Annotated in this window: 38 protein-coding genes (1 of these 38 only partly in view); 17 read left to right on the top strand and 21 right to left on the bottom strand. The window is 74.8% G+C overall.

Features of this window, described 5'->3' with window-relative positions; all coding sequences use genetic code 11:
- The 3 genes from ACIP9H_RS24670 to ACIP9H_RS24680 form a co-directional block, all read left to right on the top strand.
- Positions 1-433, top strand: the 3' portion of a protein-coding gene (locus ACIP9H_RS24670; RefSeq protein ID WP_401960862.1) for a class I SAM-dependent methyltransferase. It extends 227 nt beyond the left edge of the window; only the last 433 of its 660 coding nucleotides appear in the window; its start codon lies beyond the left edge, outside the window; the stop codon is at positions 431-433.
- A 299-nt stretch (positions 434-732) separates the two neighbouring features.
- A complete protein-coding gene (tuf, locus tag ACIP9H_RS24675; RefSeq protein ID WP_401960865.1) occupies positions 733-1905 on the top strand; it encodes an elongation factor Tu in 1173 nt (390 codons plus the stop codon).
- Positions 1906-1979: 74 nt separating this feature from the next.
- Positions 1980-2840: a spermidine synthase gene (locus ACIP9H_RS24680; protein WP_401960866.1), complete on the top strand. Its 861-nt coding sequence runs from the start codon at positions 1980-1982 to the stop codon at positions 2838-2840.
- On the opposite strand, the gene ACIP9H_RS24685 is transcribed toward ACIP9H_RS24680, so the two are convergent.
- On the bottom strand, positions 2780-4117 hold the full coding sequence (locus tag ACIP9H_RS24685) for an MFS transporter (protein ID WP_401960869.1): 1338 nt from the start codon (positions 4115-4117) through the stop codon (positions 2780-2782). The genes ACIP9H_RS24680 and ACIP9H_RS24685 overlap by 61 nt on opposite strands.
- A gap of 87 nt (positions 4118-4204) precedes the next feature.
- Positions 4205-5203: a hypothetical protein gene (locus ACIP9H_RS24690; RefSeq protein WP_401960872.1), complete on the bottom strand. Its 999-nt coding sequence runs from the start codon at positions 5201-5203 to the stop codon at positions 4205-4207.
- 72 nt (positions 5204-5275) lie between these two features.
- Here ACIP9H_RS24690 and ACIP9H_RS24695 point away from each other — a divergent pair, with 72 nt between their 5' ends.
- On the top strand, positions 5276-5728 hold the full coding sequence (locus ACIP9H_RS24695; protein ID WP_360917053.1) for a DUF4442 domain-containing protein: 453 nt from the start codon (positions 5276-5278) through the stop codon (positions 5726-5728).
- Positions 5729-5779: 51 nt separating this feature from the next.
- On the opposite strand, the gene ACIP9H_RS24700 is transcribed toward ACIP9H_RS24695, so the two are convergent.
- Positions 5780-6580, bottom strand: a complete 801-nt coding sequence (locus ACIP9H_RS24700; RefSeq protein ID WP_401589901.1) for a hypothetical protein — start codon at positions 6578-6580, stop codon at positions 5780-5782.
- Positions 6581-6852: 272 nt separating this feature from the next.
- On the opposite strand from ACIP9H_RS24700, the gene ACIP9H_RS24705 reads away from it, so the two are divergent.
- Positions 6853-7530 carry a DedA family protein gene (locus ACIP9H_RS24705; RefSeq protein ID WP_401960876.1) on the top strand — a complete coding sequence of 226 codons (678 nt, stop codon included), beginning with the start codon at positions 6853-6855 and terminating at the stop codon, positions 7528-7530.
- Positions 7531-7540: 10 nt separating this feature from the next.
- Here ACIP9H_RS24705 and ACIP9H_RS24710 read toward each other — a convergent pair whose 3' ends face one another.
- Positions 7541-8092 (bottom strand): gamma carbonic anhydrase family protein, encoded by a 552-nt coding sequence (locus ACIP9H_RS24710; RefSeq protein WP_401589895.1) that lies wholly within the window; start codon positions 8090-8092, stop codon positions 7541-7543.
- A 56-nt stretch (positions 8093-8148) separates the two neighbouring features.
- Between ACIP9H_RS24710 and ACIP9H_RS24715 the strand changes: the two genes are divergently transcribed.
- From ACIP9H_RS24715 to ACIP9H_RS24730, 4 genes are all read left to right on the top strand, one after another.
- On the top strand, positions 8149-9069 hold the full coding sequence (locus ACIP9H_RS24715) for a pseudouridine-5'-phosphate glycosidase (RefSeq protein ID WP_401589892.1): 921 nt from the start codon (positions 8149-8151) through the stop codon (positions 9067-9069).
- 40 nt (positions 9070-9109) lie between these two features.
- Positions 9110-9859 (top strand): acyltransferase, encoded by a 750-nt coding sequence (locus ACIP9H_RS24720; RefSeq protein WP_401589889.1) that lies wholly within the window; start codon positions 9110-9112, stop codon positions 9857-9859.
- Positions 9860-9929: 70 nt separating this feature from the next.
- Positions 9930-10487, top strand: coding sequence for a YbaK/EbsC family protein (locus ACIP9H_RS24725; protein ID WP_401589886.1), 558 nt, complete (start codon positions 9930-9932; stop codon positions 10485-10487).
- Complete coding sequence (locus ACIP9H_RS24730; protein WP_401589883.1) at positions 10484-11302, top strand: GNAT family N-acetyltransferase; 819 nt, start codon at positions 10484-10486, stop codon at positions 11300-11302. The genes ACIP9H_RS24725 and ACIP9H_RS24730 overlap by 4 nt, the downstream gene beginning before the upstream one ends.
- On the opposite strand, the gene ACIP9H_RS24735 is transcribed toward ACIP9H_RS24730, so the two are convergent.
- Entirely contained in the window at positions 11277-11780 is a 504-nt protein-coding gene (locus tag ACIP9H_RS24735; protein WP_401589880.1) for a GNAT family N-acetyltransferase, read from the bottom strand. The two genes, ACIP9H_RS24730 and ACIP9H_RS24735, sit on opposite strands and share 26 nt — an antisense overlap.
- Entirely contained in the window at positions 11777-12184 is a 408-nt protein-coding gene (locus ACIP9H_RS24740; RefSeq protein ID WP_401589877.1) for a CoA-binding protein, read from the bottom strand. The genes ACIP9H_RS24735 and ACIP9H_RS24740 overlap by 4 nt, the downstream gene beginning before the upstream one ends.
- A 352-nt stretch (positions 12185-12536) precedes the next feature.
- Between ACIP9H_RS24740 and ACIP9H_RS24745 the strand changes: the two genes are divergently transcribed.
- Positions 12537-13163: a YigZ family protein gene (locus ACIP9H_RS24745; RefSeq protein WP_360917081.1), complete on the top strand. Its 627-nt coding sequence runs from the start codon at positions 12537-12539 to the stop codon at positions 13161-13163.
- On the opposite strand, the gene ACIP9H_RS24750 is transcribed toward ACIP9H_RS24745, so the two are convergent.
- The 5 genes from ACIP9H_RS24750 to ACIP9H_RS24770 all read right to left on the bottom strand — a co-directional run bounded on the left by ACIP9H_RS24750 (position 13160) and on the right by ACIP9H_RS24770 (position 17357).
- A complete protein-coding gene (locus ACIP9H_RS24750) occupies positions 13160-13729 on the bottom strand; it encodes a histidine phosphatase family protein (RefSeq protein WP_401589872.1) in 570 nt (189 codons plus the stop codon). The two genes, ACIP9H_RS24745 and ACIP9H_RS24750, sit on opposite strands and share 4 nt — an antisense overlap.
- Positions 13730-13774: 45 nt before the next feature.
- Positions 13775-14119, bottom strand: a complete 345-nt coding sequence (locus tag ACIP9H_RS24755; RefSeq protein ID WP_401960883.1) for a hypothetical protein — start codon at positions 14117-14119, stop codon at positions 13775-13777.
- Positions 14116-14634 (bottom strand): hypothetical protein, encoded by a 519-nt coding sequence (locus tag ACIP9H_RS24760; RefSeq protein WP_360917090.1) that lies wholly within the window; start codon positions 14632-14634, stop codon positions 14116-14118. Before ACIP9H_RS24760 ends, ACIP9H_RS24755 begins: the two co-directional genes overlap by 4 nt.
- Positions 14635-14755: 121 nt before the next feature.
- The gene (locus ACIP9H_RS24765; protein WP_401589866.1) at positions 14756-15694 is read right to left on the bottom strand and encodes a tellurite resistance/C4-dicarboxylate transporter family protein; all 939 of its coding nucleotides are present in this window, start codon (positions 15692-15694) and stop codon (positions 14756-14758) included.
- 70 nt (positions 15695-15764) lie between these two features.
- Entirely contained in the window at positions 15765-17357 is a 1593-nt protein-coding gene (locus tag ACIP9H_RS24770; RefSeq protein ID WP_401589863.1) for a serine/threonine-protein kinase, read from the bottom strand.
- Between the two features lie 218 nt (positions 17358-17575).
- Here ACIP9H_RS24770 and ACIP9H_RS24775 point away from each other — a divergent pair, with 218 nt between their 5' ends.
- Together ACIP9H_RS24775 and ACIP9H_RS24780 are read left to right on the top strand one after the other, a co-directional pair.
- Positions 17576-18736, top strand: a complete 1161-nt coding sequence (locus tag ACIP9H_RS24775; protein WP_401960886.1) for an exonuclease SbcCD subunit D — start codon at positions 17576-17578, stop codon at positions 18734-18736.
- Positions 18736-21738: an AAA family ATPase gene (locus tag ACIP9H_RS24780; protein ID WP_401960889.1), complete on the top strand. Its 3003-nt coding sequence runs from the start codon at positions 18736-18738 to the stop codon at positions 21736-21738. Before ACIP9H_RS24775 ends, ACIP9H_RS24780 begins: the two co-directional genes overlap by 1 nt.
- Here ACIP9H_RS24780 and ACIP9H_RS24785 read toward each other — a convergent pair.
- Complete coding sequence (locus ACIP9H_RS24785; protein WP_401589854.1) at positions 21706-22152, bottom strand: Lrp/AsnC family transcriptional regulator; 447 nt, start codon at positions 22150-22152, stop codon at positions 21706-21708. The two genes, ACIP9H_RS24780 and ACIP9H_RS24785, sit on opposite strands and share 33 nt — an antisense overlap.
- Before the next feature lie 94 nt (positions 22153-22246).
- Between ACIP9H_RS24785 and ACIP9H_RS24790 the strand changes: the two genes are divergently transcribed.
- Positions 22247-22756, top strand: a complete 510-nt coding sequence (locus ACIP9H_RS24790) for a rhodanese-like domain-containing protein (RefSeq protein ID WP_401589851.1) — start codon at positions 22247-22249, stop codon at positions 22754-22756.
- A gap of 337 nt (positions 22757-23093) precedes the next feature.
- Here the strand turns inward: ACIP9H_RS24790 and ACIP9H_RS24795 are convergent, their stop codons facing one another.
- The 4 genes from ACIP9H_RS24795 to ACIP9H_RS24810 all read right to left on the bottom strand — a co-directional run bounded on the left by ACIP9H_RS24795 (position 23094) and on the right by ACIP9H_RS24810 (position 27215).
- Positions 23094-23903: an ATP-grasp domain-containing protein gene (locus ACIP9H_RS24795; RefSeq protein ID WP_401589849.1), complete on the bottom strand. Its 810-nt coding sequence runs from the start codon at positions 23901-23903 to the stop codon at positions 23094-23096.
- A 216-nt stretch (positions 23904-24119) separates the two neighbouring features.
- The gene (locus ACIP9H_RS24800; RefSeq protein ID WP_360913800.1) at positions 24120-24650 is read right to left on the bottom strand and encodes a GNAT family N-acetyltransferase; all 531 of its coding nucleotides are present in this window, start codon (positions 24648-24650) and stop codon (positions 24120-24122) included.
- A 359-nt stretch (positions 24651-25009) separates the two neighbouring features.
- Entirely contained in the window at positions 25010-26683 is a 1674-nt protein-coding gene (locus ACIP9H_RS24805; RefSeq protein WP_401589846.1) for a DUF885 domain-containing protein, read from the bottom strand.
- A 49-nt stretch (positions 26684-26732) separates the two neighbouring features.
- Positions 26733-27215: an Lrp/AsnC family transcriptional regulator gene (locus ACIP9H_RS24810; protein ID WP_401589843.1), complete on the bottom strand. Its 483-nt coding sequence runs from the start codon at positions 27213-27215 to the stop codon at positions 26733-26735.
- 59 nt (positions 27216-27274) lie between these two features.
- Between ACIP9H_RS24810 and ACIP9H_RS24815 the strand changes: the two genes are divergently transcribed.
- Complete coding sequence (locus ACIP9H_RS24815) at positions 27275-28456, top strand: trans-sulfuration enzyme family protein (RefSeq protein WP_401589840.1); 1182 nt, start codon at positions 27275-27277, stop codon at positions 28454-28456.
- Here the strand turns inward: ACIP9H_RS24815 and ACIP9H_RS24820 are convergent.
- The 3 genes from ACIP9H_RS24820 to ACIP9H_RS24830 all read right to left on the bottom strand — a co-directional run bounded on the left by ACIP9H_RS24820 (position 28410) and on the right by ACIP9H_RS24830 (position 32145).
- Positions 28410-29801: a GNAT family N-acetyltransferase gene (locus ACIP9H_RS24820; protein ID WP_401589837.1), complete on the bottom strand. Its 1392-nt coding sequence runs from the start codon at positions 29799-29801 to the stop codon at positions 28410-28412. The two genes, ACIP9H_RS24815 and ACIP9H_RS24820, sit on opposite strands and share 47 nt — an antisense overlap.
- 76 nt (positions 29802-29877) lie before the next feature.
- Positions 29878-30411 carry a DUF1990 family protein gene (locus ACIP9H_RS24825; RefSeq protein ID WP_401589834.1) on the bottom strand — a complete coding sequence of 178 codons (534 nt, stop codon included), beginning with the start codon at positions 30409-30411 and terminating at the stop codon, positions 29878-29880.
- A gap of 150 nt (positions 30412-30561) precedes the next feature.
- Positions 30562-32145, bottom strand: a complete 1584-nt coding sequence (locus ACIP9H_RS24830) for an alkaline phosphatase D family protein (RefSeq protein WP_401589831.1) — start codon at positions 32143-32145, stop codon at positions 30562-30564.
- Positions 32146-32427: 282 nt separating this feature from the next.
- Between ACIP9H_RS24830 and ACIP9H_RS24835 the strand changes: the two genes are divergently transcribed.
- The 3 genes from ACIP9H_RS24835 to ACIP9H_RS24845 are packed head-to-tail and all read left to right on the top strand — an operon-like array spanning position 32428 to position 39182.
- A complete protein-coding gene (locus ACIP9H_RS24835) occupies positions 32428-34278 on the top strand; it encodes an HSP90 family protein (RefSeq protein ID WP_401960897.1) in 1851 nt (616 codons plus the stop codon).
- Positions 34275-37265: a tetratricopeptide repeat protein gene (locus tag ACIP9H_RS24840; protein WP_401960898.1), complete on the top strand. Its 2991-nt coding sequence runs from the start codon at positions 34275-34277 to the stop codon at positions 37263-37265. Before ACIP9H_RS24835 ends, ACIP9H_RS24840 begins: the two co-directional genes overlap by 4 nt.
- A gap of 57 nt (positions 37266-37322) precedes the next feature.
- On the top strand, positions 37323-39182 hold the full coding sequence (locus ACIP9H_RS24845) for a glycoside hydrolase family 15 protein (RefSeq protein ID WP_401589824.1): 1860 nt from the start codon (positions 37323-37325) through the stop codon (positions 39180-39182).
- A 444-nt stretch (positions 39183-39626) separates the two neighbouring features.
- Here ACIP9H_RS24845 and ACIP9H_RS24850 read toward each other — a convergent pair whose 3' ends face one another.
- Together ACIP9H_RS24850 and ACIP9H_RS24855 are read right to left on the bottom strand one after the other, a co-directional pair.
- On the bottom strand, positions 39627-39836 hold the full coding sequence (locus tag ACIP9H_RS24850; protein ID WP_401960900.1) for a hypothetical protein: 210 nt from the start codon (positions 39834-39836) through the stop codon (positions 39627-39629).
- A 191-nt stretch (positions 39837-40027) separates the two neighbouring features.
- A complete protein-coding gene (locus ACIP9H_RS24855; RefSeq protein WP_401960903.1) occupies positions 40028-41245 on the bottom strand; it encodes an MFS transporter in 1218 nt (405 codons plus the stop codon).
- Between the last annotated feature and the right edge of the window lie 490 nt (positions 41246-41735).

A 41735-nucleotide genomic window follows, 5' to 3' on the forward strand; every position in this document is an offset into this window, starting at 1 on the left:
GCGGGCGGTGGGGATCGACCTGTCCCCGCGGATGGTCGGGCTCGCCCGCGCCGACCACCCCGCCGCCGAGTTCCGGGTGGGCGACCTGCGCCGTCTCCCGGCCGCCGACGGCGAGTTCGGCGCCGCCGTCGCCCTGTACAGCGTGATCCACCTCGCTCCGGACGAACTGGGGCCCGCCTTCGCGGAGATGAGGCGTGTGCTACGCCCCGCCGCACCGCTGCTCGTCGCCTTCCACCTCGGCGACGAGGTCCGCCACATGGCGCGCTGGTGGGACCACGACGTGGACGTGGACTTCCACTTCCTCGACGCCGCGGACGTCCGCGCCGCCATGGAGGCCACCGGGTTCACCGTGCGGGCGGCCCTGGAGCGCACGCACTACCCGCACGAGGCCGCGTCCCGCCGCGCCTACGTACTGGCGCGCCGCGCCGTGTGACGCGGCGCGGCGTCGTGCCGTCGCGGAAATTGGGTGGCCCCGGGCCCGTCCCGTGCCGCATGATCGGCGGCATGTTCCGGTACGCCTTCCTCGCAGACGCCTCCGCGGTCGCGGACGCGCCGAAGGCTGCGCCGGCACCGGCTTCCCCGGTCCACGCGTTCGGCGGCGCCCGAACCTGACCCTCCCCGGACAGTCCGGCGGACCCCGCAGGGGAGGGTCGGCAGGACGCAGGGGTCCCGTTCCGCAGATCGGCTTGTCGACACCACAGACGAGTCGACTGATCGAGGAAGCACCTCACCATGCCCAAGCAGGCGTACCAGCGCACCAAGCCGCATCTGAACATCGGCACCATGGGCCATGTCGACCACGGCAAGACCACCCTCACCGCCGCCATCACCAAGGTCCTCAGCGACCGCGGTTCCGCCGCCTTCGTGCCGTTCGACCGGATCGACAAGGCCCCGGAGGAGGCCGCCCGCGGGATCACCATCACCATCGCGCACGTCGAGTACGAGACGGCCACCCGGCACTACGCCCACGTCGACATGCCGGGGCACGCCGACTACGTGAAGAACATGATCACCGGGGCGGCGCAGCTCGACGGCGCGATCCTGGTCGTCTCGGCCCTCGACGGGGTCATGCCGCAGACCGCCGAGCACGTGCTGCTCGCCCGGCAGGTCGGCGTCGGGCACATCGTCGTCGCGCTCAACAAGGCCGACGCCGGGGACCCCGAACTGACCGACCTGGTCGAGCTGGAGGTGCGTGAGCTGCTCTCCGGCCAGGGCTATCCCGGGGACACTCTGCCTGTCGTCCGGGTCTCCGGGCTCAAGGCGCTGGAGGGCGACCCGCGGTGGACGGCGGCGATCGGCGAACTGCTCGACGCCGTGGACGCGTACGTGCCGATGCCGCACCGCTACACCGACGCGCCGTTCCTGCTGCCGGTGGAGAACGTGCTGACCATCACCGGCCGCGGCACGGTCGTCACCGGCGCGGTGGAGCGCGGCACGGTCCGGGTGGGGGACCGTGTCGAGGTGCTCGGTGCGGACACCGCGTCCGTGGTCACCGGGCTGGAGACCTTCGGCAAGCCGATGGACGAGGCCCAGGCCGGCGACAACGTCGCACTGCTGCTGCGCGGCGTCCCGCGCGACGTCGTGCGGCGCGGCCACGTCGTCGCCGCGCCCGGGAGCGTCACGCCCAGCCGCCGGTTCCGGGCCGGGGTGTACCTGCTGCCGGCCGCCGAGGGCGGGCGGCGCACAGGCATCGCGACCGGCTACCGCCCGCAGTTCTACGTGCGGACGGCGGACGTCGTCGGCGACGTGGACCTCGGCGCGGCCGGGATCGCGCTGCCGGGGGCGAGGGTGGAGATGACGGTCGAGCTGGGCCGGGCGGTGCCGCTGGAGACGGGTCTCGGCTTCGCCGTCCGCGAGGGCGGGCGCACCGTCGGCGCCGGTACCGTCACCGAGCTGCTCGACTGACCGCCTGACGCGGGGGCCCGGGCCCGGCCCGGGCCCCCGCGAACGGGCGCGCTCCGCGCTGGGACAATGGTCCGGTGGAGGACGACGACGAACGCATCCCGGTGAGCGAGGCGGTGGACTTCGGCGCGGCGAAACTGCTGCCCGACGTGGACCGGCCCGCCGGCTGGCTGCTGACCGTCGACGGTGCCCCTCAGTCGTACGTCGACCTCGACGACCCGACGCACCTGGAGTTCGAGTACACCCGGCGCCTGGCCCACGTCCTGGACGAGTCGTCGCCCGCCGGGCAGCCGCTGGACGTCGTCCACCTCGGCGGCGGCGCGCTGACGCTGCCGCGGTACACCGCCGCCACCCGGCCCGGCTCGCGCCAGCGCGTGGTCGAGGCCGACCGGGCACTCGCGGAGCTGGTCGCCCGCGAGCTGCCGCTGCCCGCGGGCGCCGCCGGAGGACTGACCGTGGCGACGGAGGACGCCCGCAGCTGGCTGACGGCGGCGCCGGACGCCTCGGCGGACGTCGTGGTCGCCGACGTCTTCGGCGGCTCGCGGGTGCCCGCGCACCTCACGTCGTACGAGTTCCTCACCGAGGCCGCGCGCGTGCTGCGTCCGGACGGCGTCTACCTGGCCAATCTCGCCGACTCCGCGCCCTTCGACTTCCTGCGGCCCCAGATCGCGGGTCTGAACGACCTGTTCGGCGAGGTCTGCCTGATCGCGGAGCCCGGTGTGCTGCGGGGCCGCCGCTTCGGGAACACCGTGCTGGCCGCGTCCCGGCGGCCGTTGCCGGTCGCGCGGCTTGTGCGGCGCACTGTCGCGGATGCCTTCCCGGCGCGGGTCGTGCACGGTGATGCCCTCACGGTCTTCGTGCGGCGGGCGCGGCCCGTTCACGACAGGGACGCGGTGCCCTCGCCGGAGCCGCCGGGCGGGTCGTTCGGGGTGGGCTGAGCGATGTGTGCGGGTCCGCCGCCGGCGACCTCGGCGGTGGTGTCCCTGCGCCGCAGTTGGCGCACCTCGGGGGCGAGCAGGACGGCGGCGGTGAGGAGGACGGCGAGCCCCGCGCAGCCCCACAGGGCCCCGGTCAGCCCGAAGGCGCCGGCCGCGGGGCCCGCGAGCGCGGTGCCGAGAGGGATCATCGACACCGACCCGAACCAGTCGTAGGCGGCGACCCGGGACAGCTTGTCCTCCGGGATCTCCTGCCGCAGCGCCATCATCCACGTCACGCCGAAGACCTCCACGGAGAGCCCGGCCACGAGCATCGTCGCCGCGAGGAGCGGCACCGGCAGGACCAGCGCGAGCGCCACCGCGGGCAGGGCGAACGGGAAGACGCAGAGGGTGCCCGCGAGCAGGATGCGCCGCGGACGCCAGCGCAGCATGAGGAATCCGCCCGCGATGTTCCCCAGGCCGAACGCGGCCAGCGCCGCGCCCCACGGACCCGCGCCGCCGAGCCGGGCCTGCGAGACCAGGGGGCCGTACACCGCCTCCGCCGCGACCATGACCGCGTTGACGACGGAGAACTGCACCACGATGGCCCACAGCCAGCGCCGGGACGCGAACTCCCGCCAGCCGTCGTGCAGATCGCGCAGGAGGCCGCCACCGGGCGCGGCCGGCGCCGCGGGCCGTGCCACCCGCAGCAGCGCGCGCAGCGACGCCGCGAACGCGAAGCAGGCCGCGTCCACGGCCAGGACCCATCCCGGGCCGACGAGCGCGATGAGCGCCCCGGCGAGCGCGGCGCCGCCGACATTGGCGCCGTTCACTCCCAGCCGGAAGACGGCGAAGGCGCGGCCTGCGTGGGCCCCGTCGACGGTGGACAGCAGCATGCCCTCGTTCGCGGGCGCGAAGAACGCGGTGCCCGTGCCGCCCAGCGCGGACAGCGCCGCCATCTGCCAGATGCGGGCGTCACCGGAGAGCACGAGCAGGGCGAACACGCCCTGGGAGACGGCGTTCAGGCAGTTCGCGGCGACCATGACCCGGTGCCGGGGCAGCCGGTCCGCGACCGCGCCGCCGATGAGCAGGAAGACCACCAGCGGCACCGTGCGTGCCGCCGCGACCAGGCCCACGTCCGTGCCGTCGCCGCCGGCCCGCAGGACGGCGAAGGCCGAGGCGACCACGGCGCCGGAAGTGCCGAGGTTGGTCACGAAGGCGGCCGCGGCCAGCAGGCGGAAGTTGCGCCCCGCCCAGTCGGGGAAGCGGGGCAGGCGGAGGCGGGAGGCTGCGGGGGTCACCCGGGGACTATGGTCGCCCGGGCTGCCGTCTGCCAAGTCCATTTCGCGCAGGGCCCGGCGGTTCGGGGCCCGCCTACTACAGCGTGCTCAGCCGATGAGGCGGACGCTGTCGCGCACCTTGGCGACGGTCGCCGCGTCCGGACCCCCCTTGAAGCCGTCCACGACCAGGATCCAGGAGCGGACCTCCTTGTCCTTGCCGAGGAAGGTGAAGCTGTAGGCGGTGCCGTCGGCCGCGCACTTGCCCTTCATGCCGGTCGCCCGAGTGCTGGAGATCCAGCCGCCGACGCCCTGACGGTTCTTGTAGGCGCGGGTCGCGGACTGCGTGAGCTTGGTCCCGCCCTCCTGGTTGTACTTGGCGAACGCCCAGTTGTAGGCCTCGTTGGCCGCCTCGGACTGCAGGCTCTTGGCGCCCTTGCCGCCCTTCACGCCGGCCAGGCCGCGCTGGTCGGTGCCGCACCAGTCCTCGCCGAGGGTGGCGGCGCCGCCGGTGACGATGCGGTTCTTGTCCCACTCGTACCCGATGAGCAGGCCCGCCGACTTCACGGTCCAGTTCGCGGGGACGTCGTAGGCGACGCCCATGTCGCCGCGGACGACGGTCCGCCACCCGGCGACCACGGGCTTGATCGCGCTGTCGCCGGGGTTGCCGCGGGCGTCGTCGGCGCCGGGCCCCTCGTCGGAGGCACCTGCGGACGCGGGCGACGACGGCGCCGTGGGAGCGGAGGACGCCTCGTCCGAAGAGCTCGCCGAGGCCGTTCGGGCGCCGCTCGCGGAAGGGCCGGCCTCGGGGCCGCCGGAGTCGTCGCCGGTCAGTTTCACGGCGATCAGCACACCGGCCGCGGCGACCGCCGCGGCGGCGACCACGGACACCGCGACGGCCACGCCCCGCCGGTTGCCGGGCGGCTTCGGCGCCCCGGGGCCGCCCGGCAGCGTCTGCGCGCCCCACGGCGGGGGCGGCGGCTGATAGGCCGGGTGCTGCTGCGGTGCGTACGGAGAGGGGAACGGCTGCGGGGGCTGCTGCGGATACCGCTGACCCCCGGGCGCTTGCGGATACTGCTGTCCCCCGGGCTGCTGCTCTCCTGGCCACATGGCTGGAAACACTAGGGGTTGGGGCCTCCCGGTTCCATGGATCCCGTCATTACCAGCTGGTAACATCCGGCCATGTCCGAGAACCAGCCGCAGATAGCCGAGCTCCTGACGGCCACCGTGCCCATGGTGCGCACCCTCAACCTCGAGTACCTGGAGACCACCGCCGAGCGCGCGGTGCTCCGCCTCCCCGACCAGGCCGACTACCACAACCACGTGGGCGGCCCCCACGCCGGTGCCATGTTCACCCTCGCCGAGTCCGCCAGCGGCGCCATCGTGCTCGCCGCCTTCGCCGACCAGCTCTCCCGCGCGGTGCCCCTCGCCGTCCGCGCCGAGATCGCGTATAAGAAGCTCGCCATGGGCCCGGTCACCGCCACCGCCGAACTCGGCCGCCCCGCCGCCGATGTCGTCGCCGAACTCGACAAGGGCGAGCGCCCCGAGTTCCCGGTCACCGTCGCCATCCGGCGCGAGGACGGCGCCGTGACCGGCGAGATGTCGATCGTGTGGACCCTGCGCCCCAACTCCTGAGGCCCCTCCCGGGCGGCGGCCCCGCACCGCTCACCGCCGCCCGAGCGGACCTCACGGCAGGCAGACCAGTACGGCCAGGGTGTAGACCCCCATGGTGGCCGAGGTCAGGTACGCCTCCCAGGAGCGGACGCCCCGCTGCGCCGAGTCCTCCATCGCGTGCGTCGTCCGCTGCACCCCCAGGAACGTCCCCGCCACGGCCAGCACGAGGCTGCAGGCCACGAGCCAGTTGACGCCGGTGGAGCCGATCCGGAAGTGGAGCCCCAGCGCGTAGAGGACGATCCCGGCGGCCGCGGGTACGGCGCTGGTGATCGCCACACGGTTGGCCTTCCGGTAGGCGTCGTCCTTGCCCTTGATCCACTGTGACGGCCGCCAGCCCTGCCGGACCGCCGGGTCCCGCGGCCCGGCCTGCCAGCTGTCGCCGATGGCGAAGGACGTGAAGTAGGTGCCGGCGAGTCCGCCGACGCCCGTGGTGACGGCGAACAGCGTCTTCTCGTGCGGGAGGTACACCGCCGCGAGGGCCTGGAAGGACGCCAGGATCGACAGCAGCGAGATCACGACCGGGACGGCGGCGTACATGACGGCCGCCGGGAGGTTGGCCGTATGGTCGCGCTCGGCCCCGATCGCGGCGAGCGCGATCGAACCGGTCAGGCTCGCGATCATGGCCACCACCAGCAGCCCGCAGGCCATCGCGATCAGCGTGTCCTGACCAGGGGGCCGTTCGGCGGTGAACAGGACCGTCACCGTGGGGAGGGACAGCGCGCCGAACGCCCCGACGATCGGCGCGTAGGAGGCCGCGCCCCTGCGCAAGTCGTAGCGTCCTTCGGCGTCTTGGGCGTTTCCGCTGTTCGGCATGGATCGACGTTAGAGGTGTACACGTCATATGCGGACAGCGTGGCGGACATGGTTATACATTCGGGACATCAACCGCGGTTCCGGACGCCGCCGGGTCCGGCACGCGCCGCCGCACGGGCGCGGCACCGTGAACGACGGGTTGCCGGCAGCCCTCGGCGAGCCGGCCGCACGGTCACCCGCGCCGCGCCGGGCCGTACGTCGGATACGCTGCAACGACGTGCGCGCGCGGCGCGCCGACCGGTACCCGACCGCCCCAGGGGAAGGAAGCGGCCTTGCACGTCCAGGAGTGGCTCGGGACGATCCCGCCCGTCAGCATCTATCTGCTGGTGGGCCTCGTGATCGGTGTGGAGAGCCTGGGCATACCCCTGCCGGGCGAGATCATCCTCGTGAGCGCCTCGCTGCTCGCCTCGCAGGGCCATGTCAACCCGTGGGTGGTCGGCATCTGCGCCACGGCCGGGGCGATCGTGGGCGACTCCATCGGCTACGCGATCGGCCGCCGCGGCGGACGTCCGCTGATGGACCGGCTCGGCCGGCGCTTCCCCAAGCACTTCTCCCCCGGCCACATCGCGACCGCCGAGGCGTCCTTCGAGCGCTGGGGCATGTGGGCGGTGTTCTTCGGGCGCTTCGTGGCACTGCTGCGGATCTTCGCCGGGCCGCTGTCCGGCGTGCTGCGCATGCCGTACTGGAAGTTCCTCGTCGCGAACGTGCTGGGCGGCATCGTCTGGGCGGGCGGCACGACGGCCGTCATCTACTACGTGGGCATCGTCGCCGAGCCCTGGCTCAAGCGGTTCTCCTGGGTGGGCCTCGGCGCGGCCGTGCTGATCGGCCTCGCGTCCTTCCTCGTCGTACGCCGCCGGGCCAAGGCCGCCGCGGCCGCCGTCGCGGAGCCCGAGAGGCCCGCGGAGCCCGAGGAGCCCGAGGAGACTGCGGTCGCCGCGACGGCCGACTGAGCCGCCGCCCTCAGCCCGCGGAGTCCGCCGCGCCGTCGGCCAACGCGGCGCGGTGCGCTCCCGCCAGCTGTACGTAGTGCTCCGCGTTGAGCCGGATCATCTCCCGCTCCTCGGCGGTCAGTTCGCGCCGCACTTTGGCGGGCACCCCGGCCACCAGCGAGCCCGGCGGCACGCGCATCCCCTGCGGTACGAGCGCGCCCGCCGCCACCAGCGAACCCGTGCCGATGTGCGCGCCGTTGAGCACCGTCGCGCCCATGCCGACCAGCACGTGGTCCTCCACGACGCAGCCGTGCACCACCGCGTTGTGGCCGATCGTGACGCCCGCGCCGATCACGGCGGGGAAGCCCGGGTCGGCGTGGACCGTGGCGTTGTCCTGGACGTTGCTGCCCTCGCCGAGGGCGATCGGCGCGCAGTCGCCGCGGAGCACCGCGTGGTACCAGGCGCTGGCACCCGCCGCCATCGTCACCTCACCCAGCACCACCGAGGTCGGCGCGGCGAAGGCGTCCGGGTCCACCTGGGGGGTGTGGCCGCCCACGGCGGCGATCAAGGCTCTCTCCGTCATGGGGATCACCGTAGCCCCGCGATTGCGGTGATCGCGGGGCGGGTAGCGCCTACAGCGTGCTGAAGTTCTCCGATGATGTGATCGCCGCGCTGGAGTCCGGCGCGCCTGTCGTCGCCCTGGAGTCGACGATCATCTCCCACGGCCTGCCCCGCCCCCGCAACCTCCAGGTCGCCCGGGAACTGGAGGCCGCCGTGCGGGAGGCCGGGGCCGTACCGGCGACCGTCGCCGTCCTCGACGGCGTGCCGCGGGTCGGCCTGGACGACGAGGAACTGGAGCGCGTCGCCCACGACGAGGGCATGCGCAAGCTCGGCCACCGCGATCTGCCCGTCGCCCTCGCCACCGGCGCCAGCGGGGCCACCACCGTCTCCGCCACGGCGTTCCTCGCCGCCCGCGCCGGGCTGCGCTTCTTCGCCACCGGCGGGCTCGGCGGCGTGCACCGAGGCTGGACCCACGAGCAGGACGAGTCCGCCGACCTGCGGCTGCTCGCCGGAACCCGGATCACCGTGGTCTGCGCCGGGGTCAAGTCCATCCTCGACGTCCCCGCCACCCTGCAGCGGCTGGAGACCCTCGGCGTCACCGTCGTGGGCTACGGGACCGTGGAATTCCCCGGCTTCTACCTCAGCGGCTCCGGGCAGCCGGTCGACTGGACCGTCGGCACGCCCGAGGAGGTCGCGGCCGTCATGGCCGCCCAGGACGAGCTGAGCGGACCGCCCGCCGCGATCGTCGTCGCCAACCCGGTGCCCCGGGAGGAGCAGCTCGACCCGGAGCTCCACGACCGCGTGCTGGGGGAGGCGCTGGCCGCCGCCGAGGACCAGGGCGTGACCGGGCAGGCCGTCACCCCGTTCCTCCTCGGCCGGCTCGTCGAGGGCACGGCGGGGGCCAGCCTGGAGGCCAACCTCGCCGCGGTGCGCGGCAATGTGCGCCTGGCCGCACGGCTCGCCGTCGCCTGGTCCGAACGCGGCGCACATCACACCTGATCGACCGGCCGCGTGCGACGGCCCTCGATACGGTGAGCGGGTGCCGAAAAACGAGAACCTGTTCTCCCCGCTGGGTGCGTGGCGCCGCCGCGCCGCCTCCCGCCTGGTGCACCGCGGCTGGCGCTGGGTCCAGGGCGCGGGCGCGGTGACCGCCGAACGCCCCGGACCGCTGCGCTTCGGCCGCATCGGCACCGGGACCCGGCTGGCGTTCCCGCAGGGCACGATCTTCGGCGAGCGCTGGATCCACCTCGGCGACTACTGCATCATCGGCGAACAGGTCACCCTCACCGCCGGCATGATGCCCGGGCTCGACCTCGGCCCCGAACCCGTCGTCCGCCTCGGCGACGGCGTCGTCCTCGGCCGCGGAAGCCACGTCGTCGCCTCGCGTCCCGTGGTGTTCGGCAACGACGTCTACTGCGGTCCGTACGTCTACGTCACCAGTGACAACCACTCCTACGACGACCCCCATGAGCCCATCGGCCGGCAGTGGCCGCGTTCCGCGCCCGTCGAGATCGGCTCCGGGAGCTGGCTCGGCGCGGGAGCGGTGATCCTGCCGGGAGCCCGCCTCGGGCGCAACGTGGTGGTCGCGGCGGGCGCGATCGTCCGGGGCGAGGTCCCCGACCACTCGGTGGTGGCCGGCGCCCCGGCGCGCGTCGTGCGGCGCTGGGACCCCGAACGCGGCTGGGAGCCCCCGCTGCGCACACCCGCGCCCGTGCCCGTGCCGGCGGGCGCGACGCACCAGCAACTCGCCGACCTGGCCGCCCTGGCCGAACTCGAACCCGAGGGCTGACGCCGCGCGGGCTGTCCGCCCTCCGGATCGTGGGCGCGATCAACTGGGCGTCTTTGTTAGCGTGCCGGACATGCGCGCACCCATCGGTACCTTCACCGACGTATCTCCGGCCGTCCAGCGGCTCGACCTGCTGCCCGAGCCCGTCGCCGCGGCCCTCACCGCCTGGCAGGGCGAGGTACCGGTGGAGGAGGTGCTCCTCGTCGACACCGACCCCGAGAAGGCGGACACGGCGGTCTTCGCGGAGGCCTACGGCGTCGGCATGGACCAGTCCGCCAACTGCGTGGTCGTCGCCGGCAAGCGGGGCCAGGACGTGACGCTCGCCGCGTGCGTGGTCCTGGCCACCACCCGGGCCGACGTGAACGGCTTCGTCCGGCGCCATCTCGGCGTCCGCAAGGCCTCGTTCGCGCCGATGGACACCGCGGTCGGCGAGAGCGGCATGGAGTACGGCGGCATCACCCCGGTCGGGCTGCCCGCCGCGTGGCCGCTGCTGGTCGACGCGGCGGTCACGGACACGCCGTACGTGATCATCGGCAGCGGCAGGCGCCGCGGCAAGCTGCTCCTGCCCGGCAAGGCGCTGGCCTCCCTGCCCGGCGTGCAGGTCGTCGAGGAACTGGGTGTCACGGCGTGACCGAGGTGCTGGCGCGCCTGGAGCGCTACTACGACGCGGTGCCCCGGGCCGCCGCCCGCGCCGAGGACTTCGGCCCGCTGACCCTCTTCGTCCGCGACGGGATCGGCTGGCCGTACTACGCCCGGCCGGCGCTCGGATCGGACGGCCGGGTCGGGCGCGCGGACGTGGACAAGGTGCGGGAGCGGCAGCGGGCCCTCGGCGTGCCGGAGTGCTTCGAGTGGGTGGCCGAGACGACGCCCGGCCTGCGGGAGGCGGCGGAGGCCTCGGGCCTCCACGTGCACGCGCATCCGCTGATGGTGCTCGACCCGGGGGCGGCCGGCGCCGCTCCCGTGCCCGTCGACGGCGTGGACGTCCGCGTACTGGAGCCCGGCGACCCGGCGTTCGCCGGCGCCATCACGGTGCCCCACCTGGCGTTCGCGCACCCCGGCGCCGCGATCGGTCCGGCCGGGACCGGCGAACTGGACGCCGCCCGCGTGCTGCACGCCGCCCCGGCGGCCCTCGCGGCGGCCGAGGCGCGGGTCAAAGACGGCCTGACCGTCCACGCGGCGGCGGTGGACGGCACGACAGCGCTGTGCGCGGGGCAGTACAACCCTGTCGGTGAGGTCTGCGAGATCGTCGCCGTCGGCACGCTGCCCAGCGCCCGCCGCCGCGGCCTCGCGCTCGCGGTGACCTCCGTACTCGTGGCGCACGCCAGGGCGCGCGGCATGGGCACGGTGTTCCTGTCGGCGGGTGACGAGGACGTGGCCCGGATCTACGGCCGTATCGGCTTCCGCCGGGTCGGCACGGCCCTCATCGCGGAACCCGCGGCCGGCTGAGGTCCAGCGACAGCGGTATGGAGTGCTCGGCGAAGCCGAGGCTGCGGTACAGCGCCTCGGCCTCGGGCGTGGCGTGCAGGTCGACCCGCGTGACGCCGCGCTCGGCGAACCACGCGAGCAGCGCGCCCGTCGTCGCCCGCGCGTGGCCCAGTCCCCGGTAGCGGGGATCGGTGCAGACGTTGAACACGAAGCCGAAGCGCCCGTCCGGGTGCGAGGGCGCGGCCAGCCGCTGCTCCAGCCGCCCGACCGCGCACGCCGCCAGGTGCGGCCCCGCGCCGGGGTCGCCGTCCACCACGAACGCCCCGAGCTCCCTCCCGGCACCGCCGGCGAGCTGCTCCCGCGCCTGCCGCTCGGCGGCGGCCTCCCACGCCCCGGCCTCGTCCCGGCCCGTCATGGCCTGGAACATCAGCCGGCGCAGGCGCACCAGCTCGGCGGCGTCCTCGGGGCGGGCGGGGCGTACGGGGGAGTTCGCGGTCATCCGAGGCGCGGGATCTCGATCGCCGGGCAGCGGTCCATGACCATGACCAGGCCCGCGTCCTCCGTGCGCGCGTACGCCGCGTCGTCGATCACGTCCAGCTGGAACCAGACGCCCTTGGCGCCGATCGCCACGGCCTCGTCCGCCACCGCCCCGGCCAGCTCCGAATTGACGAAGACGTCCACGACGTCGACCGGGAAGGGAATGTCCGCCAGCGAGGCGTAGCCCTGCTCCCCGTGCACCGTCTCGGCCTTCGGGTGCACCGGCACCACGCGCTTGCCGAAGCGCTGCAGCACCCGGGCGACCCCGTAGGCGGCGCGCGAGGTGTTGTTGGACAGGCCCACCACGGCCCAGGTGTCCCCGAGACCGGTCAGCAGCTCGCGTACCGCCGCGTCGTCTTCCCGCACGTCGTCCTCCCTCGGGCCCGCGATGACTCTCCGCAGCAGTCAACCAGAGGTCCCGTCCGGCCATTCCCGCGGGGACCCCGGGACGAGGCCCCCGTGCACGGCGCGGTCGTGGAGGCGCTGGGACGGTCTCGAGGAGGTGCAGGAGCGTCGAGGCGACGCCGTAGCAGTCGTCCGGACCGAAGCAGGCGACGAGGACCCGGGCCTCCTCCTTCGCGACCGGCCGGGCGATCGCGCCGAGCTGCGGGCCACGCTCGTCGATCTCCTCCGCGCTCGCGCCCTGGTGGGGAAGCGGGCCGTCGGCAACGAACGCAGGCGTTCCGGCCCTGCTCACTCAAGGGATTAGGGTGGCGGGGTGGTGGAGCGGTATCTGACGATCGGGCGCGCGGGCGTCCACGAGAGCGAGATCAAGCGGTCGCGCTTCCTGTGCGCCCTGGGGCCCGTGCCGAGCGAGGCGGCGGCACAGGAGTTCATCGCCCGCGTCCGCCGCGAGCACCCCTCCGCCAGCCACAACTGCTACGCCTACGTCATCGGCGCCGAGGGCCGCGTGCACAAGGCGAGCGACGACGGCGAGCCCGGCGGCACCGCGGGCACGCCCATGCTCCAGGTCCTGCTGCGCCGGGAGATCCGGGACGTCGTCGCCGTCGTCACCCGCTACTACGGCGGGATCCAGCTCGGGGCGGGCGGCCTGGTACGGGCGTACGGCGGCGCGGTCTCCGCCGCGCTGGACGAGCTCGGCACCGTCGAGCGGCAGAAGCTCGCGCTGGTCACCGTCGTCGTCGACCACCAGCGCGCCGGCCGCATCGAGAACGATCTGCGCGCGGCCGGCCGTGCGGTGCGCGGGGTGGCGTACGCGGCCGATGTCCGCATCGAACTCGGGGTGCCCGAGGAGGAACTGGAGTCCTTCCGCGGCTGGCTCGCGGACGCCTCCGCCGGTTCGGCGGCGATGGAGGTCTCGGGCAGCGCGTACGTGGACGTCTAGGGCCGTCCAGGGCCCGTCAGGTGCGCGGTCGAGGCGATGTCCACGACGGACAGGCCGTCGAGCGTGGTGATCGCGCAGGACGGCACGCCGTCGCGCAGCAACCCGGCCGGCACGGCGTCGTCACCGGCCAGGGTGCGCAGCAGGTCCACCGTCACCCCGCCGTGCGTGACGAGGGCGACCGGGCCGGGCACTCCTGCCAGGTCGAGCAGGCAGGCGCGCAGGCGCTCCGCCGCGGCACGGGAGGAGTCGCCGGACGCCGGGACGGCATCGCGGTCCCGCACCGAGGCGGCCCAGTCCGTGAGGAAGTCCTCCGCGGACTGCGACGGGTCCCAGTTCATCCGCTCCCGCAGGCGGGCGTCCTCCCGGACGGGCAGCCCCGTCCGGGACGCGATGATCGCGGCGGTCTCCCGCGCCCGGCGCAGCGGGCTGCTGAGAACGGCGCGCACGCCGAGGTGCCGCAGCCGGTCGGCGGTCCTGGCGGCCTGCCGCCGGCCCGCGGCGGTCAACCCCGGGTCGCCGGGCAGGCGTTCCTTCTCGGCGTGCTGCACCAGATGGAAGACGGTCACACCGGCAGAATGCGCCTCGAGCCCGTCCGCGGCCACCGCCTTACGTCATACGGCCGTGAGCTCGCTCAGCTGCTCCGCCGCAACGGTGTTCCCGCTGTCGGCGAGGCGGCGCAGTTCGTCCATGTCGCCCTGTTCGGTGGCGAGTTCGATGAGCTGGTCGGTGGCGTCGCTGTTTCCGGTGTCGGCGAGGCGGCGCAGTTCGTCCATGTCGCCTTGCTCGGTGGCGAGTTCGATGAGTATGTCGGCGGCGTCCCGGTGTCCCGCGTCGGCGAAGGTGCGGAGCAGGTCCATGTCGTCGTGCTCGACGGCCAGTTCGATCACCTGGTCGACGGCGTCGCGGTCGCCGGCGTCGGCGAGGGCGCGGAGTCCGGCGGGAAGGTAGTCGGTCATGGTGCGGTCTCTCCTCGGTGTTCGTCCGGTGCGGGCAGGGTCCCGGCGGCCCGGAGGGCGTCGCGGTGGGCGTGCCACTCCTCCAGGAGCAGGGGGAGGCGCTCGCCGAGGAAGTCGGCGAGGGCGACCATCTCCTCCAGTGGCGCGCGGCGTTCGGCGGGGGCTTCGGTGAGCAGGGCCAGTCCCTCTCGGAAGAGGGCGGCGTGTTCCCGGTGGACGGCCGAGTCGAAGTTCTGCGGCTGCTGGCTCGCCGGGTCGAGGACCACGCGGTCCACCCGCTCGCCGGCGGCGCGGGTGCGGCGTGCCATCCGGTACGTCTCCAGCAGCTTGACGGCACCGGTGATCGCGCTGCGGCTCGCCAGCAGGGCGTCGCTCAGTTCGTCGATCGTCTGCTGGGCGGGGTCGCAGACGAACAGGTAGCCCAGCAGGCGCCCGGCCATCGGGGGGAAGCCGTACTGGCGCGCGTAGAAGCGGCCTACGTGGTCGGCGAATATCAGCTGGGCGTCGTGGGGCACGATGAAGACGATATCAGTACCGACTGAGATGACAGAAATTAGTGTCATATGAATTATCCCGGCATGACGTCCCTCGTGCCGGAACGGTGTGCAGCACCACCATGCGCCGCCCGGGCCCAGGTCATGGCGAACCTCCGCCGCGCCGCGCCGAGCGGACCGCACCGGCCGCCGTCAGGAGCCACGCCGCCACCGCCACCCAGAGCAGCACGCGCCCGAGCACGTCCAGCCCGGGGAAGCCGGTCGGCGCGGCGGCCGACAGGGCCGACACCGCGGTCATGCCGAGCGGGAAGACGGTGGCCCAGCGGCGGATGTCGTACCGCCGCCGGGGCCAGCGGAGTTCGGCGTAGACCAGCACGGGCAGCCACAGGAGCGCGGCGGCCAGCAGGACCAGGGCGGCGGCGCGCAGCGGGGCGTGCAGGGCCGGGGCCCAGCCGAGCGGGCCGTCGGGGTCGGCGGCGGCCGTCAGCCGGTCGCAGGCGAGCGCGACGATCGACAGGGCGCCGCCCGCGATCCAGTGGTCGCCGGAGCCGGTCCGGATCTGGTGCCGGTCGAAGCGCCCGAACGCCACTCCGTAGAGGGCGACGCCGAGCAGCGCGAACGCCAGCGCGGGCCCGCACAGCCAGTCGAGCCGCCGCGCGAGGGCCAGCGTCGCGGCGCCCACGGCCAGCGCCTCCGTGGCCACGCAGACGAGGAACACCACCCCGGGCAGCCCCCGCTGCCTGCCCCGGAGCACCGGCACGAGCAGCGCCGGCCACAAGGCCGCGGACAGGGCGAGCGCGGCCGCCGCGGCGGTCTGCAGGCCCTGCTGCGACAGGCAGGTGCCCAGGATGCAGGTGGCCGCCACCGCGGTCAGCGCGGGAGGTGTCAGCGCCTCCTTGCGCCAGCGTTCCGGGCAGTGCAGGAGCCGTACCGCGAACACCGCCGCGAGCGCGGCCCACAGCACGCCGGCGACCACGAGTGCCGCGACGGACAGCGTGCGGTGGCCGGTCAGCCCGAACCCCACGCTGATGATGGCGGTCGCCATCACGACGGTGCCGGCCGCGGGTGTCAGTAGGTTCACCGTGCCCACGGTGGGCCGTGCCGTGCCGCGGGGCACCTCCCCACGCCGTCGTACCGCCGTCCGGGCTGCGTCAGGCCTTCATGACGCGGGTGACCTTGCCCTGGAGCGTGGCCTGGATGTAGCACGTGCGGCTGTGGTCGCCCGTTCGGTAGAAGGACATGTAGCGCTCGTGGTCGATGAGGCCCGATTCGACGATCAGGTACAGGTACTGCGGGTGCGCCACTCCGCAGTCCCTCTCGGCCCGCTTCATCAGGGCGGGCAGTGCGTCCCAGTTGACGGAGTCGAGGTCGATCAGGGCGTCGTCGGGGTCGATGGTGCCGCCGGCCCCCCAGGGGCCCGCCTTGCCGTCGCGGTAGAGGGAGCCGTCGTAGATGGTCTTGTCGGACTTCGTGGGGGCGTCGAAGGTCGCGAAGTCCGGGTACAGGGTGAGCCTCAGCACCTTGGTACCGCCCGAGACCCCCCGGACGACGCCGGCCATCGAGCGGGCCCCCGAGACGCTGAGCAGCGTCCCGGCGGCGTCCGACGAGCTGGTGCCGCGGGGCGTCCCTGAGGTGTGCGCGCCGGCGTCGTTCAGGCCCGGCAGGAGGTTCCAGAGCAGGACGCCCGCGAGGGCGACCGCCGCGACGGCGCAGGCGCCGGCGACGGCCCGGCCGCGGCGGCGGGAAGGGCGGACAGGCGGGGTGCCCGTGGTCCGGTGGTCGCGCGTCGGCGGCGGCCCGTAAGCCGCGGGCACGGGTCCGAAGCCGGCCGGTACGGCGTCGGAGGGCGCCGGGTGAACCGGGGCCGGAACCGGGTCCTGCGGCCCGGAGGTCCCGGCGCGCCCGGCCTCCGCGAGCATCCGGTCGAGGCTTTCCGCGTCGGGCCGCGCGCCCGGGTCGCGTACGAGGAGTGCGTCCAGCACCGGGGCGAGGGGCCCGGAACGCGCCGCCGGCGGGAGGGGCTCGTCGAGGATCGCGACGAGCGTGGCGATGCTGGTCTCGCGGCGCAGCGGATGGGCGCCCTCCACCGCGACGTACAGCATCATGCCGAGCGACCACAGATCGGACGCGGGGTCGCCCTCCTTGCCGCGGATCCGTTCGGGGGCGATGTACTCGGGCGAGCCGATGAGGCCGCCGGTGGTGGTCAGCCGCGAGGCGTCGCCGAGCGTGGCGATGCCGAAGTCCGTGAGCACCGGGGTGCCGTCGGGCCGCAGCAGCACGTTCGCCGGCTTCACGTCGCGGTGCTGGACCCCGGCCGCGTGGGCGGCGCACAGCCCGGCGAGGACGCCGCGCCCGATACGGGCCGCCTCGTGCGGCGCCAGCGGGCCCCGTGCGATCACGTCCTGGAAGGTGCCGCCGGTGACCAGTTCCATGACCAGCCACGGGTGTGGAAGGTCCGCTGTGTCCACGATGTGGTGGATCGTAACGACGTTGGGGTGGTGCACCCGGGCCAGCGCGCGGGCCTCGCGCAGCACGCGCTCCCGCAGTTTCGCCGCCGCCCCGGGGTCGGTCTCCCCCAAGTCCGGGTCCGGCAGCCGGACTTCCTTCAGCGCGACCTCGCGGTGCAGCGCGGTGTCCCGGGCCCGCCACACCAGGCCCATGCCCCCGCCGCCGAGGCGTTCCAGCAGCTCGAACCGGCCGTCGACAAGGGGGGCGGGGGGTCTGCCGGAGTCGCTCGCCGTCATGGCGGTCATCGTACGGGCGCCACCCACGTCCGGGGACGCCTCTTGACCGACCTTGCCCGGATTCGGACTCCCAGGACGCGTTGTCACAGGTGGCGGATAGCCTGATCTCCGAAGCGCATGGGAAGGGTGGGGACACCGGGTCCCCTGCGGAGCACGTTGCACACCGAGCACACGGAACGAGAGCCGGAGGAGCGGGACATGCGGGCGGGAGAGCCGCGATGAGGCTGCTGCACACCTCCGACTGGCACCTGGGGCGGTCGTTCCACCGGGTCGGACTGCTGGACGCCCAGGCGGCTTTCGTCGACCACCTCGTGGCCACCGTGCGCGCGGAGGGCGTCGACGCCGTCCTCGTCGCGGGCGACGTGTACGACCGGGCGCTGCCGTCGCTGCCCGCCGTCGAGCTCTTCGACCGCACCCTGCACCGGCTCGCCGGCCTCGGGGTGCCGACGGTGATGATCTCCGGCAACCACGACTCGGGCCGCCGGCTCGGCGTCGCCTCCGGACTCATCGACCGCGCGGGCATCCACCTGCGCACCGACCCGGCCGGGTGCGCCACCCCCGTCGTCCTCGCCGACGCGCACGGACCGGTCGCGCTCTACGGGCTGCCTTACCTCGAACCCGCCCTGGTGCGCGAGGAGTTCGCCGTCGAGCGCGCCGGGCACACCGAGGTGCTGTCGGCCGCCATGGCGCGCGTGCGCGCCGATCTCGCCGGGCGCCCGACCGGCACCCGCTCCGTGGTCCTGGCGCACGCCTTCGTCGCGGGCGGTGCGCCCAGCGACAGCGAGCGCGACATCACCGTCGGCGGTGTCGCCGCCGTGCCCGCCGGGGTCTTCGACGGCGTCGACTACGTCGCCCTCGGCCACCTCCACGGTGCGCAGACGATCACCGAGCGGGTGCGCTACTCCGGCTCCCCGCTGGCGTACTCCTTCTCCGAGGCCGACCACCGCAAGAGCATGTGGCTGGTGGACCTCGGCCCCGACGGCTCCGTGGCCGCGGAGCGGGTCGACTGCCCGATGCCCCGGCGGCTCGCCCGGATCCGCGGCCGCATCGACGACCTGCTCGACGACCCCGCCCTCGCACGCCACGAGGACGCCTGGGTGGAGATCACCCTGACCGACGCGTTCCGTCCGCACGACGCCATGGCCCGGCTGCGCGAGCGTTTCCCGCACGCGCTCGCGCTCGCCTTCGAGCCCGAGCGCGCGGACGAGGACCCGCTCGCCTCGTACGCCGAGCGACTGCGCGGCCGCAGCGACCGCCAGATCGCCGAGGACTTCGTGGCCCATGTGCGCGGCACCGCCCCCGACACCGCGGAACGGGCCGTCCTGCGCGACGCCCTGGACGCGGTCCGCACCGACGCCGCCCGCGCGGAGACCGACTGATGCGCCTGCACCGCCTGACCCTCACCGCCTTCGGCCCCTTCGCCGGCAGCCACACCGTCGATTTCGACGAGCTGTCCTCGGCGGGGCTGTTCCTGCTGCACGGCGCGACCGGCGCCGGCAAGACCTCCGTGCTGGACGGCGTCTGCTACGCCCTGTACGGAGGGGTCCCGGGCAGCCGGCCCGGTAACCGCCTGCGCAGCGACCACGCCGGTCCCGACACGCCGACGGAGGTCGTGCTGGACCTCACCGTCGGCGGCCGGCGGCTGGAGATCACCCGCCGCCCCGAGCAGCCGCGCCCGAAGAAGCGCGGCAGCGGTTTCACCATGGAGAAGGCGGTCACGCTGCTGCGCGAGCAGTCGGCTGGGCAGTGGCGCGCACTCAGCAAGTCGCACCAGGAGGCGGGGGAGGAACTGCTGCGGCTGATCGGCATGAGCCGCGAGCAGTTCTGCCAGGTCGTGCTGCTGCCGCAGGGCGAGTTCGCGACCTTCCTGCGGGCCACCGCCACCGACCGCGCCGCGCTGCTCGGGAAGCTCTTCGACACCCGGCGCTTCAAGGCGGCCGAGGAATGGCTCAAGGCCCGGCGCAACGCCGCCCATGCGCGGGTGCGGGCGGGCGACGACGAGCTGCTGCGGCTCGCCCACGGGATGCAGCAGGCCGCCGGCGAGGGTTCGGAACGCCTGGAGGCATGGCTGCCCGAGGGCGCCGACGCGGGGCATCCGGATTTCGCCCCGCACGTCCTTCAGTGGGCGGCGGTCCTGCGGGCGGCGGCCCACGAGCGGGCCGCCGTCGCCGACCTCGCCACCACCGCGGCCGAGACGCGGCACGCGCGGGCCCAGCGCGCTGCCGAGGCCGTGCAGGAACTCCACGCCCTCCAGCGGCGGCACGCCGCGGCGTCCCGCCGCGCCGGCGTACTGGCCGGGCAGAGCGAACTCCGGGACCGCGAGGAGGCGCTCCTGGAGACGGCGCGGCGGGCCGAAGGCGTCGGTCCCGCGCTGGAACTGCGGGACCGCGCCGCCGCCCGGCACCGGCGCGCCGCCGAGGAGGAGCGCGCCGCCCGCGCGGCCCTCCCCGGGGCGCTCGCAGGTGCCGGTGCCGAGCAGCTCACCGCGTACGGGAACGGCCTGCGCGAGGAGTTGGGGAGCCTGGCCGAGGCCGTCCGCGCCGAGCACCGTGCGGCCGAACTCGCCGCCGAGCGCGCCCGGCTGGAGCGCGAGACGGATGCCGACGAGCAGTTGATCGCCGACACCGGCGCCTGGCTGGAGGAGTGGGAGGGGGCCCGTCCCGGCCACGAGCGGCGGATCGACACGGCCCAGTCCGCCACCACCCGTGCCGCAGAGCTCGCGGGCACCCTGGAGTCCTCCCGCCGCAAGCTCGCGGCCGCCCGTGAACGCGACCTGCGGGAGCGGGAGTTGCGGGACGCCGAGGAACGGCTCCGGGCCGCCCGGGACACCGCCGCCGATGCCCGCGACCACTGGCAGGACGTCCGCGAGGCCCGGATCAACGGCATCGCCGCCGAACTCGCCACCCGGCTCCGCGACGGCCAGGGCTGCCTGGTCTGCGGGGCGACCGAGCACCCGCACCCGGCCACGCCCTCGGACCGGCAGGTCGGCCGGGCCGAGGAGGAGGCCGCCCAGGCCGCCCACCAGGACGCCGCCGCCGCCCGCGAGAACGCCCAGGCGCACGTTGCGCGCGTCACGGCGGCCCGCGACGCTGCCGTCGCCGAGGCGGGACGGACGCCCGAGGCCGAACTCGCGGCCTCCCACGCGGAACTGGAGCGCGCCTTCCGCGAGGCGTCCGCCGAGGCCGCGACGCTGCCCGAGGCCCGGCAGGCCCTCGACCGGGCCGTCGCGGAGCACACCCGGCGTACCCGGCTGCGGCACGAGGCCGAGAGCCGGGTCGCCTCCGTCGTCTCCCGCCGCGAGGTGCTGGACCAGGAGCACGCGGCGCTGACCGGACAACTGGAGCGGGCCCGGGGCGAATGCGCCACCGTCGCCGAACGCCGTGCCGCTCTCGCGGCGCAGGCCGAACGGATCGCCGCCGCGGCCGGGGCCGCCCGTGCCGAGCAGGAGACCGCCCGCGCGCTCAAGGAGGCCGACGCGGGCCTCGCCGACGCCGCCTACCGGGCCGGGTTCGACACCCCCGAGGCCGCCGCCGCGGCGCTCCTGCACCCGGCCGAGGTGCAGCGGCTGCGGCAGCGCGTGGAGGAGCGCCGCCGTGAGGAGACGGCCGTCACCGCGGAACTCACCGCGCTGGACGTCGCGGAGGCGGCCGCCCTGCCGCCCGCCGACCCCGAGGGCGCCCGGCGCGCCGTCGAGGACGCCACCGGCGGGCTGCGCGGTGCCGCGGCCCGTCAGGACGCGGCCCGTACGACCTGCGACGCCCTCGGCCGCCTCGGCGCCGAGGCGCTGTCCCGTACCCGTGAACTGGCGCCCGCCCGCGCCGAGTACGCGCGGCTGCGCCGCCTGGCCGACCTGGCGACCGGGGCGGGCGAGAACACGCTGCGGATGGAGCTGGAGACCTATGTGCTGGCGGCCCGCCTCGAACAGGTGGCGGCCGCCGCGAGCGTGCGCCTGCAGCGGATGTCCTCCGGCCGGTACACCCTCGTGCACACTGACGCCCGCGCCTCACGCGGCGTCAAGTCGGGCCTCGGCCTGATGGCCGTGGACTCCTGGACGGGCACCGAACGCGACACCGCCACCCTGTCCGGCGGCGAGACCTTCTTCGCCTCCCTCGCCCTGGCCCTCGGCCTCGCCGATGTGGTGACCGACGAGGCGGGCGGGGCCCGGCTGGACACCCTCTTCATCGACGAGGGGTTCGGCAGCCTCGACGAGCAGACCCTCGACGAGGTCCTGGACGTGCTCGACGGGCTGCGCGAGCGGGACCGCGCGGTCGGCATCGTCAGCCATGTCGCGGACCTGCGGCAGCGCATCCCGGCGCAGCTCCAGGTCGTCAAGGGGCAGCGCGGTTCATCACTGCGCCACCGCGCGGCGGGCGAGCGGTGAGGAGTAGACGACGTTCGTCGTCACCGAACCGAGCCCGGAGACACGGCCGGTGATCTCCTCCAGGTGACGCATCGAACGGGCGGTGACCTTCAGGATGAAGCAGTCGTCGCCCGTGACGTGGTGCGCCTCCAGGATCTCGGGCGTCGAGGCCAGCAGGTCGTGGAACGGCTTGTAGTTGCCGTGCGGATAGCGCAGCCGGACGAACGCGAGGATCGGGCGGCCGATCCGGTCGAGGTCGACCACCGCGGAGTACCCGGTGATCACCCCGGCCTCCTCCAGTCGGCGCACGCGCTCGGTCACGGCGCTGGCGGACATCGCGACCGCCCGCGCGAGTTCGGCGTAGCTGGCCCGGCCGTCGTGCTGGAGCGCGTCCAGAATGCGCCAATCGGTGGCGTCAAGGGATTCCACGGTCATGGGCCGTGTCTAGCAGGGGATTCCCCGGCCGGGCAACCGTGAGGCCGGGGAACGTGCCTTCCGGGTGCCGGCCGCCGACCGTAGATTCCTGCTCATGACATCGACCTCCGCGCCTTCCGTGCCCGCCGCCGGCACCACCACCGACAACCCCGTGCTGCGGGTGCCGCCCGCCGCGCCCGCCGACGCCGCGGCCCACTTCGCGGCGAGCCTGGCCTTCCACACCGATGTCGCCGATGTCGCCGGCGCGCTGGCCGCCGGCGGCGACCCCGGCTTCGTGCTGGTCGACTCCCGCTCCGCCGAGGCCTGGGAGCAGGGGCACATCCCCGGCGCGGTCCACCTGCCGACCGCGCGGATCCCGCACGAGGCGCCCGCCCTCCTCGACCCCGCCGTCCCCGTCGTCGTCCACTGCTGGGGCCCCGGCTGCAACGGCGCCACGCGCGCCGCCCTCGCACTGGCCGGGCTCGGCTACCGGGTCAAGGAGATGCTCGGCGGCATGGAGTACTGGATCCGCGAGGGCCTCGCCTACGAGACGGCCGCGGGCAGCGAACGGCAGCCCGCCGACCCGCTCGCGGCTCCCGTCGCGGCCGGCGACTGCGGCTGCTGACGCTCGGCGCGAGCCTCACCGGGGGCCATGAACACGCCGTGCGAGATGCGGGGCTGTCCCGGCCCGCCGCCCGGCTGGGTGGCGGTGCCGGGCCTCGCCGTCGAGCCTGGCCGGTACGTCCGGGCCGACGGCCAGACGTTCAGCGGACAACGGAGGCGACGGGCCTACGGAAGAGGTGGTCCGGGGTCATCGCACGTGCCTATCTGGCCCCCCCCAACCGGCCGGGAGGGGGAGTACCCCGGCGCGGCACCGACCCCGCGGCGAACAGGGCGGGGCCTGCACTTACCGCGCCGGGTACGCGGGAGGGGCCGGTACCCCCGGGCCGACGGCCCGGTGTTCAGCGCACGACGGTGGCGACGGGCCGTCGGAAGCGGGCGTCGCCCGCCATCCCGGGCCCCTGCGCCGGGGCCGCGGCGCGCAGCACCACGTCGAGCACGGCATCTTCGTCGCAGGCGTAGTGCCCGCTCGCCCAGGCCGCGTTGGCCTCGACCACGGCCCAGTTCCCGGCAACACGACCGACGTCGACCACGACGGCGGAGGGCAGTGCGGGCACCCCGGGTGCGAACAGCCGCGCGGCGAAGTCCAGGACTCCGCCCCGCGCGGGGTCGGCGTCCAGCGGTGCCACGTCCAGCTCGCCGCCCGTCGCGTACCGGCTGCCCGTCAGCACCTGCCCGTCGCACAGGAAGAGCCGGTACTCCACGTCAAAGGCGACGATGTCGCTGACCAGCACCGGCGCGTCGTCGTCCACCGCGTCCGGCCCCGGCAGTCCGCTGCCGTCCCGGTACACGCGGGCCGGGAAGCTCTTGTCGTTGGGCGGCTTGACGAAGGCCGGCCGCCGCAGTCCGCGGGCCTCCGCCAGGGTGGTGAACTCGATATGACGTTGCGTCAGCTCCAGGGGTAGGCGGGCCAGCCAGTCGGCGTCCGCCTCCAGCAGGGCCAGCGACAGTCCCTGGTCGCCCGCGACCGCGTCGGCGAACAGCGGCCCGGCGTACAGGGACGGGCCGGGCGCGGTCGACAGCTCGGCCGGCACGCGCCACTCCCGCAGGGTGTGCGCGGGAATGCCGCGCCGGTGCGCGGCGGTCGCCAGCGCGCGGCCGGTGGCTGTGGTGCGCGGCGAGAGGAAGAGGGTGCGGGCCGAGGTGTTCACGAGGGTCGATGATGCCCCGGCGCACCGCCGGGCGACACGGATTTAGCTGCCGGTCAGGCGACGCGCCCGAACCCGGCGCGTTCCAGGACCCGTTGCGAGAGCCGGTTCGCCGGGTCGGTCGTGGCGAGCACCGTGCGCGCGTCGGCGCGGGTGAGTGCCCGGTGCGAGGGGACGCGGACGGCGTCGGTGGCCCGGTCGGCGCCGCGTGCCGACTTCTCAGGCGGCGCGCAGCCGCAGTTCGTAGGCTCGTTGTGCGTCGCGGTCCGCGACCCGCCCGAACCCGGCGCGTTCCAGGACCCGTTGCGAGAGCCGGTTCGCCGGGTCGGTCGTGGCGAGCACCGTGCGCACCTCGGCGCGGGTCAGCGCCCAGTGCGAGAGGACGCGGACGGCGTCGGTGGCCCAGCCGGCGCCGCGTGCCGACTCCGAGAGGTCGTAGCCGATCTCGACGACCCGGTCGTCGACGGAGGGCGGGCCGTGGAAGCCTATGCCGCCGAGGGCGAGGCCGTCCTCCGACCGCTGGATCACGAACAGCCCCCATCCCGGCGCGTACACCCCGGCCGCGGCCGCGATCGTGATCATTCCCGCGGCGAGGACGGTGCCCTCGCCGGGCCCGCCGTCGATCCACGACAGCCCGGCCGGTTTGCCGTCGGCGAGCCGGGCCGCCTCCGGGGGGAGCTGTTCGCGCAGGACGATCCGGCCGTGGGTGAGCACCAGGCGGCCCTCGTCGTGGCAGGCGTGCGGGATCATCGGGTGGCACCGTTCCTTCGGGGACCGGGGGTGCCGCTGAGGCGGCGCGGGCGGCGTGGGCGGTGGGGACCGGGGGCGCACGAGCGGGAAGGCTCGTGGCGCCCGCGCCGGCCGGGCGGCCGGCCGGTCCCGCGGACCCCGGGCACCCGGGCGATGTCCGTCCGTGCCACCCCGGTCGCGTCACGGCACGGACGGACCGGTGGACCCGTACAGAAGTCGAGCAACACCCCCATAGGTGCAGCCTATCCGCCCCGTGCCTCGTCAACAGGGCGTTACCGGACAGTCACTCGACGGAACGCGCCACACCGCCCGCGTCCCGCCGTCCGGCGGCGGTGCGGACCGCCGCCGGACGGGCACGGTCAGAGCCGGGACAGCTCGTCGACGAGGTCGTCCAGGCCCAGGGAGCCCTGGGACAGGGCGGCCATGTGCCAGGCCTTGGCGTCGAAGGCGTCGCCGTGGGCGGCGCGGGCGGCCTCCCGGCCCGCGAGCCAGGAGCGCTCGCCGAGCTTGTAGCCGATGGCCTGGCCGGGCATGCCGAGGTAGCGGATGATCTCGCTGTCGAGCATGGCGGCGCTGAGCCCGTTGTACGCACCGAAGAAGTCGCGGCCCAGCTCCGGGGTCCACGTCTCGCCGGGCCGGTACGGGCTGTCGTCCGGGATGCGCAGTTCCAGGTGCATGCCGATGTCGAGGATCACACGGGTGGCGCGCAGCATCTGGGCGTTGAGGTAGCCGAGGCGCCGGCCCGGGTCGGTGAGGAAGCCGAGTTCGTCCATCAGGCGCTCGGCGTACAGGGCCCAGCCCTCGGCGTTGGCGCTGACCTGGCCGATGGTGGCCTGGTAGCGGGAGAGCCGGTCGGCGACGTAGGCCCACTGGGCGAGCTGGAGGTGGTGGCCGGGGACGCCCTCGTGGTACCAGGTGCTGACCAGGTCCCAGACCGGGAAGCGCTCGCGGCCCAGCGTCGGCAGCCAGGTGCGGCCCGGCCGGGAGAAGTCGAGCGAGGGCGCCGTGTAGTACGGGGCGGCGGCGCTGCCGGGCGGGGCGATGCGGGACTCGACGTGCCTGACCGGCTCGGCGAGGTCGAAGTGCGTGCCGTCAAGCGCGTTCATGGCCTCGTCCATGAGGGCCTGGAGCCAGTCGCGCACCGCGTCGACGCCCTCGATCGCCTCGCCGTGCTCGTCGAGGTGGGCGAGCGCCTCCATCGGGGTGGACCCGGGCAGGACCTTCTCGGCCTCGTCGCGCATCTCCGCCTCGATACGGCGGAACTCCTCCCAGCCCCAGGCGTATGCCTCGTCCAGGTCGAGGTCGGAGCCGGTCCAGTAGCGCGCCCAGGTGGCGTAGCGCTCCCGGCCGACCGCGTCGGAGGTGCCCTCGACCGACGCGGCGTAGGAGTCGCGCAGCCAGTCGCGCAGCGCGGCCACGGCACCGGTCGCCATGGCGGCGCCCGCGTCCAGGTCGGTGCGCAGCGCCTGCGGGCCGTCCTTGACGAACTGGGTGAACCAGCTGCCCGCCTCGTCGTCCAGCCACTCGCCGAGCTGCACGACGACGGTGGCGACCTGCCGCGGGCCCGCCGGCAGCTTGAGTTCCAGGCCCGCCTCCAAGGAGGCCTGGTAGCCCGCCAGGGCCTCCGGCACCGCGCGCAGGCGGGCGGCGACGGCGGCCCAGTCCTCGTCGGTCTGCGTGGGCATCAGCGTGAAGACGTTGCGGACGGCGTGCACGGGGGAGTGCAGGTTGCTGACGGCGCGCAGGCCCTCGCCCGCCTCGTGGACGGCGAGTTCGGCGGTGAGCCGTTCGCGCAGCAGACGTGCGCAGCGGCGCTCGTCGTCGTCCGGCACCTCGGCGGAGTCGAGGGCGGCCAGGGTGCGCCGGGCGAGGTCCGCCTGGGCCTCCAGACCTGCCGGTGAGAAGTCGGGGAGCCGGTCCTGCCCGGTCCGGACGCCCAGGTACGTGGCGGTGATGGGGTCGAGTTCGGTGGCTGCGTCGACGTAGGCGTCGGCTACCGCGCGGGGCAGTGCGCTGCTGGTGGTGTCGGACATGGGCAACATCCTGGTACGGAGCGCCGGGCCGCGTCATCACCATTGCGGATCATATTGCTGACGCGGGCGGGAGCAGTGGTCCGCAGTCCCAGTGCTGGAAGATCAACCGGGTCTCCACGCGGGCCACTTCGGGCCGGGAGGTGAACTCGTCGACGACCAGGCGCTGAAGATCACCGGTGCTCGCGACGGCGACGTGCACGAGGTAGTCGTCCGGGCCGGTGAGGTGGAAGAGCGCGCGCGACTCGGGCAGTGCCCGCACCCGGTCCACGAACGGGCCGATCAGCTCCCGGCGGTGCGGCCGGACCTGGACCGACAGCAGCGCCTCCAGGGGCCGTCCGAGCCGGGCGGGGTCGACGCGCAGCTCGTGGCCGAGGATCACCCCGGTGCGTCGCAGCCGGTTGACCCGGTCGAGACAGGTGGACGGCGCGACCCCGCAGGCGGCGGCGAGGTCCCGGTAGGTCGTCCGGGCATCGTTCTGCAGGAGACGCAGGATCTCGAGGTCGACCGGATCCAGAAGCACAGAATCGGACACCGGCCGAAATTTACACGGGCCATCACCACTACGGGGCGGCAGCTGTTCAGCATCGGGCCATGGACACGACAGCCGCGCACTCATCCCGTTCCCGTGCCCTCGCCACCGAGGCCGTGCACGCGGGCCGCGAGGACCTCACCGATCTCGGCCTGCACGCCGTCCCTCTGGACCTGTCCACCACCTACCCCTCCCGGGACAGCCGCGCCGAGGCCGCCCGGCTGGACGACTTCGCCGCCACGGGCGCCGCCCTTCAGGGGCCGCCCGTCTACTCGCGTCTCGACAACCCGACGGTCGCCCGCTTTGAGACGGCGCTGGCCCGGCTGGAGGGCGCCGAGGCCGGTGTCGCCTTCGCCAGCGGCATGGCGGCGCTGACCGCCACCCTGCTGGCCCGGGCCGCCATGGGCCTGCGCCACGTGGTGGCCGTGCGCCCGCTGTACGGGTGCAGCGACCACCTGCTGACGGGCGGGCTGCTGGGCACCGAGGTCACCTGGACCGACCCCGCCGGCATCGCCGACGCCGTCCGGCCCGACACCGGCCTGGTGATCGTGGAGACCCCGGCCAACCCGACCCTGGCCGAGGTCGACCTGCGGGCGGTCGCCCACTCCTGCGGCACGGTGCCGCTGCTCGTCGACAACACCTTCGCCACCCCCGTCCTGCAGCGCCCGCTGGAGAGCGGTGCCCGGATCGTGCTGCACAGCGCCACCAAGTACCTCGGTGGCCACGGCGACGTCCTGGGCGGGGTCGTCGCCTGCGACGAGGAGTTCGCCCGCGTGCTCCGCAAGGTGCGCTTCGCGACCGGCGGCGTGCTCCACCCGCTCGCCGGGTACCTGCTGCTGCGCGGGCTGTCGACGCTGCCGGTCCGGGTACGGGCCGCGTCGGCCACGGCGGCCGCGCTGGTGGCGCGGCTGGCCGCGGACCCGCGGGTGGCGCGAGTGCACTACCCGCGGATCGGCGGCGCCATGGTGGCCTTCGAGGTGACCGGTGACCCGCACGAGGTGATCGCGGGGGTCCGGTTGATCACCCCGGCGGTCAGCCTCGGCGCCGTCGACACCCTGATCCAGCACCCGGCCTCGATCAGCCACCGCATCGTGGACGAGGACGACCGGCACGGTGCCGGCGTCAGCGACCGGCTGCTGCGGCTGTCGGTCGGGCTGGAGGACGCCGAGGACCTGTGGGACGACCTGGACCGGGCGCTCAGCGCAGCGGAGCGCTCGCCTCGGCCGGTGACAGCGTCGCGGTGATGACCAGGGTGCCGTCCTCGACCTGGTAGTCCAGCGGCAGGTCCAGACGGCGCATCGCCGCGATCATCCCGGTGTTGGTCGACCGGGTCACCGCGTACACGCTCTCGCACCCGGCCTCGACGGCCTGCGCGACCAGCCGGCGCAGCAGTTCCAGCCCGATGCCGCGGCGCTGCCAGGCGTCCTCGACGAGCAGCGCGACCTCGGTCTCGTCGCCGTCCCACAGCAGGTGGGCGAGGGCGACGACGCGGCCGGAGACCGTCTCCACGGCGAGGGTCCGGCCGAACCGCGGGCCGAGCAGGTGGGTGAGGTAGCGGTCCACGTCGGCGACCGGACCGTGGTAGCGGTGCGCCAGCGTGGCCGGTGAGCAGCGCCGGTGCAGGTCCCGGGCGGCCGCGAGGTCCTCGGGGCCGGCCCGGCGGACGGTGATCTCGTTGCCCTCGGGCAGGGTCAGGACGGCCCGGTGCCCGGGGACCCGGGCACCCAGCCGGTCGTCCAGTTCGACCAGCGCGCGGGCGCGGGCGAACTCGGTCGGGGTGAAGGGCAGGCAGGCGCGTTCCACGGTGATCGTCCCTCCGGCGGGGTCGCGCAGCCGCATGACGGTCTCCTCCAGCGCGTCCTCGGCGATGTCGCCGCCGGGCCGGCCGGACGGGGTGGACCTGATGGTGCAGCGGCCGAGCAACTGGCGCAGGGACAACGGAAGTTCGGCGGCGTCCATCGCGGTGCGGGTGGCGAGGGTCAGCATCCGGGTCGGGGTGTCGACGAGGTCGTGGGCGTCGGCGCGCTCGATCCAGGTGTCGCGGCCGCCGGCGGTGTCCGCGGTGCGGGTCAGTTCCCCGGCGGGCAGTTCCGCGGGGGCGCGCAGCAGGAACTCGTCGACGGTCCCGTCGGTCAGCGGGTGCGTCTGGAGGGTGAGGATGTCCACGTCCCGGGCGGCCAGTGCCGTGGCCACGGCGGCGAGGCTGCCGGGCCTGTCGCGCACGGTGGTGCGCATCCGCCACAGGGCCGTCCCGGCGCTGCGGGCGGGGTCGGGATCCCGGGCGGGGTCGGCGGCGGAGCTTTCCCCCGGCTCCGCCGTCCCGGTGGCGGCGGTGCCGCCGGCCGGTGGGGGTGAGTGGCCGCGGCGCCGTGCCCGCCACGTGTGGAGGCCGGCCGTGGCGATCAGGGCGGCGGCCGGGGTGTCCAGCAGAACGGCGCCGCCGGCTGCGTGCCGGGTGAGTCCGGCGAGTCCGGCGATGAGGTCGGCCGTCGCGACCGCGACGAGGAGCACGGCGAGCCCGACGGTGCCGCGATGCCAATGGTGGCGAAGCCGACGGGAGTTGGTCGTGGCGTACGTCAAATCTGGCATGCAAACACCATGCCGAACACGTGTTGCGCGATCGCGAACGCGCTGTGACCGACGGGTAAAGGGTGTTCCATGTCGATTAACTCCCCTTTTCAATAGTTTCGTCCTGCGACAATCGGCGCAGGCAACGTCCGTACCGGCGGGCGAGGACACGCTGAGTGACGCGCCCCAAGGGGCCCAGTAGACGCACGTACCACGCGCCGGGTCCACTGACGGCCGTCACATCAAGCCACACGGAGCCGTCCGCCTCCCGGCCGACGACGAACGACTCCTCGCCGCGCTCGGGGTGTCCGGCGAGCGTCCCGTACGCGAACCCGGCCCGCTCCGGGCCCCGTTCGGCCCACACCACCCGGCACGGAGCGCTCAAGGGGCCGAAGCGCAGCGGCGCCCGCACCCCCGGCGCGGCGTCCGGGGTGCCCGCGGGCACCCGCAGGCCCGCCGCGCGGTGCATCCGCCAGCCGAACAGGGCGCGGGTGGCGGCCGCCATGACCTCCGGACCCTCGCCGAGCCATGTGCGCTCCCGCAACCGGTGGAACCCGGGCGGGGTCGCCGCGCCGGGGTCCCTGGTGACGCCCGGGTGGTCGTAGGTCAGTTCGTCGGTCACGACCTGCATGTCTACCGCAGGACGTGGTCGTGCGGCCCCGGCGGGACGTGAATTCGTCCTCCTGCCCGGGGGATTTGCGTACGCCCGTGCAGTGGGCGCCGCGGTCCCGGCGGCGGACCGTACGGCCGCCGCCGGGACGCTCCTCGCCGCCCGGCCCGGCTACTGCCCGACCAGGCCCGGCCGGAGCACCTTGGTGAACAGGACGCTGCCGTCCTGCTCCCGCAGACGGACCGTCAGGTCCCCGGAGTGGCCGTCGATGTCGACCTGGCCGAAGAACTGGTAGCCCTCGGCCGGCGAGACGTTCGCGGCGGTCGGGGCCTTCACGAAGACCCGCTCCGGGCCGAACGTGCCGTCCAGCGCGCTCGCCGGGAAGGCGCCCGCGTTGAGCGGGCCGGAGACGAACTCCCAGAACGGCTCGAAGTCGGCGAAAGCGGCACGCGAGGGCTGGTAGTGCTGCGCCGAGGTGTGGTGGACGTCGGCGGTCAGCCACACCGTGCCGGTGATCCGGCGGTGCTTGACGAAGCGCAGCAGCTCGGCGATCTGCAGCTCGCGCCCCAGCGGCGCGCCCGGGTCGCCCTGCGCCACGGCCTCGATGTTCGGCAGCCCCTCGGTGCTGTCCGGCACGACCAGGCCGATCGGCATGTCGGCGGCGATGACCTTCCACACCGCGCGGGACCGCGACAGCTCGCCCTTGAGCCACTCCAGTTGCTCGCGGCCCAGGATGCCCTGCGGGTCGCGGGTCTGGTCGTCGGGGGAGTTGGCGTTGCGGTAGGTGCGCATGTCGAGCACGAAGACGTCCAGCAGCGGGCCGTGCCGCAGCACGCGGTGGACCCGGCCGCCGGAGCCCGGGCGCAGCGTGGAGACGGGGAAGTACTCGCTGAACGCGCGGCGGGCGCGGGTCGCGAGGACGTCCACGCTCTTCTCGGTGTAGCGCGGGTCCGAGGCCCCGACGACCTCGCCCGGGTACCAGTTGTTGCGCACCTCGTGGTCGTCCCACTGGATGATCGAGGGCACCTGGGCGTTGAACCCCCGGAGGTTCCCGTCCAGCAGGTTGTAGCGGAAGTTGCCGCGGAACTCGGCCAGCGTCTCGGCGACCTTGGACTTCTCCACGGTGGTGATGTTCCGGTAGGCGGTGCCGTCGGGCAGCGCCTGGGTCGCGGCGATCGGCCCGTCGGCGTAGATGTTGTCGCCGCTGCACAGGAAGAAGTCGGGGTCCAGGCACCCCATCGCGTCGAAGATGCGGTAGCCGCCGATGTCGGGGTTGATGCCCCAGCCCTGCCCGGCCAGGTCGCCGGACCACACGAAACGCACCCCTGCCCGCCGGCTCCGGGGTGTGGTCCGGAAGGTGCCGGAGACCGGCTCGCCGGTGCGGCGCGGGTCGTGCGGGTCGGACAGCAGCACCCGGTAGTGGATCTGCTCGCCCGACGGCAGGCCGTGCAGCCGGGTCGCACCGGTGAAGTCGGTGTCCGGGCCGACCAGCGGGCCGGTCCAGCGGCGCGCGTTGCGGAACGACCCCGTCGCGGAGGTCTCCACGATCATCCGCGCCGGGCGGTCCGAGCGCACCCACACCAGGCCGCCCGTCGCCGTCACGTCACCGCTCTGCACGCCGGACGTCGCCGTCGGCCGCCCCGACAGGGCCAGCGCGGGAGCGGCCGCCGCCGGGACCAGCAGCGCCCCCGAAGCGGCGAGCCCGCCCCGCAGCACTGCGCGCCGCCCGACGCCGCTTCCTGTTCCGTTCGCCATCGTGACCTCCAAAGTCCGCAAAAAGTGGGCCGTCGAGTGTCCGCGACCGTTCCTACTCGTGCCGTGTGCCGTCGGCCCCAACGACCGGTGAACAACCGGCCGGTACCTTGCCGGGCGTGGCGGCCCGCGACGCCACCGCGAGCCCCGCGCACCGCCCGCGCCCGCGGAAACCGCTGGTCACGCCGGGCCGCGCCGCCATACGATGTGCGGCATTCGGCGGCCGCGATCACCAGATCGCCCTACCCGCGCCGCCCCCTCCGGGGCCTTGCCGGCGCAGACACCATGACTGCAGACGAGACACCGCACACCTTCCAGGTCGACCTGCGCGGCCTGGTGGACCTCCTCTCCCACCACCTCTACTCCAGCCCCAAGGTCTACCTGCGCGAACTGCTCCAGAACGGCGTCGACGCCATCACCGCGCGCCGTGCCGAGCAGCCCGGGGCACCTGCGCGCGTGGAGCTGTTCGCCGACGGGGAGCGGCTGCGCGTGGAGGACACCGGCATCGGCCTGACCGAGGCCGATGTGCACAACCTGCTGGCCACCATCGGCCGCAGCTCCAAGCGCGACGGACTGGAGTCCGCCCGCGCCGAGTTCCTCGGCCAGTTCGGCATCGGCCTGCTCGCCTGCTTCGTGGTCGCCGACCGGATCCGGGTCGTCAGCCGCTCCGCCCGTGTGCCGGACGCGCCGCCCGTGGAGTGGACGGCCCGCGACGACGGTTCGTACACCGTCCGCACCCTGCCCGACGAGGCCCGCCCCGAGCCCGGCACCACCGTGCACCTCACCGCCCGGCCCGGCAGCGGCGAATGGCTCACCGAGGAGCGCGTGACCGCGCTCGCCAAGGACTTCGGCTCGCTGCTGCCGTACGACGTGCGGGTCGGCGGCACGCCGGTGACCGAACGGCCGCCGGTGTGGGAGCGCCCGCACCCCGGCCCGGCCGCGCGGCGCGTGGCGCTCGCCCGCTACTGCCACGAGCGTTTCGGCTTCAGCCCGCTGGACGTCATCGACCTCGACGTCCCGCTCGCCGGGGTACGGGGAGTGGGCTACGTGCTGCCCGCCGCCGTCAGCCCTGCCCAGCGCGCCGGGCACCGCGTGCACCTGAAGGGCATGCTGCTCACCGAGCGGGCCGACGACCTCCTGCCCGACTGGGCGTTCTTCGTCCGGTGCGTCGTCGACACCGACAGCCTGCGGCCGACCGCCTCCCGCGAGAGCCTGTACGCCGACGAGACCCTGGCCGCCGTCCGCGAGGCACTGGGCGAACGCGTCCGGGCCTGGCTGACCGGCCTGGCCGCGGGGGAGCCCGAGCGGCTTGCCCAGTTCCTGTCCGTGCACCATCTGGGCGTCAAGTCCCTGGTCCGGTACGACACGGACATGCTGCGCACGATGCTGCCGTGGCTGCCGTTCGAGACCACCGACGGGCAGCTGTCGCTGGAGGAGTTCGCCCGCCGCCACCCCGTCGTGCACTTCACCCGCACCGTCGAGGAGTTCCGGCAGGTCGCGCCGATTGCCGCGGCCCAGGGCATCGGCGTCGTCAACGGCGGCTACACCTACGACGCCGACCTGGTGGAACTGCTGCCCGCGGTCCGGCCCGGCACCCCCGTCGCCGAACTCGACGCCGACACCGTCACCGCCCACCTCGACGCCGTCGACCCGGCCGAGGAACTGGCCCTGTCCGGCTTCCTGGCCGCCGCCCGGGCCCGCCTCGACGCCCTGGGCTGCGACGTGAGCCTGCGCGCCTTCCACCCCGTCACCGTCCCCGCCCTGCACCTGGACGACCGGTCCGCGCGGCACGAACGCGCCCGCGCCGAGGAGGAGGAGCAGGCCGGCGAACTGTGGGCCGGCATCCTCGGCGCCCTGCGCGGCGGCGCGCCCCGCGCCCGGCTCGTGCTCAACCACCTCAACCCGCTGGTCCGGCGCATCAGCGGCTTCGGCGACGCCGAACTCGCCGCCACCGCCGCCGAGGCGCTGTACGGACAGGCGCTGCTGATGGCCCAGCGCCCGCTGCGCCCCGCCGACTCCGCGCTGCTCAACCGCGCCTTCCTCGGCCTGCTCCAATGGGCCGCCCGCACCGGGGACGACCCCGGCTCCGACCCCAAGCCCCATGCCGTCGACGGCGAACAGGAGGACGGCCGATGAGCACCCAGGACCCCGCGGTCGCGGCCGTGCACCGCGCTCTGGCCCACAACCGCGACGAGCCCGAGGGACGGGCCCGCAACGCCGGCGCCGAGCGCCTCGTCGCCGAGGCCGAGGCCACCGGCGACACCCCGCTGCTGCTCGACGCCCTCTTCAACCTCGCGAGCGCCTACACGTACAGCAGCGAGCGGACCAAGTTCTTCGTGCCCTTCGCCCGGTTGCTGCGCATGTGGGACGCGCAGCCGGCCGACTTCGACAGCTCCACCACCAGTCAACTGCACTGGATATTCAAATGGGTCGCCGGCGTGATGCTCGACCAGCCCGACGTCCCGCTCGCCTCCATCGAGAAGTGGCAGAGCGAGATGGAGCACCGCTACCGGCTGGCCGGGCACTCCGAACGCGCCGTGCGGCAGGGCGACTTCCGCATCGCGCGGCACCTCGGCGACACCGGCCGCGCGGAGGCCGCCTTCGCCGCCTGGCTCGCCGCCGACCGCGACATCATGGCCGACTGCCACGCCTGCGAGCTGCACGGCCAGGGCACCTGGCAGGCCGACCTCGGCCAGGACGCGCAGGCGCTGGCCACCTGGGAACCCGTGCTCCAGGGCACCTACACCTGCGCGCACGAACCGCACCATGTGCTGGCCTCCTCGCTGCTGCCCCTGGTCCGGCTCGGCCGGCTCGACGAGGCACGCGCCCACCACCTGCGCGGCTACCGCATGGCGCGGTCCATGGAGAGCATGCGCGGCGCGGTCAGCAGCCACGTCGAGTTCTGCGCGCTCACCGGCAACGAGGCCCGCGGCCTGGAGATCCTCGCCGAGCACCCCGCGTACTTCACCGACGAAGGCGACCCGGACACCCACCTGGACTTCCATGTGGCCACCGCGCTTCTCATGCGCCGCCTCGTCGACCTCGGCCACGCCGGCCGTGCCGTCCCGGGCCCGGCCGGGTCCTCCTGGACCGCCGGCGAGATGCTCGCCCACGCCGAGCGGGAGGCGGGTGCGCTCGCCGCGCGCTTCGACGCCCGCAACGGCAACGACGCCGTCGGCCGCCGCGTGCGCGAGCGGCTCGGCCGACGCCCGCTGGTGGGCCGGCTCCCGCTCGGCGTCCGGGCGCAGCGCCTGACGACGCCCGAGCGGCCGCGGACCGCCGCGGCGGCCCCCGAGTCCGCGGCGGCCGCCCCCGCCGACGTGCCCGCGCTGCTCGCGGAGGCGCGCCGGCTGACCGGGATCCAGCACCCCGGGGCGGGCGCCGCATGGGCCGCGCTGGCGGGTGCCGCCGAGCGGACCGGGACGGAACTCGACGCCCGCGCCCGTGCGGAGATCGCCGACCACGCGGGCATCGACGCCTTCCAGGACCCCGGCACGGCCGTGCCGTACTTCGAGACCGCGGCGGAGCTCTTCGAGGCCGCGGGCGATCCGGGCGAGGCCGCCGCCTGCCGTGCCCGGGCCGCCTGCGCGACCGCGCTCGGGGATCCCACGGACCCCGCAGACCCCGCGGACGAAGCCCTGGCGGCCCTCGACGCCGCCTGCGACGCCCTGCGCGCACTGCACGCCGCGGGCCGGGCGACGCCGCGCCAGCTCAGCGGGGCGCTGCTGGCCCGCGTCCGGCTGCGGGATCCCGGACCGGAGGCCGAGGAGGAGGTCGCCCGGCTCGTCGCGTTCGCCGAGGAGCACCGCGACGCGGAGCGCATGGCCTCCCGGCTCGCGGACGCCCTCGTCCTCCAGGCCCGCCTGACCGCCTCGCGCGGCGACGTGACGACCGCCGCCGCGCTGTTCGCACGGGCCGCCGCCGTCCGTCACGACGCCGGGCTGCCCTGGTACGCGGCCGAGGCGGAAGCGCTGCTCGCCGACCTCTCCCTCCAGTGCGACGACAATGCCACCGCCGAGACGTCGGCCCGCGCCGCGCTCGACCACGGCGATGCCTACTTCGAACCGGTGCAGCGCGCCCACCTGCACACCGTCCTGGCCTCGGCGCTCGCTGCCGGCGACCGGAACGACGAGGCGGCCGGGCACGCCCTGGAGGGCGCGCACTGGGCCGACGAGGCGGGCGAGGCCGAGGGACTGGGCGCCTGGGCGCGGCTCGTCCTGGGCGGCGCGCAGCTGCGGCAGGGCCGGACCGCCGAGGCGGCCACCGTCCTGGAGACCGCGCTGCCGGACCTGGAGGCCGCGCACCACCAGGGCCGGGTCGTCCAGGCCCGCTGGTGGCTGGGCGAGTGCCTTCAGGACCTGGACGAGCCCCGCGCGGCCGCGGAGCAGTTCCTGCTCGCCGCGGAGATCGCCAAGGGCTGGGACGAGCAGCGGGACCACGCCGTCCTCGCCCATCTCGCCGCCGACTGCCTGGAACGGGCCGGCCTGGCCGGCGAGGCCGTCCGCGCCTACGCCCGCGCCGAGGAGCTGTGGCGCGGCCTGGAGCGCCCGGCGCAGGTGGTCAGGACGCTGCGGGCGCGGGCCTGGATCACCCTGGGCGACGGTCAGGGCGGTGTCGCGGAGGGCCGACGCCTCATGCAGCGCGCCGCCGCCGAGGGCGAGGCGGCACTGGAGGCCGCGACGGCCGCCGGTGACCTGGCCGAGGCGCACCACCTGCGCACGGAGCTGGCCGGTACCTACCGGCAGAGCGGCGAGCTGGTCGTCCGTGCCTGCGCCCACGAGCCGGGCGACGCGGAGGACGACGGCTCGGCGCGCGCGGCGTACGAGGAGGGCGTGGCCTTCGCCGAGCGTGCCGCCGAGACCTTCGGGCCGGGCGACGACCGCAGCGCCGCCCAGCTCATGGCGGCCTGGCTGGAGGCCGACCTCGGGCTGCCGGGACGCGCGGTGGCCCGGGCCCGTGAGGTGCTGGCCGGCTACGCGGGCCGGGAGGGCGCGATCGCCGAGCGGCGCGTCGCCGAGGCGAACGCGCTGATCGAGTACGCCGAGGACGCGGGCCGTGCGGGGGACGCCGGGGACGCAGAGGCCGCAGTGCACGGCGAGAGCGGGGACGCCCAGGGGGACTAGTCTGAATGGTGGCTTTTGTCGCTACATCCGGTTCGCCCGGCGACCGAGGAGGCCACCGTGACAGCAGAAGCCCCCGCATCCCCGTCCGCGCTCGCGGGCGGCGACCGGTACCTGCCGATCGCCGCCCACGGACTCATCGGCGACCTGCGCAGCGCCGCCCTGGTCGGCACCGACGGCACCATCGACTGGTACTGCTGCGGCCGGTTCGACGCACCCAGCATCTTCGCGTCGATCCTCGACGCCGACCGCGGCGGGAGCTTCGAGCTGGCCGCCGACGTACCGGCGCTGACCAAGCAGTTCTACTTCCCGGACACCAACGTCCTCATCACCCGCTTCTTCGCCGAGGAGGGCATGGGCGAGGTCCAGGACTTCATGCCGGTCGTGGACGACTCCCACGACGAGGGCCGCCACCGGCTGATCCGCCGGGTGGTCTGCGTGCGCGGACTGCTGCCGTTCCGGGTGCGGGTCTCCCCGCGCTTCGTGTACGGCACGGTGCCGCACACCACGCACATCCACGGGGTGCAGGCGATCTTCGAATCCTCGGTCCAGACACTCTCGCTGACCTCGGGGGTGCCGATGGAGACCGACGGCACCGACGTGTGGGCGCAGTTCAAGCTCGCCGAGGGCGAGACCGCGGTCTTCGCGCTGGACCAGATCGGCGAGGGTGTCGAACTGCGCGGCTGCCCGCTGACCGAGGCCGAGGGCGAGTTCGAGGCCACCGTCCGCTACTGGCGGCACTGGCTGTCCAAGTCCCGCTACCGGGGCCGGTGGCGGGAGATGGTCCACCGCTCGGCGCTGACGCTCAAACTGCTCACGTACGCGCCCACCGGGGCCATCGTGGCCGCGCCGACCACCAGCCTGCCCGAGCGCATCGGCGGCGAGCGCAACTGGGACTACCGCTACGTGTGGATCCGCGACGCCGCGTTCTGCGTCTACGCCCTGCTGCGGCTGGGGTTCACCGACGAGGCCGAGTCCTTCATGCGCTTCCTGTCCGAGCGGGTGGCCCTCGGGCCCTGCGGGGACGACGGCAGCGGGCCGTGCGACGGACCGCTGCAGATCATGTACGGCATCGACGGCCGCACCGATCTGCCCGAACGCGAACTCCCGCACCTGGAGGGCCACCGGGGCTCGGCGCCGGTCCGGATCGGCAACAGCGCGGTCGGCCAGCTCCAGCTGGACATCTACGGGGAGCTGATCGACTCCCTCTACCTCTACGACAAGTGGGGAGCGCCGATCTCCAGTGCCCACTGGGACACCGTCTGCGGCCTCGTCGACTGGGTCGTGGACAACTGGGACCAGCCCGACGAGGGCATCTGGGAGACCCGCGGCGGCCGCAAGAACTTCCTCTACTCGCGCGTGATGTGCTGGGTGGCGATCGAGCGGGCGATCCGCATGGCCAACCACCGGGGCCTGCCCGCCGACCACGCCCGATGGTGCGGGGCCCGGGACACGATCTACCGGCGGATCATGCGCGAGGGCTGGTCGGAGGAGCGCGGTGCCTTCACGCAGGCCGAGGGCGAGGACGTGCTCGACGCGTCCGTGCTGATGATGCCGCTCGCGAAGTTCATCTCGCCGACCGACCCGAAGTGGCTGTCCACCCTCGACGCGCTCGGCAAGGACCTCGTGTCGGACTCCCTGGTCTACCGGTACGACCCGATGGCGAGCCCGGACGGACTGCGCGGCGAGGAGGGCACGTTCTCCATCTGCTCGTTCTGGTACGTGGAGGCCCTCACCCGGGCGGGCCGCGCCGACGACGCGCGCCTGGCCTTCGAGAAGATGCTCACCTACGCCAACCACCTGGGCCTGTACGCCGAGGAGATCGACCGCACCGGCGAACAGCGCGGCAACTTCCCGCAGGCCTTCACCCACCTCGCCCTGATCAGCGCGGCCTTCAACCTCGACAAGGCACTGGGCTGACGGCGGCGCCCGGGCGCCGGTACCGGTGAGCGGGGCGGCGTCGGCGTGTCCGCGACCGGCCAGGCCGATCTGTACTGGCGTGACGGCGCGGCCCGGCCTGTGCGGCCGGCTCCGAGCGGGCAGGGGCGGCGGACCGCGACCGCGGCGAGCTGGCCTGCACCGCCCGCCTGCTGCGGCCGATCAGGCGGCGCTGTCGAGTTCGGAGCGGGCAGCGACGGTGGCGTTTCTGCGGCGGCGGACCGCGACCGCCACGTGGCCGGGGCCACCGGTGGCGGAGCCGAGAGCGGGCGGCGGCCAGTACGCCGACCATGGCGGGGAAGCCGAGGCGCGCGCCGAGCGCGGCATCGGTGAGCGGGCCGCAGGCGACCCCGAGGGGCGAGGCGGCCGGGCCGATTCGCGCTGGGCTGACGGCGCTGCCCGGCCTGTGCGGTCCGGGCCAGGCGGTCAGGCGGCTCGGCCGAGTTCGGGGCGGGCGGCGACGGCGGCGGCGTTCCGGCGGCGGACCGCGACCGCGATGCGGGGGCTGCCGGCGGCTGCCAGGAGTGCAGCGGCCAGTACGCCGACCATGGCGGGGAAGCCGAGGCGCGCGCCGAGCACGGCTCCGGTGAGCGGGCCGCAGGCGACCCCGAGGGGCGAGGCGGAACCGGCGTACACCGCCCACCGGCTGCGGACGGCCGGGCCGATCGGCTGTGGGCTGACGGCGTGGTTCGGCCGGTGTCGTCCGGGCCTGGCGGCGGCGGCGTTCCGACCGCGACGCGCCCGCGGCTACTGGCGGCGGAGCCGGCCCAGCACGGCCGTCGAGGCCGATCCGCACTGGGATGAGGGTGCGGTCCGGACCCGGACGGTCAGGCGGCGCGGCCCAACTCGGAGCGGGCGGCGACGGCGGCGGCGGACCTGCGGCGGCGGACCGCGATCGCGACGCGGCCGGGGCCGCCGGTGGCGGAGCCGAGGGCGACCGCGGTGAGCGGCACGGCGGCGGCCAGGAGCACACCGGCGAGCACGCTGCCCATCGCGGGGAAGCCGAGGCCCGCGCCGAGCACGGCACCGGTGAGCGGGCCGCAGGCGACCCCGAGGGACGAGGCGGAACCGGCGTACACCGCCCACCGGCCGCGGCCGTCCAGCGAGGCGGCCAGGCCGATCGCGTAGGAGAGCACCACGGGATAGAACGTGTTCCACAGGATCTCGCCGGCGGCGAAGGCCGTTGCGTCGTGCGCCGAGGAACTGACCGCCACACAGCCGGCGATCAGCGCGGTGCCGAGGCCCACCGGCAGCGCGCGACCGAGGCGCGGGCCGAGCGCGCCCGCCGCGGTGACCCCGAGCAGCCCGCCGCCGAGGGCGACCGCGAAGACCACGCCGAGCGCCGCCTCCGACAGCCCGACCCGGTCCAGGCCGATGCGGCCGCTCACGCCCCACAGCGCGTTCTGCGCCATCGACCAGCACAGCATCGACGCCGCCAGCACCAGGCCGGAGCGGCGGTGCGGCAGCGGACCGGCGGCCTCGGACCGGGACGCGGTGACGGGGGCGGCGGACAGCCACCGGGTGAGCGGCAGGACGAGCAGGGCCGTTGCGCCGATGGCGGCCAGCGGCAGGGCGTGGCCGCCGCCGAGCGCCGGCAGGACGAGGTAGAGCGCGCCGGCCACCGCGGAGGTGGCCAGCAGGCCGAGCACGGTGACCCGGTGCGGTTCCCGCTGCCCGGCGATGCCCACGGCGGCCACCGCCGTCGCCGTACCGGACCCGAAGCCCCCGGCGACGCAGCCGGCCACCACCAGGGCGACGTGGTGCGTGGCGGCGGCCATGGCGAAGCCGCCGGCGATGAGCAGCAGACCGCGCCTGGCCAGCCGTGCCCGGCCGATCCGGTCGACCCGCGAGGCCAGCAGGAACCCGGCGCAGGCGGAGGCCAGCAGCAGCGCGCTGCCGACGGCGCCGGCCTGCGAACCGCTCAGGGCGAGCCCGGTGGTGAGCCGTCCGACGACGGTCGGCATCAGGTACGGGGCGAGGTAGCCGACGCAGAAGAGGGCGACGAGCGGCAGCAGGGCGCGCGGGGGCGCGGTCCGCGAAGACATGGGCGTTCCTGATGGACGGCCGAGGACTCGGCGACAAGCGTGGGGGAGGAGCGACCGTCGACGGACAGGAACGCGCAACCATGTGTATCAAGCACCTAGGGGTGCGGTTAAGAGGGGGACGGCAACTCAAACCTGTCGTTGCGCAATTGAGACCGAACATTCGCGTGGACCCCGCACGCGACAGCCGCCGTCCGCCTGCCCGACAGCCGCGCTTCACCCGCGCGAGGGGCTGGGCCGTCCGGCCGGTCCGGGCGCCGGCGCGGGAGTGCCGCACCTCACACCGCCCGCACGGACCGCGGCGGGAACTACGGCGGTCCGCCCGTAGTTCGAACAAGTACGGGCCGTCGCGCGGAGCGCCGGCCCGGCCAGCGGCCCCGACCGGGGGCCCCCGTCCCGGTCGGGGTCTTCTTCACCGCCGCGACCGTCGCGCGGCGCCCCCCCCCGGCCGCCCCCCCCCCGGGGCCGGGCGCGGGGCGTGACGCCCGGCCGC

The sequence above is a fragment of the Streptomyces sp. NPDC088732 genome, assembly GCF_044751205.1.
GTDB lineage: Bacteria > Actinomycetota > Actinomycetes > Streptomycetales > Streptomycetaceae > Actinacidiphila.

Coding starts and splice junctions, on each gene's coding strand:
- tuf (WP_401960865.1), top strand. CDS start 733: ATGCCCAAGCAGGCGTACCAGCGCACCAAGCCGCATCTGAACATCGGC.
- ACIP9H_RS24690 (WP_401960872.1), bottom strand. CDS start 5,203: ATGTGGCCAGGAGAGCAGCAGCCCGGGGGACAGCAGTATCCGCAAGCG.
- ACIP9H_RS24695 (WP_360917053.1), top strand. CDS start 5,276: ATGTCCGAGAACCAGCCGCAGATAGCCGAGCTCCTGACGGCCACCGTG.
- ACIP9H_RS24700 (WP_401589901.1), bottom strand. CDS start 6,580: ATGCCGAACAGCGGAAACGCCCAAGACGCCGAAGGACGCTACGACTTG.
- ACIP9H_RS24710 (WP_401589895.1), bottom strand. CDS start 8,092: ATGACGGAGAGAGCCTTGATCGCCGCCGTGGGCGGCCACACCCCCCAG.
- ACIP9H_RS24725 (WP_401589886.1), top strand. CDS start 9,930: ATGCGCGCACCCATCGGTACCTTCACCGACGTATCTCCGGCCGTCCAG.
- ACIP9H_RS24735 (WP_401589880.1), bottom strand. CDS start 11,780: ATGACCGCGAACTCCCCCGTACGCCCCGCCCGCCCCGAGGACGCCGCC.
- ACIP9H_RS24755 (WP_401960883.1), bottom strand. CDS start 14,119: ATGACCGACTACCTTCCCGCCGGACTCCGCGCCCTCGCCGACGCCGGC.
- ACIP9H_RS24770 (WP_401589863.1), bottom strand. CDS start 17,357: ATGACGGCGAGCGACTCCGGCAGACCCCCCGCCCCCCTTGTCGACGGC.
- ACIP9H_RS24775 (WP_401960886.1), top strand. CDS start 17,576: ATGAGGCTGCTGCACACCTCCGACTGGCACCTGGGGCGGTCGTTCCAC.
- ACIP9H_RS24780 (WP_401960889.1), top strand. CDS start 18,736: ATGCGCCTGCACCGCCTGACCCTCACCGCCTTCGGCCCCTTCGCCGGC.
- ACIP9H_RS24785 (WP_401589854.1), bottom strand. CDS start 22,152: ATGACCGTGGAATCCCTTGACGCCACCGATTGGCGCATTCTGGACGCG.
- ACIP9H_RS24790 (WP_401589851.1), top strand. CDS start 22,247: ATGACATCGACCTCCGCGCCTTCCGTGCCCGCCGCCGGCACCACCACC.
- ACIP9H_RS24800 (WP_360913800.1), bottom strand. CDS start 24,650: ATGATCCCGCACGCCTGCCACGACGAGGGCCGCCTGGTGCTCACCCAC.
- ACIP9H_RS24805 (WP_401589846.1), bottom strand. CDS start 26,683: ATGTCCGACACCACCAGCAGCGCACTGCCCCGCGCGGTAGCCGACGCC.
- ACIP9H_RS24815 (WP_401589840.1), top strand. CDS start 27,275: ATGGACACGACAGCCGCGCACTCATCCCGTTCCCGTGCCCTCGCCACC.
- ACIP9H_RS24820 (WP_401589837.1), bottom strand. CDS start 29,801: ATGCCAGATTTGACGTACGCCACGACCAACTCCCGTCGGCTTCGCCAC.
- ACIP9H_RS24825 (WP_401589834.1), bottom strand. CDS start 30,411: ATGCAGGTCGTGACCGACGAACTGACCTACGACCACCCGGGCGTCACC.
- ACIP9H_RS24830 (WP_401589831.1), bottom strand. CDS start 32,145: ATGGCGAACGGAACAGGAAGCGGCGTCGGGCGGCGCGCAGTGCTGCGG.
- ACIP9H_RS24835 (WP_401960897.1), top strand. CDS start 32,428: ATGACTGCAGACGAGACACCGCACACCTTCCAGGTCGACCTGCGCGGC.
- ACIP9H_RS24840 (WP_401960898.1), top strand. CDS start 34,275: ATGAGCACCCAGGACCCCGCGGTCGCGGCCGTGCACCGCGCTCTGGCC.
- ACIP9H_RS24855 (WP_401960903.1), bottom strand. CDS start 41,245: ATGTCTTCGCGGACCGCGCCCCCGCGCGCCCTGCTGCCGCTCGTCGCC.